This is a genomic window from Paenibacillus thalictri (assembly GCF_004307995.1).
Lineage (GTDB): Bacteria > Bacillota > Bacilli > Paenibacillales > NBRC-103111 > Paenibacillus_AF > Paenibacillus_AF thalictri.
In genome coordinates, this window is sequence record NZ_SIRE01000028.1 from 57672 (window position 1) to 115342 (window position 57671).

34 protein-coding genes (2 of these 34 cut by a window edge) are annotated in these 57671 nt (G+C 52.0%); 9 read left to right on the top strand and 25 right to left on the bottom strand.

The features are described from left to right. Both EYB31_RS31565 and EYB31_RS31570 read right to left on the bottom strand, forming a co-directional pair. Window positions 1–829 carry the beginning of a heavy metal translocating P-type ATPase gene (locus tag EYB31_RS31565; protein ID WP_206105511.1) on the bottom strand. It extends 1397 nt beyond the left edge of the window, so 829 of the gene's 2226 nt are visible here — the first part of the coding sequence; it begins with the start codon at window positions 827–829; its stop codon lies off the left edge, out of view. Window positions 830–993: 164 nt separating this feature from the next. Continuing rightward, a complete protein-coding gene (locus EYB31_RS31570; RefSeq protein WP_131017486.1) occupies window positions 994–1740 on the bottom strand; it encodes a WecB/TagA/CpsF family glycosyltransferase in 747 nt (248 codons plus the stop codon). 237 nt (window positions 1741–1977) lie between these two features. On the opposite strand from EYB31_RS31570, the gene EYB31_RS31575 reads away from it, so the two are divergent. After that, window positions 1978–2781 (top strand): Cof-type HAD-IIB family hydrolase, encoded by an 804-nt coding sequence (locus tag EYB31_RS31575; protein ID WP_131017487.1) that lies wholly within the window; start codon window positions 1978–1980, stop codon window positions 2779–2781. Window positions 2782–2986: 205 nt separating this feature from the next. Here EYB31_RS31575 and EYB31_RS31580 read toward each other — a convergent pair whose 3' ends face one another. The 3 genes from EYB31_RS31580 to EYB31_RS31590 all read right to left on the bottom strand — a co-directional run bounded on the left by EYB31_RS31580 (window position 2987) and on the right by EYB31_RS31590 (window position 13561). Next, the gene (locus EYB31_RS31580; protein WP_131017488.1) at window positions 2987–6223 is read right to left on the bottom strand and encodes an S-layer homology domain-containing protein; all 3237 of its coding nucleotides are present in this window, start codon (window positions 6221–6223) and stop codon (window positions 2987–2989) included. A 341-nt stretch (window positions 6224–6564) separates the two neighbouring features. Further along, on the bottom strand, window positions 6565–9849 hold the full coding sequence (locus EYB31_RS31585; RefSeq protein WP_131017489.1) for an S-layer homology domain-containing protein: 3285 nt from the start codon (window positions 9847–9849) through the stop codon (window positions 6565–6567). Window positions 9850–10228: 379 nt separating this feature from the next. Next, window positions 10229–13561: an S-layer homology domain-containing protein gene (locus tag EYB31_RS31590; RefSeq protein WP_131017490.1), complete on the bottom strand. Its 3333-nt coding sequence runs from the start codon at window positions 13559–13561 to the stop codon at window positions 10229–10231. A gap of 541 nt (window positions 13562–14102) precedes the next feature. Between EYB31_RS31590 and EYB31_RS31595 the strand changes: the two genes are divergently transcribed. The 6 genes from EYB31_RS31595 to EYB31_RS31620 all read left to right on the top strand — a co-directional run bounded on the left by EYB31_RS31595 (window position 14103) and on the right by EYB31_RS31620 (window position 22172). Next, window positions 14103–15041, top strand: coding sequence for a sugar phosphate isomerase/epimerase family protein (locus EYB31_RS31595; RefSeq protein WP_131017491.1), 939 nt, complete (start codon window positions 14103–14105; stop codon window positions 15039–15041). A gap of 56 nt (window positions 15042–15097) precedes the next feature. After that, the gene (locus EYB31_RS31600; protein WP_131017492.1) at window positions 15098–16039 is read left to right on the top strand and encodes an ABC transporter permease; all 942 of its coding nucleotides are present in this window, start codon (window positions 15098–15100) and stop codon (window positions 16037–16039) included. Between the two features lie 148 nt (window positions 16040–16187). After that, on the top strand, window positions 16188–17069 hold the full coding sequence (locus EYB31_RS31605) for a carbohydrate ABC transporter permease (RefSeq protein ID WP_131017493.1): 882 nt from the start codon (window positions 16188–16190) through the stop codon (window positions 17067–17069). Between the two features lie 44 nt (window positions 17070–17113). Next, window positions 17114–18661, top strand: a complete 1548-nt coding sequence (locus EYB31_RS31610; RefSeq protein WP_131017494.1) for an extracellular solute-binding protein — start codon at window positions 17114–17116, stop codon at window positions 18659–18661. 22 nt (window positions 18662–18683) lie between these two features. Continuing rightward, the gene (locus EYB31_RS31615; protein ID WP_165452715.1) at window positions 18684–19706 is read left to right on the top strand and encodes a zinc-dependent alcohol dehydrogenase; all 1023 of its coding nucleotides are present in this window, start codon (window positions 18684–18686) and stop codon (window positions 19704–19706) included. Window positions 19707–19835: 129 nt separating this feature from the next. Further along, window positions 19836–22172 carry a helix-turn-helix domain-containing protein gene (locus EYB31_RS31620; RefSeq protein WP_131017496.1) on the top strand — a complete coding sequence of 779 codons (2337 nt, stop codon included), beginning with the start codon at window positions 19836–19838 and terminating at the stop codon, window positions 22170–22172. A 25-nt stretch (window positions 22173–22197) separates the two neighbouring features. On the opposite strand, the gene EYB31_RS31625 is transcribed toward EYB31_RS31620, so the two are convergent. The 10 genes from EYB31_RS31625 to aroA all read right to left on the bottom strand — a co-directional run bounded on the left by EYB31_RS31625 (window position 22198) and on the right by aroA (window position 35724). Next, window positions 22198–23415 (bottom strand): M20 family metallopeptidase, encoded by a 1218-nt coding sequence (locus EYB31_RS31625; RefSeq protein WP_206105512.1) that lies wholly within the window; start codon window positions 23413–23415, stop codon window positions 22198–22200. Between the two features lie 23 nt (window positions 23416–23438). Beyond that, window positions 23439–24530 carry an alanine racemase gene (locus EYB31_RS31630; RefSeq protein WP_240763085.1) on the bottom strand — a complete coding sequence of 364 codons (1092 nt, stop codon included), beginning with the start codon at window positions 24528–24530 and terminating at the stop codon, window positions 23439–23441. A 273-nt stretch (window positions 24531–24803) separates the two neighbouring features. Further along, window positions 24804–26198, bottom strand: a complete 1395-nt coding sequence (locus tag EYB31_RS31635) for an FAD-dependent oxidoreductase (protein ID WP_131017497.1) — start codon at window positions 26196–26198, stop codon at window positions 24804–24806. Window positions 26199–26212: 14 nt separating this feature from the next. Then, a complete protein-coding gene (locus EYB31_RS31640) occupies window positions 26213–27607 on the bottom strand; it encodes an extracellular solute-binding protein (RefSeq protein ID WP_131017498.1) in 1395 nt (464 codons plus the stop codon). Window positions 27608–27724: 117 nt separating this feature from the next. Next, window positions 27725–28570, bottom strand: a complete 846-nt coding sequence (locus EYB31_RS31645) for a carbohydrate ABC transporter permease (protein ID WP_131017499.1) — start codon at window positions 28568–28570, stop codon at window positions 27725–27727. A gap of 114 nt (window positions 28571–28684) precedes the next feature. Then, window positions 28685–29575 carry a carbohydrate ABC transporter permease gene (locus EYB31_RS31650; RefSeq protein WP_131017500.1) on the bottom strand — a complete coding sequence of 297 codons (891 nt, stop codon included), beginning with the start codon at window positions 29573–29575 and terminating at the stop codon, window positions 28685–28687. A 156-nt stretch (window positions 29576–29731) separates the two neighbouring features. Next, on the bottom strand, window positions 29732–31183 hold the full coding sequence (locus tag EYB31_RS31655; protein WP_131017501.1) for a response regulator: 1452 nt from the start codon (window positions 31181–31183) through the stop codon (window positions 29732–29734). After that, on the bottom strand, window positions 31155–32897 hold the full coding sequence (locus EYB31_RS31660) for a sensor histidine kinase (RefSeq protein ID WP_165452716.1): 1743 nt from the start codon (window positions 32895–32897) through the stop codon (window positions 31155–31157). Before EYB31_RS31660 ends, EYB31_RS31655 begins: the two co-directional genes overlap by 29 nt. 405 nt (window positions 32898–33302) lie before the next feature. Continuing rightward, the gene (locus EYB31_RS31665; RefSeq protein WP_131017503.1) at window positions 33303–34142 is read right to left on the bottom strand and encodes a glycerophosphodiester phosphodiesterase; all 840 of its coding nucleotides are present in this window, start codon (window positions 34140–34142) and stop codon (window positions 33303–33305) included. A 205-nt stretch (window positions 34143–34347) separates the two neighbouring features. Then, window positions 34348–35724, bottom strand: a complete 1377-nt coding sequence (aroA, locus tag EYB31_RS31670) for a 3-phosphoshikimate 1-carboxyvinyltransferase (RefSeq protein ID WP_240763087.1) — start codon at window positions 35722–35724, stop codon at window positions 34348–34350. A 104-nt stretch (window positions 35725–35828) separates the two neighbouring features. On the opposite strand from aroA, the gene EYB31_RS31675 reads away from it, so the two are divergent. Next, window positions 35829–36719: a LysR family transcriptional regulator gene (locus EYB31_RS31675; protein ID WP_131017504.1), complete on the top strand. Its 891-nt coding sequence runs from the start codon at window positions 35829–35831 to the stop codon at window positions 36717–36719. Window positions 36720–36819: 100 nt separating this feature from the next. Here the strand turns inward: EYB31_RS31675 and EYB31_RS31680 are convergent, their stop codons facing one another. From EYB31_RS31680 to EYB31_RS31710, 7 genes are all read right to left on the bottom strand, one after another. Then, the gene (locus EYB31_RS31680) at window positions 36820–37668 is read right to left on the bottom strand and encodes an ABC transporter permease (RefSeq protein WP_131017505.1); all 849 of its coding nucleotides are present in this window, start codon (window positions 37666–37668) and stop codon (window positions 36820–36822) included. Between the two features lies 1 nt (window position 37669). Beyond that, complete coding sequence (locus EYB31_RS31685) at window positions 37670–38446, bottom strand: ABC transporter ATP-binding protein (RefSeq protein ID WP_131017506.1); 777 nt, start codon at window positions 38444–38446, stop codon at window positions 37670–37672. Window positions 38447–38450: 4 nt separating this feature from the next. Further along, window positions 38451–39518, bottom strand: a complete 1068-nt coding sequence (locus EYB31_RS31690; protein ID WP_131017507.1) for an ABC transporter substrate-binding protein — start codon at window positions 39516–39518, stop codon at window positions 38451–38453. 343 nt (window positions 39519–39861) lie between these two features. Next, window positions 39862–42363: a tetratricopeptide repeat protein gene (locus EYB31_RS31695; RefSeq protein WP_131017508.1), complete on the bottom strand. Its 2502-nt coding sequence runs from the start codon at window positions 42361–42363 to the stop codon at window positions 39862–39864. 120 nt (window positions 42364–42483) lie between these two features. Then, complete coding sequence (locus EYB31_RS31700; protein ID WP_131017509.1) at window positions 42484–45939, bottom strand: InlB B-repeat-containing protein; 3456 nt, start codon at window positions 45937–45939, stop codon at window positions 42484–42486. Window positions 45940–46038: 99 nt separating this feature from the next. Continuing rightward, the gene (locus EYB31_RS40705) at window positions 46039–49086 is read right to left on the bottom strand and encodes an S-layer homology domain-containing protein (RefSeq protein WP_131017510.1); all 3048 of its coding nucleotides are present in this window, start codon (window positions 49084–49086) and stop codon (window positions 46039–46041) included. Next, window positions 49086–51776: an InlB B-repeat-containing protein gene (locus tag EYB31_RS31710; RefSeq protein WP_131017511.1), complete on the bottom strand. Its 2691-nt coding sequence runs from the start codon at window positions 51774–51776 to the stop codon at window positions 49086–49088. The genes EYB31_RS40705 and EYB31_RS31710 overlap by 1 nt, the downstream gene beginning before the upstream one ends. Before the next feature lie 367 nt (window positions 51777–52143). Between EYB31_RS31710 and EYB31_RS31715 the strand changes: the two genes are divergently transcribed. Continuing rightward, window positions 52144–52848, top strand: a complete 705-nt coding sequence (locus tag EYB31_RS31715; protein WP_131017512.1) for a response regulator transcription factor — start codon at window positions 52144–52146, stop codon at window positions 52846–52848. Here EYB31_RS31715 and EYB31_RS31720 read toward each other — a convergent pair. From EYB31_RS31720 to EYB31_RS31730, 3 genes are all read right to left on the bottom strand, one after another. Further along, window positions 52815–54866: a sensor histidine kinase gene (locus EYB31_RS31720; protein WP_131017513.1), complete on the bottom strand. Its 2052-nt coding sequence runs from the start codon at window positions 54864–54866 to the stop codon at window positions 52815–52817. The two genes, EYB31_RS31715 and EYB31_RS31720, sit on opposite strands and share 34 nt — an antisense overlap. Window positions 54867–55302: 436 nt before the next feature. Beyond that, window positions 55303–56706: a sulfatase family protein gene (locus tag EYB31_RS31725; protein WP_131017514.1), complete on the bottom strand. Its 1404-nt coding sequence runs from the start codon at window positions 56704–56706 to the stop codon at window positions 55303–55305. Next, on the bottom strand, window positions 56703–57671 hold the 3' portion of the coding sequence (locus tag EYB31_RS31730; RefSeq protein WP_131017515.1) for a bifunctional metallophosphatase/5'-nucleotidase. 546 nt of this gene lie beyond the right edge of the window; the window shows 969 of its 1515 coding nt (coding positions 547–1515); its start codon lies off the right edge, out of view — the gene reads right to left on this strand; the stop codon is at window positions 56703–56705. Before EYB31_RS31730 ends, EYB31_RS31725 begins: the two co-directional genes overlap by 4 nt.

A 57671-nucleotide genomic window follows, 5' to 3' on the forward strand; every position in this document is an offset into this window, starting at 1 on the left:
CGACGATGCCGTCGACCGGAATGATGTCGCCGGGACGTACGATCACCATATCCCCGGGTCTGACCTGCCCGACCGGGACGACCGTTTCCCGGCCGTCTTGAACGACGTTCGCCGTCCCCGCCTGCAGTCCGCTCAGCTGCCGGATGCTGCCCATCGTCTGCCGTTTCGCTTTGGCCTCCAGCCATTTTCCGAACAACACGATCGTAAAGATCATCACCCCGGTATCAAAATACAACATACCCGCATGATGGCCCATAGCCGCTGCTCCGGCAGGATGAAAAATCAAATAATGGCTGTATAAATAGGCAGCCGTCGTGCCCAGCACCACAAGCACATCCATATTCGGCACGCCGCTGCGCAGCGCCTGGTAGGCCCTGAAATAAAACGGATACCCAATGACGAACTGGGCGTACGTGGCGATAGCCCACTGCAGCCATGGACTGAGCAGCAGCTCGGGAACCCAAACCGCGCGGGTCAGCTCATGATGGGCCATCATCGCCCATAGGAATGGCAGCGTTAATAAAGCACCAAGCAGCGCTCTTTTCTTCAACTCGTCAGCAGCTTCCGTATAAGCGGCTTCCGCCGACATTTCGGCCAGCTTTTTTTGAAGCACACCGAAGCCGAGACCGCGGATTTTGTTTTCGATCTGCTCCGGCCCGATCCGGCTTTCGTCATACACGACGCGAGCCCGCTGCAGCGCAAAATTGACGCCGATCTCCTGCACCCCTTCGAGCTTGCCGACAACCTTCTCGATCCGGGCCGAGCAAGCCGCGCAGGTCATTCCCGTTATATCGAGCAGCAGCGGTTCCGTGCCGGTTTGCTTGCTCATCCGTGACACCTCCATACGATTACAGACGTGAGTCCTTGTCTCTAAATATATGGGCCATGCCTTCTTTTCATGAACGGATGTTTTTGCTTCCCTATGCAAAAAAGCCGAAGCGCGCTGCAGCAGCGCCTTCGGCCCTTTAATTGTAACACTTGCAATATATTGTTTTACTGCCTGCGCCCCTCGAAATAAGCTTTCACAGCGAATACCGGCAATGTCAGCTGACGGCGCCAACGCGACGGCTGGGACAGCAGCCTGTACAGCCATTCCAGATTTAGCCGCTGCCAAGCTTCCGGCGCCCGCTTCACCTTGCCTGCAATCACGTCGAGGCTGCCGCCGACGCCCATGGCTACCTTCGCGTTCAGCTTTGCTTTATAGCGGAAAATCAATTGCTCCGCCCGCGGCGCACCCATGGCAACGATCAGGAAATCCGGCTCGGTTGTTCCGATGTGCTCGACAATGCCAAGCTCCTCATCCGGACCGAAAAATCCGTTTTGTCTGCCTACGATCCGTACGCCCGGATAATCCCGCCTGATGATCTCGCAGGCCATCCTGCTTGTTTCTTCGTCAGCGCCCAGAAAATAAAACGACAACCCGTCCCGGCTGCCCAATTCCAATAGCTCCAGCAGCAGCTCGTAGCCCGTCACCCGTTCGGCGATCGGCTGCCCCCGCCAACGCGACGCGAGTACAATGCCGATTCCGTCCGGCGTAATAATACCCGCCTCCTGCATAATTTGCTGAAGCTCCAAATCTTCCTGATATTTCATGACGATTTCCGGATTTGCCGTAATCAGATGGAAAGGCTTATCCTCCCGTTCGGACGATGCTTTTTGCTTAAGCAAATCAACCGTTTCCCGAAACGACAACTTGGAAAACGGCACCCCCAAAATACGTACGACTTCTCTAGCGCTCATATTTGTCCCCTTCCAATATCCGAGCATCTTTTTCTCATAAGTCACATTATAACAGAAAACGACGGGACAAGTTAACTGTCAGTTAAGTGACAGGAAGCTGATAGCTCGCTGACTACTATTGGCCTCTTCATTGCTCCCGTTTACAATATTATCGTATTCGCCCCGCTATCCGCCTCTATGAAAATACGGTATAATAATGGAACTGTCTTAATAGATAAAATCAGGAGTGGACCTAACATGTACAAAATGATTGCAATCGATATCGACGACACATTGCTTAACGATGAAAAAGTCGTCTCCCCAGGCACACAGGCGGCATTGGCCGAAGCGGTACAGCATGGCGTAACCGTCACGATCGCAACCGGCCGGATGTACGCTTCCGCCAAACAAGTGGCGGCGCAGCTGAATCTGAACGTGCCGCTGATCACTTATCAAGGCTCGCTTGTCAAAAACAGCATTGACGGCAAGGTGCTGTACGAACGCGCGATTCCGCGGGATGCTGCGGTATTTTTATTCCAATACGCCAAGGAGCGGGGCCTGCATCTGCAAGCTTACTATGACGACGTGTTGTATGTGAAGGAAGCGAACCAAAAGGCGATTGACTACGCGGAATTGTCGAAAATTCCTTTTGAAGTATATCCCAATTTCGACGAGCTGGCGGAAAAACCAAACACCAAGTTGCTCATTATCGATGATCCAGACAAACTGGATGAGATCGCTGCCGAGCTGAAACAGCTCATTGGACATGAAATGCACATCACGAAGTCGAAGCCGCATTTCCTCGAATTTGTCCACAAGGAAGGCACTAAAGGGCATGCTTTAACCGCTCTGGCCGAGCATTTTGGCTACGAGATCAGCGAAGTTATCGCCATCGGCGACAGCGACAACGACCGCGAAATGTTGGAGGTTGCCGGACTAGGCGTAGCGATGGGCAACGCCAAACCTGCACTCAAAGAACTCGCGAATTACGTCACGCGCAGCAACAACGAAGACGGCATCAAACACGTTGTCGACAAGTTTGTATTTGGTAGAAGCGAATAGCGGTCACGCCATCAGATTTGTCTGAATACAGGCGAACATTCCCCTAACAAAAAGCAAAAAAAGCTTTGACCCGATGATGCACTTTGTGCGCCAAGGTCAAAGCTTTTTTGATTTATGCTGCAAACTATTCAACTTCGCGTAGCTGCCGTGAATGATGTTCACGGGCCATGCGTTCTACAGATTTAATTCTACAGTCCTTAACTTATTAAGGCGTTGTCACCCATTGCTCGCCGCCAGTTGCAGTTTTCTCGGACGTGTGGTCAATGGAAGCTTCTTGGATTTGCTCGAATGCCCAGCTGCCGCTGGATACGTCGCTCCATTTGGATGCTGCTCCGGATAACGGACCGCGTCCCAGCAGCTTGTTGATCATCGTCACTGCTTCGGCGCGAGTCAACGTTTGCTCCGGACGGAAGGTGTCGTCTGCGTATCCGTCGATGTAGCCGGCTGCTTTCGCCTGAGCTACCGCGGATTGTGCCCAATGGCCGTTTACGTCGTTGAAGCTGGCGCCGCTGCTAGCGCTATTGCCCGAGATACGGGAGAGGATCGCCGCCATTTCCGCGCGGGTGATCGTTTGTTCCGGTTTAAAGCTGCCGCCGTTGTAACCTTCCATCAAGCCCATTTTGGTTGCTTGATCGATGGCGTCTTTGGCCCAATGCGACGAAGCCACATCGGTATAGGCAATGCTGGATTTGGTTGCCGCTTTATCCGATACACGGGCAAGCAGAGAGGCCATTTCCGCACGGGTGATGTTTTTCTCCGGACCGAATGTGCCGTCCGGATAACCGTTGATGTATGCTTTATGTGTCGTTTTGTTCAACCCGTTGGTTTTCACAACCGTAAATGTACTGAACTTCGTAACGGTAAACTGAATGCCAAGTTTGCCGCTGTCATCGTAGTTTACGATTTGCCCTTTGACGAATTCTTTTGTTCCGTCGCTGTGCTCGATAAACACGCCCAGATTTTGCAGCTGTTGTTCGGTTAACGAAGAAGTGTCGCCTAACGGAATCACCAAGGTGACCTGACGGCTTTGCAGGTTCGTTTCAATCGTCATCGGTCTGCCGACGATGCTGATGTTGTCGTTGCCTACGGCCAGTCGAACTTCCTGTTCTTTCTTCGCGCGGTCTTCGACGACTTTGCGTTCGTCTTCGGTTTTAATCGGCACGAAGCGGAAATAGATGTCGTCCGCAAATCCTTCCAGCGAGCTTTTCGGAATGTCGACGCGGCCGTTGGCCGTAGAAATTTCAACGCCTACGTTCCCTTTTACCAGGCTATCGGTGGAAGCTTTCGGAATCGTTACATTTACTTCGGATACTTCGTCTTTCGGATCGGGGATGACGATTCTGGCCGAATCGGATCCTGCCGCTTTAAGCTGGTCTACCGTCTTGTTAGCTTGGTCAAGCGTAAATGTCACCGCGTCTGTCTTCCGGCCATTTGCATCGGTTGTGCGATTGATGGTTGCCGTCGATACCACAGTACCGCTCGCAGCTACGCCGTTTTCTACATTTACCGTGATCGTTTCGCTTGGTGTATAAGACGGGCCGGAGCTTGAAGAATAAAACGGCTGCTGAAGATCGATCGTTGCTGTATACGGTGTCGTCATTTCATTGCCGACCTTGTCCTTCAGCTTCATATAGACCGTCTTGGTTCCGTTGCCGTAAGAAAGCGTCCATGCTTTGGTCGTGGCATACGGTTCCCAATCACTCCAATTGACGCCATCGTTGGAGAACTGCATCTGCCCAAGTCCCGAACCTACCGGTTCGCTGTAAGCCAAAGGCCCCCACGTATAAAGCGAATTGTCCGCGGAAGCGAGCAGTTTGCCTGCTCTGACTAAACGTGAATTATCCTGACCTTCAATTGTCAAAGTGACCGCCATTGTGTTTGTCGTTGCTGCGCCGCTATTAATAGTGAGCACCGTCGCTGTCGGAGCGGTTTTGTCGAAAATGACTTTAGTGCCGTCGGTTGTGCTGTCCTGCGAAACTTCCGTCGGATTGCTGCCCAAATCGATCGAGAACCGGACGCGTCCCTCGAAATCCGAATTGGTGAGTGTGTACGATGCGTTGTAGACGTTATAGCTGACGCTCGTTACCGTAACAACTTGGTCTGCAATGGTTGCGGTTAATGCCGAGCTTGTAGGTTTGCTGAGCGAGAAGGTCAAAGTTACGGTGTCCCCGACTTTGGCGTATCCCGTCAAACCGTTGCTGCTGGAGATGCTGACCGGAGTAATGCTCGGCGGCGTCTGCAGCAAAATGCTTGCGCTCGCTACTTGCGACAATTCGTTGCCCGCTTTGTCGATCAGCCTCATATATACGGTTTTCATGCCGTCGCCGTCTTCCAACGTCCAGGATTTGGTCTCCGAAAATGGTTCCCAACCGCTCCAGTTGACATTATCGTTGGAGAATTGCATTTTGTCGACGCCCGAGCCGGGCGGCAGTGTTGCTCCCGCCAGCAAGCCTTGGATGCTCCAAGCCGACTGATCAGTGGAAGCCAGCTGAAATGGCTTTGTCGCCGCACCTGCGAAAGCAAGCCTATTATACGCTCTGCCAACCATAGGGGTGGATACGTCCGACCTGGTAATGCTTAACGCCACCGCTGTCGTATTCGTCGAGATCGCTCCATCATTGATCGTAAACGATCCTTCAGGATTTGTTCTGTCATAGAATACGGCGCTGGTGTCCGTCGTCGTACTCACTGCCGGCAGCGAATTTCCTCCGTCCTGTATGTTAAGCGAAAAACCGATAATTCCTTCCTCAACAAAATCCATGTCAGCGAACGTATACTGCGCTTTGTACACATTGTTGCCTACACTGGTCACTGTGGCATTCCGATTAGCGATTTGTGCCGTTGGCAATGCACTCGGCGCCTTGCTGAGCATAAATGTCACTTTCGCCGTATCGCCAACCTTAGCGTATGTCGGATTTGCAGGCAAACGGTCATTGGTTGTGATGGTAACCAGCGGGACGGTGATAGGAGGTTCCAATGTCAGCTGCACAGTTTTTGGCGTATTGGCAACATAATAATAGTTCATACCAACATCGATGAGAGAAACGACGACATATACGTCGTAATTTCCTGCAGTAAGCGGAGCTCCTAAGCCAATAGTAGCACTATCATTAGCTATATTTGTGGGGCTTGTCCAACTGGTTGGCCCTACCCCCGCAGTGCCAATAGGATGATAGGATGACGTGTTGTAAGCATCAAATGGTGTTCCTTCCGGCAACATGTATATCTTTTGATTAACAATCGTATACCCCGACGACGGATCAACAGACCAATTCACCTGTATATTATAGGCGGTGGTACCCGGATTATAAGCAGCGGTAGCCGTCGATATCTGCACATTGGCTACAGAAAGGGCATGCGCCGGCCTGCTCCAAAACGAAACCGCGCATAATAATGCCAATAAGATCAGCAATACATTTTTTCTCATTTGAATCTGGATCATATGCTCCTCCTTATAACATTTCAAGCTTTTCACATCCTCTAAATCTCTTAATCAACTGTTCATACGCAAACGGTCTACTAGTATGTGTGTATGCGGGTCGCTCCTTTCTTGCTTAAGTTGGATCGGTTGATTATAGCATGGGAAGACTGAACAAATTCTGAACAAATTTATGTTAAATATTCATTTTTTGGAATAGTCTGGGCAATGACAAAAAAAGCTTTGAACCGATGATGCACATTGTGCGTCAAGGTCAAAGCTTTTTTGCTTTATGCTGTAAAATGCTCAGCTTCGCGTGGCTGCCGCGGAATTTCACGGGCTATGCATTCTACAGATTGAACCCATTAAGGCGTTGTCACCCATTGCTCGCCGCCGGTTGCATTTTTTTCGGACGTGTGGTCAATGGAAGCTTCTTGGATTTGCTCGAATGCCCAACTGCCGCTTGGCACGTCACTCCATTTGGATGCCGCTCCGGATAACGGACCGCGTCCCAGCAGCTTGTTGATCATCGTCACTGCTTCGGCGCGAGTCAACGTTTGCTCCGGACGGAAGGTGCCGTCTGCGTATCCGTCGATGTAGCCGGCTGCTTTCGCCTGTGCTACCGCGGATTGCGCCCAATGGCCGTTTACGTCATTGAAGCTATCGCCGCTGCTTGCGCTATTGCCCGAGATACGGGAGAGGATCGCCGCCATTTCCGCGCGGGTGATCGTTTGTTCCGGTTTAAAGCTGCCGCCGTTGTAACCTTCCATCAAGCCCATTTTGGTCGCTTGATCGATGGCGTCTTTGGCCCAATGCGACGAAGCCACATCGGTATAAGCAATGCTGGATTTGGTTGCCGCTTTATCCGATACACGGGCAAGCAGGGATGCCATTTCCGCGCGGGTGATGTTTTTCTCCGGACCGAATGTGCCGTCCGGATAACCGTTGATGTATGCTTTGTGTGTCGTTTTGTTCAAGCCGTCGGTTTTCACAACCGTAAATGTACTGAACTTCGTAACGGTAAACTGAATGCCCAGCTTGCCGCTGTCATCGTAGTTTACGATTTGCCCTTTGACAAATTCTTTTGTTCCGTCGCTATGCTCGATAAACACGCCCAGATTTTGCAGTTGTTGTTCCGTTAACGAAGAAGTATCGCCTAACGGAATCACCAAGGTGACAGGGCGGCTTTGCAGGTTCGTTTCAATTGTCATCGGTCTGCCGACGATGCTGATGTTGTCGTTGCCTACAGCCAGTCGTACTTCCTGTTCTTTCTTCGCGCGGTCTTCGACGACTTTGCGCTCGTCTTCGGTTTTAATCGGCACGAAGCGGAAATAGATGTCGTCCGCAAATCCTTCCAGCGAGCTTTTCGGAATGTCGACGCGGCCGTTGGCCGTGGAAATTTCAACGCCTACGTTCCCTTTCACCAGGCTGTCGGTGGAAGCTTTCGGAATCGTTACATTTACTTCGGATACTTCGTCTTTCGGATCGGGGATGACGATTCTGGCCGAATCGGATCCTGCCGCTTTAAGCTGGTCTACCGTCTTGTTGGCTTGGTCAAGCGTAAATGTCACCGCGTCTGTCTTGCGGCCATTTGCATCGGTTGTGCGGTTGATCGTTGCCGTTGACACCACGGAACCGCTCGGTGCTACGCCGTTTTCTACATTTACCGTGATCGTTTCGCTTGGTGTATAAGACGGGCCGGAGCTTGAAGAATAAAACGGCTGCTGAAGATCGATCGTTGCTGTATACGGTGTCGTCATTTCATTGCCGACCTTGTCCTTCAGCTTCATATAGACCGTCTTGGTTCCGTTGCCGTAAGAAAGCGTCCATGCTTTGGTCGTGGCATACGGTTCCCAATCGCTCCAATTGACGCCATCGTTGGAGAACTGCATTTGCCCAAGTCCCGAACCTACCGGTTCGCTGTAAGCCAAAGGCCCCCACGTATAAAGCGAATTGTCCGCGGAAGCGAGCAATTTGCCTGCTCTGACTAAACGCGAATTATCCTGACCTTCAATTGTCAAAGTGACCGCCATTGTGTTTGTCGTTGCTGCGCCGCTATTAATAGTGAGCACCGTCGCTGTCGGAGCGGTTTTGTCAAAAATGACTTTGGTGTCGTCGGTTGTGCTGCTTGTTGAAGCTTCCGGCGGGTTGCTTCCCACACGGATGGAGAACCATACGCGTCCCTCAAAGTCCGAATTGGTGAGTGTGTACGATGCGTTGTAGACGTTATAACTGACGCTCGTTACCGTAACATCCTGGTCTGCAATGGTTGCGGTTAACGCCGAGCTTGTAGGTTTGCTGAGCGAGAAGGTCAAAGTTACGGTGTCCCCGACTTTGGCGTATCCCGTCAAGTCGTTGCTGCTCTTGATGTTGACCGGCGCAATGCTCACAGGCAGCTCCAGTTGAATATTCGCTGAAGCTGGTGTTGTGGTTATATTGCCGGCTTTGTCCTTGAGCTCCATGTAAACCGTCTTGACGCCATCTCCATCAGACAGCTCCCATTGCTTAGATGTGGAATACGGTTCCCACTCGCTCCAATTCGCATTGTCGTTGGAAAACCGCATCTCTCCAAGTCCGGATGTCACTCCGCTTCTCGCCAGGAGCCCCCGTATATTCCAAGCAGAATTGTCGAGCGAAGCCAGACGAACTGGTCCTGTCCCCGGAACTGCCGAACCAAATGCAAGCGTCCCTCTTGCTCCAACCCCACGCGGGGTCGGGTTATCCACGCTAGCTATTGTCAGCGTAACCGATCGGCTGTTTGTCACCGTATCTCCATTATTGATATTAAAAGTCGTCGCCGTCGGTGCGGTGCGATCAAAAATGATAACGCTGTTATTGTCCGACGTCGCAGCAACTGTATTGCCCTCCGCGCTGATCTCCACCTGCACGCTGTCTTCGATGCTGTTGGCATCAAATTGATAGGAAGCTTTATACACATTGTTTCCTACACTGCTTACATTGTTCACGGTTTGAGCTGCTAATTTGACCGTCGGCATCGCGCTCGGCGCCCTGCTCAACGTAAAACTTAAGTTTACCGTATCTCCAACTTTGGCATATACCGTTTCTTGGGGTAACGAAGGCTGGTTGTTCAGGGCCAGGTTGTATGTTGCGCTGATCGGTTGTATCGGTGATAAGTGAACGGTGTTTGACGAACTTATCGCGGTAAATGGCATGCCGCTATTGATTACGGAAGCGACCACATATACATGATAATCTCCTTCAATCAGCGGATTTCCGGCCCCGATTGAGAAGCTGTCATTAAAGATACTGGAGCTGCTTGTCCAACTTCTCGCAGCACCGTTAATCATAGTTTGATTTACATTATGATATGATTGGAAATTATAGATTTCCGGTCCCGCCGGCACTAGGTATATCATATGTCCTAAAATCGTGTTTCCCGGGGAAATATCATCCTCCCAATCTACCTGCATATCAAAACCGCCGGTAGTCGGATTAAAAGTAGCGGTTGCAGATACACCTCCTATTTCAACCTGAGCTGCATGCGCAGGTCTGCTCCAGAATGAAATGGCGCATAATAATGCCAATAAGATCAACAATACATTTTTTCTCATTTGAACCTGGATCATATGTTCCTCCTTATACCATTTCAAGCTTTTCACATCCTCTAAATCTCTCAATCCATTGTTCATACGCAAACGGTCCTATTCCAGCTCCGCTTCCTTCCCGCATACGGCATTCGTATGGCACGTACAATATGTGCTTCTTCATAGGCATAAAATTGTGATCTGAGTGGCCGTAGTGCCGCGGCTTTATGTATACGAATCGCCCCTTTCTTGCTTAAGTTGGATCGGTTGATTATAGCATGGGAAGACTGAACAAATTCTGAACAAATTTATGTGAAATATGTATGTTTTGGAAAAATACAGGGAAATACAAAAAAGCTTTGACCCGATGATGCACATTGCGCGTCAAGGTCAAAGCTTTTTTGCTTTATGCTGTAAAATGCTCAGTTTCGCATGGCTGCCGTGAATGATGTTCACGGACCATGCGTTCTACAGATTGAACCCATTAAGGCGTTGTCACCCATTGCTCGCCGCCGGTTGCATTTTTTTCGGACGTGTGATCAATGGAAGCTTCTTGGATTTGCTCGAATGCCCAACTGCCGCTGGATACGTCGCTCCATTTGGAGGCCGCTCCGGATAACGGGCCGCGTCCCAGCAGCTTGTTGATCATCGTCACCGCTTCGGCGCGAGTCAACGTTTGCTCCGGACGGAAGGTGCCGTCTGCGTATCCGTCGATATAACCGGCTGCTTTCGCCTGCGCTACCGCGGATTGCGCCCAATGGCCGTTTACGTCATTGAAGCTGTCGCCGCTGCTGGCGCTATTGCCCGAGATACGGGAGAGGATCGCTGCCATTTCCGCGCGGGTGATCGTTTGTTCCGGTTTAAAGCTCCCGCCGTTGTAGCCTTCCATCAAGCCCATTTTCGTCGCTTGATCGATGGCGTCTTTGGCCCAATGCAACGAAGCCACATCGGTATAAGCAATGCTGGACTTGGTTGCCGCTTTATCCGATACACGGGCAAGCAGCGAGGCCATTTCCGCACGGGTGATGTTTTTCTCCGGACCGAATGTGCCGTCCGGATAACCGTTGATGTATGCTTTGTGTGTCGTTTTGTTCAAGCCGTCGGTTTTCACAACCGTAAATGTACTGAACTTCGTAACGGTAAACTGAATGCCAAGCTTGCCGCTGTCGTCGTAGTTTACGATTTGCCCTTTGACGAATTCTTTTGTGCCGTCGCTGTGCTCGATAAACACGCCCAGATTTTGCAGCTGTTGTTCCGTTAACGCAGAAGTGTCGCCTAACGGAATCACCAAGGTGACCGGGCGGCTTTGCAGATTCGTTTCAATCGTCATTGGTCTGCCGACGATGCTGATGTTGTCGTTGCCTACGGCCAGTCGTACTTCCTGTTCTTTCTTCGCGCGGTCTTCGACGACTTTGCGCTCGTCTTCGGTTTTAATCGGCACGAAGCGGAAGTAAACGTCGTCCGCAAATCCTTCCAACGAGCTTTTCGGAATGTCGACGCGGCCGTTGGCTGTGGAAATTTCAACGCCTACGTTCCCTTTCACCAGGCTGTCGGTGGAAGCTTTCGGAATCGTTACATTCACTTCGGATACTTCGTCTTTCGGATCAGGAATGACGATTCTGGCCGAATCGGATCCTGCCGCTTTAAGCTGGTCTACCGTCTTGTTCACTTGGTCAAGCGTAAATGTCACCGCGTCTGTCTTGCGCCCGTTTGCATCGGTCGTGCGGTTGATGGTTGCCGTCGACACCACGGAACCGCTCGGTGCTACGCCGTTTTCCACATTTACCGTGATCGTTTCGCTTGGTGTATAAGATGAGCCGGAGCTCGAATAGAACGGCTGCTGAAGATCAATCGTTGCTGTATACGGTGTCGTCATTTCATTGCCGACCTTGTCTTTCAGCTTCATATAGACCGTCTTGGTTCCGTTGCCGTAAGAAAGCGTCCATGCTTTGGTCGTGGCATATGGTTCCCACTCGCTCCAATTGACGCCATCGTTGGAGAACTGCATTTGCTCGACTCCCGAGCCGGGCAACGACTGCGGTCCTGCGTCAGCCAGCAAGCTCTGGATGCTCCAAACCGACTGATCGGTTGAAGCCAGTTGAATCGGCTTTGCTGCCGTTCCTGCGAAAGCAAGCGTATTATGCAGCCTTGAGTAAACACGAGGGGTATACCAATCCGAACCGGTAATGTTTAACGTCACCGCTGTTGTATTGGTTGAAGCCGCTCCGTTATTAATCGTAAATGTGCCTGTCGGATTTGTTTTGTCGTAGAATACAGCACTGCTGTCCGTTGTAGTCGCTGCAAATATCAGACTAGCTCCGTCTGCTGCACTTATAAAAATAGGGATATTTCCTTCCATACTTACGGAATCGGTGAATGTAAGCTGCGCTTTATAAACGTTATTTCCGACACTGGTTACAGTCACAGTTTCATAAGCGATCTGAACCGTAGGCAATGCGCTTGGCGCTTTGCTGAGGGTAAATGTCAGATTGGCCGTATCTCCGGTTTTTGCATAAGTAGGATTTGCGGGTATTTGGTTGCCCGTTGTGAATGTAACTGGTGTAATACTTATTGGCAGCTGCAGCAAAATATTTGCGCTCACCGGCTGCGTCATTTCGTTGCCCGCCTTGTCTATCAGCCTCATATACACCGTCTTCACGCCGTCGCCGTCTGCCAAAATCCAGGATTTAGTCTCCGAAAATGGCTCCCAGCCACTCCAGTTGACATTATCGTTGGAGAATTGCATTTTGTCGACCCCCGAGCCGGAAATCTGTTGCGGTTCTGCGCCAGCCAGCAAACCTTGGATGCTCCAAACCGACTGATCGGTCGAAGCCAGCTGTATCGGCTTTGCTGCCGTTCCTGCCAAAGCAAGTGTATTATGTAATCTTGTGTAAACATGGGGGATATACGTGTCCGAAGCGATAATGTTTAACGTCACCGCAGTCGTATTCGTTGGATCTACTCCGTTATTAATCGTCAGTGTGCCTGTCGGATTTGTTTTGTCGTAGAATACGGCACTGCTGTCCGTAGTCGCTGTAGTGAAGGATTGATTGCTTCCATCCAATACTTTAATCTGAATAGAGGTATTTCCTTCTGCATTTTCCGATCCGGTGAATGTATACTGTGCTTTATAAACATTGTTGCCGACACTGCTTACAGCTACGTTAGCTTCATCTTGGTATGCGATTTGCACCGTGGGCAATGCGCTCGGCGCCATGCTGAGCGTAAATGTCAGATTCACTGTATCTCCGGCCTTGGCGTATGTCGGATTTGCAGGCGTTTGATCGCCCGTTGTGATAGTAACCGGTGAGACAGCTATCCTGGAGAGTTGGATCGGCATTGCGCCACTTGCAAAATAGGAAGGTGAACCTCCTCCTGCCGGAGTTACGCCAACAACAACTTGTACATTATAATAATTCCCGATGACAAGGGGATTTCCCGGACCTATCAGGTACATGCTGTCTGCAGTAACGCTGGCACTGCTTGTCCAGCTGTATGTATCTGCTGCTCCCGTAGCCGAAACGGTTCCCGGCAATTCATGGTATGTCGTCGCGTAATTAGTATCATTTACGTAAGTTCCTGACGGCACTATGTATACCTTTTGCGATTGAATGGTGCCGGACGGTACGGTTGCGCTCCAATTCACTTGCATATCAAAACCATCGGTAGCCGAATTGTACGTTGCGCTAGCCGCCGATATATTCAGACCGACTCCGCCGCAAGCGCAAGCTTGCGCAGGCCTGCTCCAGAACGAAATGGCGAATAATAAAGCCAATAATAGCAGAAATACACTTTTTCTCATTTGAATAATAGTCATATGTTCCTCCTTATGAAATTTCAAGCTGCAAATATATTACGTTCCACCAAACTTCGACATTACCTCTCTCTATTTGTTTCCTCCCTCTTCCAGTATCCGGAATTCATTATAGCATGCTAGCAAACGAAGCGGGTTTATTATTTTAGGCCTTTATGCCCATCATATTATATTAAAATTATTTAAATTTCTTAAAAATTAGCCTAAAGTTTGAGCTATTCGGCAAATATTCGACATTTCAGTTGTTTTCAATGAAATTGATTCATCTGAGTTATAGGTTGGCAAATTAATTCAATTTCTCTCTGCGATTCTCTATTTATCTTCATTAATAAGCTCTCTTCCGATTCCCTCATTTTTCAAACGTTGCCTTCCGCTTGCGAACCCATTTTCGCCAGACAGCCGATAAGCCCGCTTTAGCAATCTTTTTCTCCCCTTCATCCATCCAGGAAAAAATGTACCACCCTTCCGGAAAAAAAGTATGATTGCCGCTATTCTGGCCATCCGTTATGTTGTGGCTAGGAATTTTACCGGAAAGGAGAAAAAAATGAAGTTAGCCGTTTGTTCTTTCGTTACACCCGAGCTGACACCCGCTGAGCTTGCCGCCGCCGCAAAAGCGGCGGGGATCGAAGGCGTCGAGTGGAGGATGAAAGATTCACATACGCAGCAACTCACACAGACCGGTGAAGAGCGGACGCCTCGCCCCATACAAGGAGATGCTTCTTCACTGAAAGAGATAACCCACCTGGAACGGTGCCAGCGTCACAACTTAAGCATGATTTCGCCAGATCAAGAGGAAACACATATCACACAGTTCCGGCAGGCAGCAGAAGATTACGGGCTCGCCGTACTCAGTGTCAGCCCGGCGGTTTACTACAAATACGACGGACTAGGCAACTTAAGTGAAATTAAAAAAGCTCTGAGTCTGGCTGAAACATTAGACGCGCAGAGTATTCGACTTTCTTCGCCGCTATACGACCGGACCCAGCATTTTCATGAACTGTTTGACCTGCAGATTGAATATTTAACCGCAGCGCTTGCGTTATGCAAGCAATACGGCATCAAGGGACTCATGGAAATCCATCATAAGACGATAGCCCCCAGCGCCAGTGCAGCTTACCGTTTATGTGAAAAGTTTGACCCGCAGTGGCTGGGTGTTATTTATGACCCGGGAAATATGGTTATCGAAGGCTACGAGAATTACCGCATGGGCATGCAGCTGCTTGGCCCTTATCTGGCTCACGTTCATGTTAAAAATGCCTTTTGGCTCAAGCATGCAGGTGATGCCGTGCCGGCTGGCGGAGTAACGGAATGGAATCCTGTTTGGAGCGATACACAGCGGGGTATTGTGCCCTGGACCCAAGTTATTGAAGATTTAAAGTCGGTTGGATACGACGGATACGTAAGCCTTGAGGATTTCAGCGGCACTTATCCGGCTGGACAGATGATGCGGCGGTTTGCCGATTACATGCGGAGCTTAATATAACTTTTAAGGTTACATCAAACAAAGTACAACTGCAGCTTGGTCTTTACAATCGGAATATGGAGGTTTACACATTGATTGCTGCCAAAAAATCGACGTCCAGTTTATGGAGAGATCTATTCAGAGACAAATATTTATATTTGCTCGCTCTACCGGGTCTGCTTTATTTCCTTATTTTCAAATACATCCCGATGTGGGGCGTTACGATTTCCTTTATGGACTATTCCCCTTATCTCGGCTTTTTTCAAAGCAAGTGGGTGGGCTTCGAGCATTTTGAGCGTTTTTTCTCCAGCCCCGACTTTTTTCTGCTGTTCCGCAATACGATGGCGATCAACATCTTGAATCTTGTTTTTTTCTTCCCGATGCCGATCATTCTCTCGCTGCTGCTTAATGAGCTCAAGCATATGGCGTTTAAAAAAGCGATTCAATCCATTCTTTATTTGCCGCATTTCCTATCCTGGGTCATTGTTGTGGGCATCAGCTTCCTGCTGTTATCGCAATCGCAAGGCATCATCAACAAGCTGCTGGTTGAGAACGGTTTCGATCGAATCGGGTTCCTGACCGAACCCGGCTTATTCTGGGGTATTTTGACGCTGCAGTCGATCTGGAAGGAAGTTGGCTGGGGCACGATCATTTTCCTGGCGGCTATCGCCGGCGTCGACCCACAGCTGTACGAAGCGGCCAAAATGGACGGGGCCAACCGGCTGCGCCAAGCATGGCATGTTACGCTCCCGGCGATCAGCAATGTGGTCATCGTATTGCTGATTTTAAAGATCGGCCACATTATGGACGTCGGCTTTGAACAGGTGTTTCTGATGATGAACGGCGCGGTATCGGAAGTGGCCGACGTTTTTGACACCTTCGTCTACCGTACGGGCATCCAGCAGGGGCAGTTCAGCTTCAGCTCGGCGGTTGGGCTGTTCAAATCGTTTGTCGGACTCGTCTTGGTCATCGGGGCTAACCGGCTCGCCAAACGTATGGGCCAAGAAGGCGTCTACTAACTGTCCGGCGGAGCAGATCTGAGAATCTTTAGATCTGAGAATCTTTATTCATGGCTGGCGGTTATTGCGGGAAAGGGATGGCACTCCACAGCCAAACAACCTGCTTAACAAGCTTACTCATTATCACTACTCGGAGGAATACATCGGGATGAGCCACTCGTTAAACGAACGGATTTTCCATACTGTCAATATCTTTATTTTATCTATTGTTGGACTAGCCGCTTTATTTCCGCTTTATTACGTGTTTGTCGTTTCCTTTACGGATCCGATCGAATACATCAAGGAAAACGGCGGCGTGCTGTTTCCGACCAAATGGAGCCTGATTTCCTATGAATATATTTTGTCGACGGACGCTTTTGTCAGATCGATCGGGATCAGCACGTTCCTGGCAACCGTCGGCACCGTCCTTAGCCTGCTTGTCACATCGGCTTTGTCCTACACGTTGTCAAGAAGAAGGCTGCGCGGACGCAAGGTGCTGATGATCGCCATTATGGTCTCGATCTTGTTTAACCCGGGCATTATCCCGCCATATTTGGTCGTCAGGGAGCTCGGGCTGATCAACAACATCTTTTCCCTCATTCTGCCCGTGCTGACCAGCGGATGGTATGTGCTATTAATGAAAGGTTTCTTTGACAGCATTCCGGTGAGCTTGGAGGAGGCGGCCGCCATCGACGGCTGCAACGATATCGGGACGTGGACCAAAATCATTATCCCGCTTTCATTGCCGGCCATGGCGGCATTCGGACTGTTTTATGCGGTCGCTTACTGGAACACTTTTTTTAACGCGGTGTTATACATCAACGATCATGCGATGTGGCCGCTGCAGGTGTATTTGCAAAATATGCTGATCGACTCGTCCACCTCGGCGGGAGGCGGAACGGCGGTGGAAATGACGATGGACCAGAACATCCCGCCGGAAACGTTAAAGATGGCCGCTGTGGTTGTATCCACACTGCCGATTATCATGGTGTACCCGTTCCTTCAAAAACATTTTGCCAAAGGGGCCATGGTCGGTTCCGTGAAGGAATGATTGCATATATACTTATGTTAACTAAAGGGAGGATACTCAAAGAAATGAACAATCAACAGAAACGTTTTAAAAACGCTTATACCCTGCTCGCTTCGGTGCTGGCGATGTCGACGGTGCTGGGAGCTTGCTCTGCCAAACAAGCCGCGCCTGCCGCAGGCGGACAAGATCCGCAGTCCGGCAAACCGCTGGAATTGAGCATCATGACGACATTCCGCGGTGCGGAACCTCCCGGCAAGGACAATCCGGTGCTGCTTGAGCTGGAGAAAAAGCTGAACGTCAAGCTTAACATTACGTGGCTGTCTCCTAACAATTATTTGGATAAAATGAACGTGACGCTTGCTTCGGGGGATTTGCCCGATGTGATGCTGATCGAAAATCCGTTTGCGCCCAACGTCGTAACGGCGCTTCGCCAAGGCGTGTTCTGGGATGTGACCGATCAAATCAAAAATTACCCGAACCTGATGGCATACCCGAAAGACTCCTGGGAAAACGTCAAGGTGGAAGGTAAACTGTACGGCATTACCCGTGCCCGTCCGACAGATGGCCAATACGGCACGCCGATCCTGCGCAAAGATTGGCTGGATAAACTGGGACTGAAAACGCCGGAGACGCTCGACGACTTTTACAACGTAATGAAAGCCTTTACAGAGCAGGATCCCGACGGCAACGGCAAAAAGGACACTTACGGTTTTATCGGTTACGTCGAAGCCGACAATATGGGATATTTCAGTTGGGTGCGCGATGCGTTTAACCACGCCAACGGCTGGAAAGTGGAAGGGGACAAAATTACCCACCCCGATCTGCTGCCGGGTACCCGCGATGCACTGCTCTGGTGGAACCGCGCGTATAAAGAAGGGCTCGTCAATCCGGATTTCGCCGTCATGAAGTTGTCCCAGATGAAAGACCAGCTGAAAGCGGGCAAAGGCGGCATGTTCTCCTCTGCGGTTCTGCAGGATTGGATTTTGCTGAGCGACCTGAGAAAAATCGAACCGAAAGCCGACTACCTGCCGCTTGATTACGTTCAAGGTCCCGGCGGTAAATTTGTCGGACGCGACTCCAGCCACTTCGGCATGTACGCCATTTCCAAAAAGGTGCCTGAAGCCAAGATGAAGCAAATTATCGGCATGTTCGACAAAGGTTCTTCGGAAGACATTGCCGTACTCGCCAACTTCGGCATCAAAGGCGTTCATTTCAACGAAGCGGACGGTATGCGGATTTCCACCGAGCAGGCGTTTAAAGATAACGTATCGCTTGAAGCGATGGGACAAGTATTTACGATCAACGACAAATACGCTATCCGCGCTTTTGCTACCGGCATTCCGAAGGACATGTACGAAAGAAACAAGAAAACGCTTGATGAACGGGAGAAATACAGCATCGGCAACCCGGCGATCAATCTGATTTCTGAAACGGGCGATAAATACATGCCGGAGTTCAACAAAAAATCACAGGATTTGAAAACAAAAGTGATTATGGGCTCCGAGCCAATCGAAGCTTGGGATCAATTTGTCGCCAAACTGAAAAGCGACGCCAATTTCCAAAAGTACGTGACGGAAATGAACGATGCTTATAAGAAGTCGCGCAGTAAATAAGGATGATAGGGGGAATATCATCATGGATCTCATCAACAAAAAAGTCGTATTCCGCGCCCCTTATTCGTTTGATATCGAATCTGTACCCATACAGAGAGAACTTGCGGACAATGACGTACTGATTCGCACCCTATACAGTCTGATCAGTCCAGGCACAGAGCTGGCATTGTACAGCGGTTCCCATGTCGGCATCAACGATCCGAACAATACGTTCGCCAAGTTCCCGTTTTACGCCGGTTATACTTCCGTTGGCGAGATTGTAGCGGTCGGCGCAAAGGTCGACCGGTTCCAAATCGGCGATCAAGTATTCACCACCGGCAAACACGCCAAATACAACATCGTTCCTGCAGCAAGCAGCGCGATACCCTTGTTGAAGCTGCCCGCTCAAGTGAAAGCGGAACATGCTCCATTTGTCAAAATGGCGATCATTTGCATGACGGCGGTCGCCCAAAGCAAAATCCGTGTCGGCGATACGGCCGTGGTGATCGGGATGGGACTGATCGGAAACTTGGCAGCCCAGCTGTATTCCATCATGGGAGCCACGGTCATCGCCGCCGACGTTGTCGAAAGCAGGCTGCAGATCGCGAAGCAGTGCGGGATTGAACACGTCATTTTGTCGGGTCCGGATGTCAATCTACAGGAGCAAGTGCTTGAACTGACCGGCGGCAAAAAGGCTGATATCGTCGTCGAAGCGACCGGCTCCCCAAAGCTGGTCGTGCCTGCTCTGGATTTGGCGCGTCAGCTCGGACAAGTGATCGCACTTGGTTCCACAAGAGGCATGGTCGACCTGAACGTGTACGAATACATTCAGCGCAAAGGAGTTCACCTCATCGGCGCATATGAAGCGCTAATGAGCCTGGAAGGATTCCCTTCACGAATGACGCTGAGCCGATATATTTTCAAATTAATCGGGCTGGGCGCGCTGAAAATCGAACCGCTTATTTCACACATACTGCCTTATGAGCAGGCCGAAGCCGGGTACAACTTGCTGCTGAAGGAGCAAGACAAAGCGCTGGGCGTGCTGCTCGACTGGCAAAATGCTTGATCCTGCCGGCCCCGGCAAGTTATAGTAGTTGGAGCGTTCTAATGATGGAAGCGGATTTCTTGCGCGGCAGCGCGGAAAGTCCTGCTTCTGTCTTTTGTTTACCTTAACCGTACAAGGCAACGAGAGCTGGTGATCCTGTTGAAAGGCAAGGCCGTCCAAAACCAAACCATTACCGCACGACGAGGACATGAATACAAAAAAATATTAATTATCGTGCTCATCATCACTTGCATACCGGCTGCCCTGATTGGGGCCAGCTTCTATTTTTTGGGCACACGCCAGATTGAAACCGAGCTGATGCAGACACACCGAAGCCAGTTGGAGAAGGACCGGGGGCGTATTGAAGAGCAGCTTGCTCATATCGAGCTGACCGCTTCGCAATGGGTGCTGAATCCCCAGTTTAACGAAAAGCTGAAAGAGGTCGATTTCTACAAAAGCTTTCTGGTTACGCAGGATTTGTACAAGTCGCTAGCCATCATCAAGGGATCCAGCACGTTGATCGATCAGGTTTATTTGTATGTGGACGGACAAAGCGTGCTTATATCCGAGGAAACGGGCATCACCCAGCTCACCGAAGAACGCAATCTCGGCTACCGCAAGCTGATGCAGCAGCCAAGGTCGATTTTCTGGATGAAACTCGCCGTCCGCAAGGCAGACCCGGCGCTGTCGCTGGTTCACGTCTTGCCCCGCTTAAACGGCGCCGGAGCGCTGATTATTACACTGAACGAAAGCAAGTTCAACGACATGGTCACCGAACTGACAGTAAATAAAAAGGGAGCTTCGTTTATTGTCAAAGAAGACGGGGAGTGGATTACTACCGGCATAGATGAGGCAAAGTCCGCAACCGCCCAGGAAACATTTTTCCGTGATGAAATTTTAAAACGCGGCGGCGACTCCGACACGTTTATGCTCGGTTGGAACAAAGAAGACTATTCGGTTTCGTACGATACGTTTTTCCGAGCCGGCACACGTTGGATCTACGTCACGGCCACGCCCGTACAACAGTTGATTTCACCCGTACTGCTGATGTCCCGCATGATTCTGATCGTATGCGGATTAGGCATTGTCTCCGCATTGTTTTTATCCTGGTACGGGTCCATGAGGCTGTACAGCCCGATTCATCACATCGTCAAAATGCTCAGGGAATCCAACAAAGGCAGACAGGACGGCGAAGCCGACGAGCTCTCGTATATTAGAAGCCAATGGCAGCAAATGGTCGATGAAAGCAATTATTTGCAAATTCAAATCGAAGAGCAGTTGTCCGGCTTGCGGGACGGATTTTTGCTGCAGCTCGTACAGGGCCACTTGTATGCGCTCACAGAAAAAGAACTTCGCGACCGGATGAACCGGTTCGGCTGGAACGTCGAGCACAAGTATTTTTCGATTATGGTCGTGCAGCTCATCGGCATCTCCAGTCCGCAGGGTAAATTTTCCGAAAACGACAGGCAGCTGATTACGTTTGCCGCCGCCAATATTATTGAAGAGCTGGCGGGCGCCAAGCTGGACAACCCCGCTGTTATCAACTTTCAGGATTTGACGATTGGCCTGCTGATCACCTTTCCCGAAGAAAAAGACTGGTATCCCAGCAAAAGCGAGCTGTTCAAGCTGGCCGATCAAATTACCGCCACGCTGAACACGCTGCTGAAACTAAACGTTACGGTCAGCATCGGCAAATCGACCGATTTGATGAGCGACATTCCGGACGTACTCCGGGACGTCAGACAAACCTTGCAATATCGCATATTGGAGGAGAACAACCAGGTATTGGACATGGATGAATTTTTGCCGGGCACAAGCAGTTCTTCTTATTATCCGTTTCAGATTGAGAAGGAAATCCATACAGCGCTGCGGCGCGGCGACAAAGAAGAAGCATGCCGGCTTGTCGAAAGCTTCTTGAAAGATTCACGGGAGCATAAGCTGACGGAGTTCGCCCTTCAGCAGTCTGCGCTTTATTTGCTGGGCAGCATGCTGCAGACGACGATTCAGATGGGGTTCAGCCCTCACGAGCTGTTTAAGGGGGAAAATTTGTTCGACCAACTGCTGAAGAAGCGGGAGCCTGACGAAATTCATCATTGGTTTGTGGAGAAGGTGCTTCATCCTTTTTTCGAGCAATATACGGAAGCTCAAGATTCTCACTTAAAAGCCATCGTGCAGCATGCGCTGGACATGATCGGCAGCAGCTATATGTACGATATTTCGCTGGAAGAATGTGCGGACCGGCTGGGCATTCACCCCGTTCGCTTAAGCAAAGGCTTCAAACATATTGTCGGCACGACGTTTATCGATTTTCTGACCAAGGTGAGAATCGACAAGTCGAAAGAACTGCTGCGCGCCACCGACTCGAAAATCACCGATATCGCCAAGCTGGTCGGCTACCATCCGTCTTATTTCAATAAAATTTTCCGCAAGCATGAAGGGATGACAGCCAGCGAATACCGCGGGTTGTGCAGAGGGGAGCCTTCTTAGGAACTGCCGGCGCCCCTCCTTCCACTTACCACCGCGCCAATAATCCGGCGTAACACTTTACGGCATCCTCCACCTCGCTCCAGCGGACATATTCGTCCGGCGTATGAGCCTGCTCCAAATGCCCGGGCCCGCAGATCACGGTTGGAATCCCCAGCGTATTGGCGAAAAAGTGGGCTTCGCAAGTGGCACCAAACGCCTCAACTATCGGTAGGGCGCCGCTTGTTTCTTGAATTGCGTCACGTAATGTCTTTACAATATCATGATGCTCCTCGGTCAAACTTGCCGGCAGGAACAAATAGTTATCCAATCGATACCGGAACGTGCCGGAGTAAACCCGGGCCGCACGCTCGATGCTGTCCACAATCTGCTGCCTCACGTTTTCTTCGGTTTCGCCGGGCAGCAATCTGCGGTCGATTTCCACGACGCATGAATCCGGAATCATATTCGGAGCGCTGCCGCCGCTGATTTGGGTAACGCTGAGCGAAGCGCTGCCCAGCAATGGATGGCGTGTATGGCGAAGCTCGCCGTCCAGCGCCGACAGCTCGGGGATCAACCGCGCCATATGGACGATCGCGTTATCCGGATGATCGGCAAATGCCGCATGGGCCGACTGTCCCAGCGCCGTTAACCGGTACCGCGCAACGCCGCGATGCCCGATGCAAAGCTGCAAACCGGTCGGCTCCGCAATGAGCGCCCCGTCAGCCTGGACAGCGTCTTGAACAAACCGGAGCATGCCCGCATTTTCGCGTTCCTCGTCGGCATTAAACAATAAAATGAGTTCCCCGGCAAAAGGATTCCCCGCCCTATGAAACAATATGGCCGTATAAAGCAGGGCAGCGACGCCGCATTTCATGTCGGCCGCCCCTCTGGCGAACAAACGGCCGTCCCGCATCACCGGTTCGTACGGATCGGCGGTCCAGCCTTCTCCCGGCGGCACAACATCCAAATGGCCGTTAAACAGCAGCGCTCTACCCGGTTTAGCGCCTTTCAAGCGGGCGACCACATTGGGCCGACCGGGTGCTGCGTATTGCAGCTGCGCATCGATCCCCTCCTGCTGCAGCAGCTGCTGCACCTTACGTGCAGCCTCTTCTTCGCCATAGCGGGGATAGTCGCTGGGACAGCGAAGCAGCTGCTCCGCAATGGAGCGCAGTTCTGCCTCCCGATAAAAGCGAAATACTTGCCCCATCGCTGCTTCCGCGTTGCGGTTTTGCTGTTCCGAATACGGTTTCGAATGTTCCGTCATGGCACAACCTGCCTTTGTCCCGGTTAATAATTCCGGCCTCTCGCATCAATATGGATATGCTTCCAATACTGCCCTTGCTTCATCACCGCGATCTCGTCATTTAAGTTGGGAATGACGCAGCTGTGGTTCGGGATGATGTCCACCTGATCGCCTATCTGCAAAGTATATTGGCCGTGATCGTAGCGAATATACCCATGCTCTTCGTTTAATTTATACAGCTCGGCCGCCGGCAGATCGGGAAGAAACCCGTAGGCTTGACCTTTCACGGACAAGTCCGTAGTCAGCGTCTTGCTTCCCGCGTCGATCGTTGCATAACCGGGCAGCGGCGTGCTGACTACCGTGCTGCGGATGCGCAGCGCGCATTGCTCGGGTTTCATGACGCCAACGCCGACGGCGTTCATGTCGCCGAAAATATAGTTGCCCGCACGTGATTGCGTCATCCCCTTCAGCTCCTCGGGGTAAAAGGAAGCCGGTGTAGAGCCGCCCGATAAAACGGCGACCGGCAAGCCGTCATCCGCCAGCTGCCGCTGCGCGTCAAGCAGAAGCCGCGCTTCCATTCGCGCCATCTCGCGAATTTCGTCTCTCGACTTGGAACCGTAGATTTGTCCGACATAGGTAAACACACCAACGACGGAAATACCGGGAAGCCCGCGGACTTCGCGGGCGAACTGCACGACGTCGCTCCCGGGCTGCACGCCTCCCCTGTGGCTCCCTCCATCGATTTCGATGAGCGCTTCAATGGGACTCGCCAATTGTGCGCCGGCTTCGGAAAGCCCTCTCGCCACATGGAAACTGTCGATGACAGTGCGCACCTTTGCCCGCTCCGCGAGTTTTCCGAGCCGCCGCCATTTTTCCTCCCCGACTAAGGAGTATGCGATCAATATATCGGTAATCCCGGCGTCTGCCATCGCTTCGGCCTCCGACAACTTGGCCGCCGTAATGCCCTTAGCCCCGTGCGCAAGCTGCAGCCGGACCAGTTCCGCCGATTTGTGCGTTTTGCAGTGAGGCCAATGATCGATGCCCGCTTCGGCCAACCTCTGCGCCATTGCTTTCACATTTGCCTCAAGCTCCTCCCACCGGAGATAAACATAAGGCGTTGGCAGTTCCATGTGCATATGAGTAACTTCCTCCTTCGGCCGTTTTATCCGAGAAAATTTACCGGGTAAAGCTCCCGTCTCTAAAGGGAGGCCGCTGAAAAAGCAGCTTAAGTGAGCGAAATCATGCTGGAGAAGCGCCAGCGTTCGCTTTTGTCCCCGAATTTCCCCTGCCGCAAGTAGGTACATTCAAGTAATTCGGGGACAATTGGCGATCGTAAGCATGATTCGCTCATGCAGCGTTCACTTTTTTAGTGGCCGCCTCTAAAGACGGGCCTGCCCTTCATGCATTCATTATACATCACCGGCGACAATGGCGTTTTGTTCCCGTAAATTTTTTTGCAGCGAACTTACGCTGATTTCCCGCGTGCTTACCTTCTCCTGCGAAGCCATGGCAGCAGCCAAACCGGCCGCCTGGCCCATCGCCATGCAGTGGGATTGCACCCTGGAGGAGGCCATCGCTTCATGTGTTGCCGATATATTCCGGCCTGCGAGCAGGACGTTCTCCAACCCTTCCGGCAGAAGACTGCGGTAAGGAATATCGTACGCATCGTCAAGCTCCACCCAGACGTTGGTTTTGTCATGCGGGCTGTGAATATCGACCGGGAAGCAGCCTTTGGCGATGCCGTCGTCAAACTTGCGGCCGCGCAGCACGTCCTCCTGATCCAGCACATAATCGCCCATAATTCGGCGCGTTTCCCTGACTCCGACCCGCGATGCCGCCCCCGACAACGAAGCCTGCGAAAAACCGGGCAAATATTTCCGGGCAAAAGACACCAGCGATATAATCTGCTCACGCAGATCTATTTCCGCGCGGATCAAATCCTCGTTGCTGGTCGCGTCGATTTTGTTCAGCCGCGTCGCGTTAAACAGCATATCCCCTTTGCGGTAGTCGGAGAACAACGTGATCCGCTCACGTCCCAAATACAACTCGCCGCTTTGCTGCCCTTGGGAGATCAGCCGGTTGAAGCCGCTTAAGCAAACCATCCGGTCCGAGAAATAAGACGGCAGCCCGGCAGGCAAAATCGGATACGACACCCAGATGAACTCATCCTTATGCGTTTGCGTATATTCGATAAACGCGTCCATATCGATGTAGCTCATTTTAAACAACGCCGACACCGGCTGGGTTAAGCCGTCCGATTTGCGCCCCATTTCGTATTTGGCCCCGGCTGCAACGGCAATGTCGCCGTCTCCGGTGCAGTCGATAAACATATTGGCGGTAAGCCTTGACCGGGACGATTTGCTGCGCAGCGCCACGGAGGTTACTTTGCCGCCGGCCGCCTCCACTTCGTCCACATACGTGTTCAGCTTTAAGATACAGCCTGATTCCAGGACCAGTTTGTTCAGCACAAATTTCAAAATTTCCGCGTCAAATGGCGTAATGTGCCCACCCGTTCCTTTGGTTTCACCGGGGTTGTCGTACGGGCATTTCAACGTCCCTGTCGAACCTTCGTAATGCACCAATTCATCCACGACGTCTTGAAACACTCCGCGGATCACTTGAGTATCCTTATAATAGTTGGTCATCCAAGGGCCAACCATGCTGGCAGTACCCGCGCCCCCGAGAAAAGAGTTCGGTTCGACCAGCACCGTCTTCGCTCCTGCGCGCGCAGCCGCTATGGCCGCCGCCACTCCGGCGGGTCCGCCGCCGATTACCGCCACCTCAACATGCAAATCCGAGCTCATCTGTCATACCTCCGTTATTTGGATTTGGCCAACACTTCGTCGGACCTTTTTTTCATATTTTTCACAGCTTGATCCGAAGTCTGTTCTCCAATGAAGGCACGTTCACCTTCCTCTTCGACGATCTTCTGAATTTCCGGCATGCTCGTAAACTTCGTATCAACGATAAATTCCTTATCCAGCATCAGCGCCGATTTAAACGAAGCGACGTCAAACAGCTTTTCCGGATTGTCTCCAAGGATCAGCTTTACGACTTTCTCCGGATCCGCTTTTTTCCATGCAGGCACCCGCCCGCCTTCGATCATCGGTTCATTGCCTTCGGTTACGTACCATTTCACAAACTTCCAAGCCGCGTCTTTTACCTTCGAACGTGAATTGATCGAGACAAAATCCAAATAGCCGGTTCCCGCCGTCGTGTATTTGTCGTCTTTGTTCTGCTTGGGCACGGGAGCAAATGCGGTAACGAAGTCGTGCGGATAATCTTTCAAATTTTTAATATTGCGCAAAACTGCCGTCCCCTGCCAAAACATCGCCGCTTTCCCCGATAAAAACATCTGGTTGCCGTCCATTTTGGTCGCTTTCGCCTCCGCGAAATTAGGCTGTACCTTCAGCTTGTTCTGCAAATCGATCTGATCGTCGAGGTACTTTTTAAATGCCGGATTCTCGAAGTTGCTTTTCCCGTCGCTTGTATAAAATGCATCTTGGCCAACCGGCACTTTGACCGCTTTATCCATCCATTCGTATACTTTCGGGACGTTGCCGACCATCGACCCCCACACTTTGCCCGCGCCATCGCCTTTGCTTAATTTCTTGGCGTATTCCTTATATTCATCCCATGTCCAGTCTTTGGGAATCGGCAGCTGGGCGTCGTCCAGAAACTTTTTGTTGATCGTGATAAAATCGTTTAAGATGATCGCGGGAATGTAGTACGTTTTATTGTTTGGTTTGACGATCGACTGCTTGCCGAAATTTTCCTCGACGTTAAAATTGTCCTTTTTGATGTACTCATCAAGCGGCTCGGCCATGCCGGATTCGATCCGCTTCATCACCTTGTCCGCCCGGTAGCTGATAAACACATCCACTTCGCCGCTGGCCAGCAGCGCCGTTTCCAGCTTCGTATTGCCGGCCTCGTCGTTAACAAACCGCTTGTAGTTGACCTTGATGTTCGGATTGGCCTTGTTCCAGTTCTCAACCACTTTGGCCGGACCGGACTCTTCCGTAATGGCTCCCCAAAAGTTAATCGTGACCGGTTCCTCGGCTTTGGCTCCTCCACCCGCGGACGAAGCTGCCGGAGCAGCGGTTTTTCCGCTGTCCGTCTGAGCCTGCTGAGGCTGATTGCCGCCGGAACAACCGGCGAGCACACCGGTTAGCAGCGGTACCGTCAGCATCCAAGCGATTGATTTGTTTGTCATTTTTAAACACCCCTTCGTTTATATTGAGCAAGACAGCGGAATTATTTTCAAATGCGCGCATTCTACGGCGTTGTATGGAAGCAGTTGGAAAACCCCGCGCGGCCATCGGCAGGCACGTCAACCTTTTACACCGCTGGATATGACCCCTTCGATAAACCACCTTTGACATGCAAGGAACAACAACATGACCGGCAAAATCGAACTGACGGCCGCCGCCATCATCAGCGAATACTCCGTACCCGCCTCGTCGATGAAATTGGTTAAGCCAAGCGGGACGGTAAACAGCTCTTTTTTGTTCAAAAATACAAGCGGATTAACGAATTCGTTCCAATTCCAGGTGGAGCTGAGTATAACAAGCGACACCAGCGTTGGCTTCGACAATGGCACGAGAATCCGCGTCCAGATCCGAAAATGATTCGCTCCCTCCATCCGGGCCGCTTCCGATAACTCACCCGGCACCGTCAAATAAAATTGACGGAGCATAAAAATGCCGAAGGCCGTAAAAATACCCGGAAGTATAAGCGACAGATGGGTGTTGTAGATGCCCAGCCAATTAAACAGCATAAACCGGGGAATAAGCGTAATTTGATCGGGCACCATCATCGTCGCCAAAAAAACGATAAACACCGTGTCCCGTCCTTTAAACTGGATGCGCGAAAATCCGTAAGCTGCGGCGGAGCTGACAATCACCGTACCGATCACCGTAATGCCGGTTACTTTCAGCGAATTCCAGTAATAGATCCAGAAAGAACGGGGGCCCAGCCACACCTCTTCATAGTTGCTCCATTGAAACGATTTGGGTATCCACTCGACCGGGTAAGCAAACACTTCAATCGGCTTTTTGAACGAGGTGGAGAGCATCCATAAAAAAGGAAGTACCATAGTAATCGCAACCGTGAGCAAAACGACGGTTACGGTTAATTTCCAAGCGAGTGTCCGCACATTGGTTGAATGCGCTTCCATTTGTATCCCTCCTTTCTCTGGAGTTGTTTTCATTGGCGGTGGAGTGCCTTCCCTTTTCCGTAATTACCACAGCCATGAATACATATTCGCAAATTGTTTTCGCCCTGCAGGCTCCTAATAATTAACCCATCTTTTTTGCCCGCGCCACTGCACCGCGGTAACCAGCAGGATAAGCAGGAACAAAAACCATGCCATCGCCGAGGCGTAACCCATATCGTAAAAGCTGAAGCCGACCTGGTAAATGTAATAGGTCAGAACGCTTGTCGAAGAACCCGGCCCTCCTTGGGTCATAATAAATACGGCGCCAAACACTTGGAACGAATGAATCATGCAGGTGATCAGCACGAAAAAAGAGGTCGGCGACAGCAGCGGCAGCGTCACGTTGGCAAAACAGGCGACGGGCCCGGCGCCGTCGATTTTCGCCGCTTCGTATAAATCTTTGGGGATATTTTGCAATCCCGCCAAATAAATGACCATGTTGTAGCCGATATTGGACCAGATACTCATGATCATGATCGAAGGCAGCGCCCATGCGGAGCTTGCGAGCCATTTCGGGGGATCGGCGATGCCGATGCCGTGCAGGAAGGCGTTAATCGGGCCTTGGGACGGATTATACAATACACCCCAGACGATCGATATCGCCACAATGCTTGAAATGTACGGCATAAAAACCATCAGCCGGATCGGTTTTTTCAAAAACGAACCGCTGTTTAGTCCAATCGCCGTGAACAGCGACAACGCCATCGTCAAAGGAACCGTAACCGCCGTAAATACCGCATTGTTCCGCAAGCTGTCCGTAAACCAGCGGTCGCTCCACATTTTGGCGAAATTATCGAGGCCGACAAACCGGAAGCCGTCAAGCCCTTTCAAAAAGTTCCATTCCGTAAAGCTGATTACCAGCGAAAAAAGGATCGGCAGCACTGTAAGCAGCCCAAATCCCAGCACACTCGGAAGGATAAACAACCACCCGGAAAACGTTTCAATCTGCCGATGTTTTAAATTCAATCATGTCCCCCCTTTGTTACCTATGTTAAACAAAGCGGCGAATGAAAAAAATGCCCATTCCTTCGAATTGGGCACACATCGTTTGAAGTTACGGGAGGCTGCCGCGGAAAAATGCTCCGATTCTACGAAAACGCCGCAAATTCTTTGACAGCGCATTCAATTCCTTGTTTTGGCATATTGTTTGGGGGTTACGCCGGTAAATTTCTTGAATACTTTTGTAAAATACTTTGGACTCTCAAAGCCTACCTTTTCGCCGATCAGAGGCCAATCGTGCGTTTCTTCTTTCAGCAGCCGCTTGGCTTCGTCCACCCGTATTTCCTGAAGAAATTGAATAAACGGCTTGCCGGTCTCTTTGGCAAATACATTGCTGAAATAGTTCTCGCTTAAGTGCACCCACTGGGCGATTTCTTTCACCCGGATCGGCAGCATATAGTTCGCGCGTACATAATCGATCGCTTTTCGGATCTCCCTGCGGTGAGCGCTGCGCAGCACAAGCAGCATCGATTTCAGCATATCGTGCAGGCGAAGGCACCATTCGCGAATGTCCGGGTATGTCTGCAAGCGGCCCAATTCCTCAAAAGGAGACACCCCGGACAACGCCGTGTGCAGATTGCCGCCGCGATCCTTGACATATAAGTTTACGGTGGACACCCAGTAATAAATCTCGTCGCGGACGGCCGCCGGCGGGATTTGTTCGGTGAGCCGTTCCGGAAACAACTTTTGGAACGCCCGGTCGGCCGCGGCTTCCGTATCTGTGTCCAAAGCGGCGAAATAAGCGGTTATCGCCTCTTTTGGCATAAACGCCTGATTGGCGTTGCTCGCCGGGGCAAGCCGCGGCGTCGGTGAGGTCGACTGCGGAGTTTGTGACGGCAAGGCCATTTGCGGCATCTGTGGTGGCTGCCCCGGCGAGTCCGTCTGGGACGTCTGCGGTGGCTGTACCGAAGGGGCCGTCTGCAGCGGATGCAGCAGACGCGACATCTGCGATGTTGCCTGTACCGCCGAGGCCATTTGCGACGTCGACCGCGCCTGCGACATCTGCCCCAGCGAGTCTGTCCGGGATCTCTGTGTCTCCGCTTCGGCTTCCCGTTCCTCTAGTCCGTGCCCCGCCTCTGCCCCCTCCGATTGGGAAGGAACTCCGTTAAACGCGCTGCGCTGTGGCTCCTGATGATTCGCATCTTCCGCAACAAGCGGCTTCACTGCGGGCTTGGCTGCCGCGGCAGGAGGTTCCGCATCCAATGTGTCCGTCACGCTCAGAACAACCTGCAGCAGTTCATCCGGCGTCATCGACAGCTTCGGAATATAATCGACTACGCCGAGCCGGAGGGCCTCCCTGACAGTTTGAAAATCGTCAAGAACACTCAATATAAAAATTTTCGTTTCCGGCAGCTCGCTGCGAATGCAGCGTATCATCTCCAGACCGTCCATGTGCGGCATGCGGATATCCGTCAGCACGATGTGCGGTTTCGTGCTCCTAATGAGCTCCAAGGCGCTTTTGCCGTCCGGCGCTTCCCCCGCAATTTCGATTCCGTACCGTTCCCATTCGACGCTGGAGATAATGCCCTTCCTGACCAAAATTTCATCATCGATCACGACCAGACGCAAGCTCATGCAGATCCCTCCGGTATGGAAAATGTATGGAAATACTTGTATTTAAGTCACCTTCGCCTTGCTCGATTCGCAGACCGTACGTCGGCCCAAACATGATTTGAATGCGACGGTGCACATTTTTCAGCCCAATTCCGGAAAATAATCCGTCCCTGTCCATCCCGGATAAATGCCCCTCCAACTCCTTGATCCGCGCTTCGGTCAAGCCGACCCCGTTGTCGCTTACTTCAAGCACGATTTCATCCTGCACGATGCGCGTGCGAATGATCATTTTACCCCCATTGATAAAAAGGCCATGTTGGTACACGTTCTCCACCAACGGCTGCAGCGACAGCTTGGGCACATAAGCGTCCAACGTTTCGGGATCGACGTCCTCCGTAATCTCGATCGTATCGCCGAACCGGTATTTCTGGATCGTCATGAAATACCGCACATTGTCCAATTCCTCCCGAACCGTGATCGCCTCCTGCCCCCTATGTATGCTCATGTTCAACAAATGTCCCAAAGAAAGCAACATTTCGGTGATCGGCTTCGTACCGGCCATAATCGACATCCACTTGATCGTATTGATCGTATTGTGCAGAAAATGCGGATTGATTTGGGCTTGCAGCGCCTCCAGCTTGGCGTTTTCCTTGCTTCGCTCCAGCTCGATCTCCCGTTCGATGTAATGTCCGAGCCGCCTGACCATGCGGTTAAAGCTTTTGCCGAGCCATCCCACCTCATCGAGGGAACGGATATCGACCGCCACATCCAGATTGCCTTCCTCTACTTTTCGCATTGTGCCTTGCAGTTTTCGAATCGATGAAGTAAACATATTCGATTGTATAATCAGGATCGCGATAAAAATCGCCACACAAATGAGCAGCAGACTCACCGCGACATCCCGGATTTGCTGAATTGGTTTAAACACATCTTTGTGATGCACCGCTTGTACAACAAGCCAATCCGACAATGGAATAAAATCGGTAGCGACGTCCACCTGCTCGCCGTTCGCCTCCGCCGTATAGGAGCTTCGCCTCATCTGCATATCCCGTAAAATGGAAGGATAGACGCTGTTGACCCACTGGGGGTCCTCTGCCAAAATATGCCCGTCCGCATCCATCATAAATCCGAAATTGCGGTACGGTAAATTGGTAGCCCGCAAAATATCCGCATAATGGCTTACCGGTTCGCTGATAATGAGCGTACCGATATTTCTCGACGATGTCTTTTCCTTGATCACCATGGCGAGAGTCACCAGATTTTCGCTTTTATCGCTGACGTAATTGGGATGGTTAAGCGTCCAGGACATGTACCCGTTCAACTGCTGCGCTTTTCGGTAAAAATCGGCAGCCCGGATCCGCTCGTATGCCCCCTCCGATTGGAACCAGTTGGTGTACAAGTTGCCAAAATTATCCATGACCGTAATAAACACCGGGTCGGTAATGATCGCTGTGGAAATTTCCAGAACCTTCTTATCCACCTGATCCACGCTGTCGATCGTCTGCCGCTCCGTATTCGGAGGATGAATCAGCACGGCGTGTATGCGGTCATCCAATACGACGGAGTTGGAAGCATTCATCATCGCCCTCATCTCCCGTTCGATATTGATATTGACCTGATGCAGCCGGTCGGAAGCGGTGGCGAAGGTCTGCTTGCTGAGGACGCTTTCAAAAGCATTGTACGAATAAATACCGACGCCAAAAATCGGTATCAGGATCAGGATCAACGATGACACGATTAATTTTGTACGAAGGCTGAACGGCCTCAAGCGCATCTCCACCATTTCGTGTTAAGAGAGGTATTGTCCGAGGATTGCGAGGACTCTTCATTCTTTTTTGAAAAGTATAGCTTGTTTTACGGTGAACGTACAAGATGAATATGCGCAGCATGGGCACAATAGCTAAAACAGCCAAGAAGTTTCTTGTTCCTTTCCCGCTTTGTACCAGCTCCCCTCTAATCGGGCAAAGAAACTGTTGTCTTTGCCGGAGCAGCAGGTTTCCCTTGCTGGTAACGTGAATCCGCGATATGTCGACGTGGACAACCGAGCACAGGGCGAAGAACAAAAAGACCAGGGCAGCGGCCCTGATCGGATAGCTTGATTTTGATTAATGTTCATTAGCCGAACTGCTTCTGAGGGAGGTTAATCACGGGCTCCCCGCTCTTTTAACACTTCGATCAGCTGCTCGGGATAATTCGTAATCACGCTGTTGACGCCCAAATCAAGCATCTGGTGCATACGGGCTTTATCGTTGACGGTCCAGGCGTACACTTCCTTATGGTGTGCCGCGGCCGACTGCATAAAAGCTTTATCGATAAGCGGGTAAGCGGCGCTGAGCACGTCGTAATCTCCGCTTTCAAACAGCTGCTCGGGATTTTTTCGCGGTTTCTCGCCGACGATCAGTCCGGTTTTGATCGCCCGGTTGATCGCTTTGACTTGCCGGATCAGATTCACGTCAAACGAGGTGATCGTACAATCCTTGACGAATCCGGCATCCTCAATCAGCTTCACCGTTTTTTCGGCCAACCGTTGTTGATGTCCGTTGTTTTTCAGCTCGATGTTCAGCCTTGTTTTGCCTTTTACCGCAGCGATCGTTTCCTCGAGGGTCGGGACTCTTTCATCTTGAAAAGCCGCTCCGTACCAGGCGCCCGCGCTTGCTTTCTTCAGCTCGCCGGACTCAATATCCCACATATTTTTGTTGATACCCGTCGTTCTGCGCACATTGTCGTCATGCATAACCATGACAACGCCGTCTGCGGTTTCCTGTACATCCAGTTCGGAATAACCCGCTCCCGTCTCGGCGGCTTTACGGAACGCGCTGAGCGTATTTTCCGGCGCGGAACCTGAGCTTCCGCGGTGGGCCGTCACTACATATTTATCGATGGCGCTTGACGCCATGATGGGAGACATCGCCGTATTTGGAGCGATTGCCGTAAATCCGGCGGTGAACAACACAGCGAATACAACTACTTTTTTTATCATGCGTCTTCGTCTCCCGAACTGCCTAATATATGTGGATCTCCCTTTATTATCGTTGAAAACGCATTCCATTAAAAGTGGCTTTTTGCTGGTAATTTAAGGGATCACGGAAGTCACATTTTGGTTTTCATCAAAAAGCCGAAGCTGCATGCCGTCCCATTGGGCGGATTGTGAATCTGCCGGAAAAACTTACGTCCGGTTCGGCTTATTACGACCTCCAAAAGACCGGCACGCCAAGCGTTTGCAGCCTGTCGAAATAGTCCGGGCACGTCTTGGATACGCAGCCCGGATTGGCGATGCGGATGCCGCCGGCTTTCACGCCGATCAGGGATAACGCCATCGCCATCCGATGGTCGTCATGCGGGTCCAGCAGCACCGGCCGGGGCATGCCCGGATGTACGGTGAGCCCATCGGGATGCTCGTCGGCTTGGATGCCCAGTTTGCGAAGCTCCCGGCATATCGCGGCAATCCGGTCGCATTCGTGATGCCGGATGTGAGCGGCGTCGGTCATAGTAATCGGCGCGTCGGCAAAAACCGCCAGCGCGGCCAACGTCAGCGTCTGGTCGGACCATCGCTTCATGCTGACGGTGAAGCCGCCTTTAAGCCGGGCCGGGCCGGACATCCCGATAAAATCGCCGCCGCGGGTCACGCTGCAGCCCATTTTCTCCAGAACATCAAGCAGCTCGATGTCCGGCTGGCGTGTTTGCGCGTTGATCCCGCGAACCCGAACTCGCCCGTTCGTCTGGGCCGCCAGCGCCCAAAAGTAACCGCACGTCGACACATCCGGCTCTAACCGCAGCGAACGCGCTTGATATTCCCCGGGTTCGATGACAAAGGATTGGCCATCGCCGCTAATATACGGTTCTACTCCAAACGCCCGCATCATATCAAGAGTCATTTCGACATAATCCCGCTGCACGACCTGCCCGTCGATGCGAAGCGTCAGCGGCCGTTTGGCGTAAGGCGCAGCGATTAGCAGCCCGCTAATATATTGGCTTGATACGGAGCCCGGCAGCGCCGTTTCTCCCCCGGCGAGTCCGTCCGCTTCGAGCCGCAGCGGCAAGCAGCCTTCCGCGGACTCGTAATGAATTCGCGCGCCTAAGCCCGCCAGGGCATTCAGCAGCGGGGCAAGCGGCCGTTCGCTCATGCGGCGGCTTCCGGTCAGCCTCCATGATCCTTGAGCGGCTGCCAGCGCAGCGGGCAAGAAACGCGCTACCGTACCGGCCGCCCCGACATAGAGTTCTCCGGCTGCAACCGGCCATCTGCCTTTCTCCCCGATGACGGTAGCTTTATCTCCTTCGACCATCGCTTGAACGCCCAGCTTGCGCAAGCTTTCCAGGCACCAATACGAATCGTCGCTGCGCAAAATGCCTGTCAGCTCGGACACGCCATCCGCCAGCGCGGCAATGATCAGCGCACGGTTGGTTAAGCTTTTGCTGCCGGGTACAGTCAGTTCTCCGCACACCGGCCCGGTTGCCGGCGACACGATAACCTCCCGCTTGCCGTGGTATCCCGACCAAGGGGATCTTGCCTGCATATCCGCTTCATATACAAACTCCTGTGACGATTCCTGCGTCATTTTCATCCATCCTCCCATATTGTTTTCACCTTGTAAGTTTGATTATAATGAGAAGCAAGAAATAGATGAAATCACAATATCCAAACTCTGTCATAGAGAGGTTTTATATCATGATCAATCTGGAATGGTACCGCATCTTCTGGCATACGGCCAAAGCGGGAAACTTGACGAAAGCGGCGCAAGAGCTGTACATTACGCAGCCCTCGGTCAGTTATGCGATTAAGCAGCTGGAGGAATCGTTTGGCTTAAAGCTGTTTCACAGGTTGTCCAAAGGCGTCGAGCTGACCGAAGAAGGCAAAGCGCTGCTTGACTATGTGGAAAGCTCGCTGGCGCTGCTGCAATCCGCGGAAAGCAAGCTGCTCGCCTTGAAGCGGCTGGAAGCGGGCGAGCTGCGCGTAGGTGCGAGCGATTCGCTGTTTAAGCATCTGCTGCTGCCGTATCTCGACGATTTTCGCGCCTGTTACCCCAATGTCCGCATCTGCCTGTCCCACGGCAAAACGGCGGACATCGCCCGCCGGCTTAAGGACGGCCAGATCGACTGCGGCATCGTACATCTGCCTTTGAGCGACGCACAGCTCGACGTCCGCCCTTTGCGTACGATCGAGGATGTTTTTGTCGCGGGAGCCTCATACCGCGATCGGGCCAGCTGTGAGCTGACAGCCGAGGAGCTTGCCGCGCTGCCGCTGCTGATGTTATCAGCGGGGAGCAGCACACGTCAGTATGTGGAGATGTGGTTCGCCGCCCAGGGCATCTCCGCCTCAGCCGACATCGAGCTGGGCAGCGTCGATCTGCTGGTGGAGCTCGCGCTGCGCGGTTTCGGCGTGGCCTTCGTCACGCGCTCGTTCGTCCGGCAGGAATTGGAAGCCGGGCTGCTCGTCGAGCTGCGGCCCGTGAAGCCGCTCCCGCCCCGCACTATCGGCATCGCCGTACGCCGCGATGTGTCGCTGCCGCTGCCGGTGGAGCGTTTTATCGCGATGCTCAGCGGCGGCAATGACAAATAAAAGGCCGGCTCAGACGAGAAAAAGGAGCCTCTCAAGCGCAAAAAAACGCCCGCCGTCGGATTTAACCGAACGGCGGGCGTTCACTGCTACATTACGCGGCTTATTTCCAAGGCAGCAGCTTGCGCTCCAGCCATTGCAGCGCACGGTTGAACAGCAGGCCAAGGATAGAAAGGATCAACACGCCGACCATCAGCTTCGAGGTGATCATCAGGTTCCCGTAATGCAGGATCATGGAACCTAAGCCTTGCTGGGAAGCGATCATTTCCGCGGAAACAAGCAGCAGCAGCGAGGTGCCCGCGGCGAGCTTCAATCCGGCGAAAATCATCGGCAGCGAACCCGGCAAGATGACCTTGCGAATGACGTTAAAGCGGCTTGAACCAAAGGTGACCGCCGCTTTGATCCAGATCGGATCGACGTTTTTCACACCGGAGAAGGTGTTGATAACGACCGGGAAAAATACCCCCAGCGCAATCATCGTAAACTTCGGCGTTTCCCCGATGCCCAGCCACAAAATAATAAGCGGCAGCAGCGCGATCTTCGGAATCGGGTAGATCGAATAGACGATTGGCGTAAACACCGCGTCTACCCAACGAGAGAATCCCAAGATCAGGCCAAACACGATGCCGCAAACGGCGCCGATTGCGTACCCGATCGCGATCCGGTACAAGCTCGCCAAAATATTGGCGTGCAATTCCCCGCTGGTAAGCATGTCCCAGCCGTCCATAATGATGGCCGACGGAGCGGGCAAAAACAGCGGCGGAATCAGGCCTGCCCGGCAAACGATTTCCCACAGCACAAGAATCACGACAATGCCCAGCGCCGAAGCGTACCCGGGTATTTTTTGATCCAAAAAAGACACGCGGTTGCGGATCGTATGGCGTTCTTGATGCCCTTGCGCCGCGGAACGGACAGCCGGATCAGCCGTGTTATGATTTGATGGTTGACTCATGCTATCCCTCCTTCAGCGCTTCCTGGGCGTCATGCCGGATCAGCTGCCAGATTTGATCGGCATACCGCTCGAAAGCGGCCCGGTGTTCATCTTGATCCCTGCCCGTCTTTGGCAGATCGATCTTGATGATTTCTTTAATTTGGCCCGGATGCCGGGACAACACGATAACCCGGTCGGCCAAATATACGGCTTCCTGAATGTTGTGCGTCACATACAACGTGCTCAGACGAGTGCGGTTCCAGATGGCGAGCAGTTCCTCCTGCATCAAGGTGCGCGTCTGCGCGTCAAGCGCGGAGAACGGTTCGTCCATCAGCAGCAGATCGGGTTCCACGGCCAGCGCTCTGGCGATACCGGCCCGCTGGCGCATGCCGCCCGACAGCTGTTTCGGAAAAGCCGTCTCGAAACCCGACAAACCCACCATCTCGATGTAATGTTTGCCTTTCTCCTGCTGCTCCTTTTTGCTGGCACCCTGCTCTTCCAGTCCAAAAATGACGTTCTCATAAACAGTACGCCACGGAAACAAAGCGATTTCCTGAAACACGATGCCAAGCCGGGGAGGTTTGCCCGAAGACAAACCTTCGAAATACACCTCGCCGCCGGTCGGGGACATCAATCCCCCGACAATATTGAGCAGCGTCGATTTCCCGCAGCCGCTTGGACCTACCAAGACGACAAATTCCTGATTTTCGATCGCGAAATTAATGTTGCGCAAGGCGGTTACTTCATGTTTTTTCGCGTCGATAAAACGCTTCTCCACGTTATCTACGACGATTCTCATGGCGTTATTTCCCCGATTGGGCAATCGCTTGATCCAGCAGCTCCGTGTTCACGATTGTCTTCGTATCGATAGTTTTCTCGATCAGCTTTTCTTTGGCGTACCAATCCACTTGGGTTTTGATATCTTCGGCAAGCAGCTTGCCGTCGCGGTCCATGTAAGGAAGACCTTGTTTTACGGTTTCTTCCGGTTGGCCCGTGTATTTGGCGATAATTTTGACAACCTCGTCGAAGTTGGCTCCCGGTACGAGCTTGCCGTCTTTTTTCACCAAAACGGCATCGTAGTAGTAACGCGTCGACTTCACGTATGCTTTCAAGAAACGGACAGCCGTATCTTTATTGCCTGCCAGCTTCGGCGAGAAGAACAGCCCGGACGTTTGGTAATCCATCTCGTCGCCCACTTGCGCAACAACCTTGCCGTAACCTTCCTTCACCACTGCCGTGATGTTTGGTTCGTTCAGCATGACGGCGTCGACTTGCTTGCTCTTCAGCGATTCCATCAATCCGCTAATGCTGTTCAGCGGAACCAATTCAATATCTTTCAGCGTCAGCCCGTGTTTTTCGAGCATTCTGCCGATCATGTAATGGTAAGTGGAGCCTGTTTGCGTAATGCCGACTTTCTTGCCTTTCAACTCTTCGATTGCTTTGATCGGTGAATCTTTGTGTACAAGCAGCGCTGTCGAGGAGTATCCCTTCTGTTCTCTGCCTTTGTCGGCGACGATAAGCAGCTTCTGCCCGCCGGCAACCATGTTGTACAAGCTTGCGGTAATGCCTGTTGCGCCCACATCCACACTGCCGCCGGCTGTAGCAACAGCGATCGGCTGCGCCGCGTCAAACCATTTGGCTTTGGCGTCGATGTTTTCTTCCTTAAAGAAGCCTTTTTCGATCCCGATAAATAGTGGCGCAGAGCTTGCCAGCTTGAGCATGCCGACATCCACCGATACCGCTTCCGTTTTAGCAGGAGCCGGAGCCGCCGCATTTCCCGGAGCCGGAGCGGGTTCCTTTTTGCCGCAGCCCGCAAGTGCGGTAGAAATGCATAATACCGCGGTTAAAGCCAATAACGTACCTTTTTTCATGCTGATGTTACCCTCCCGATAGTCTGGTTGTTAATTCAAACTTAAACATATTCGACATAATTCAACTTTTTCCTTCCTATGGTTAAAAAAATGCACCTATTATCCCTAAGAATATGTATATCCGGTGACAGCTTTCATCAATAATTTTAGTAATAATTTCCTTTATAAGAAAAGTTATAGTTATAGCATCCGGTAACCTGTATGAAACTATGCATAAACACCAACAGTTTCCCGATCCTATATAAGGCACGAACGAGCAAAAAGAACCTCCCGCGCCGTAATGAAGGCGTGAAAGGTTCTTCTGTATATTGGCGCACTACAACTTGCAAATAACGCCTCCTAGTTAATTATTGTATATTTTCCAAGTCCACTCCCCGGCAGGCACAAACTTCGTCTTGACCCTCTCCAGCATCACGCGCGGCAGCTTCGTATCGAGAGGGGCCGGAGTTTCGTTTGACGATACCTGCATCCGGGAAGCCGCGCTCCCGATATACATATAACTCAGCACCTTGCCCTCATCGGCAGTCAGAAGCACGTAAGTCCAGTCCCCATCTTCCATGGTGCCGTGATACGGCTCTGCGCGATGTTCGCGAACCCAGCGCTGCACGGATTCGGGCAATCGGCCGTCGTCCGGATCCAGCCGCTCGGACCGGACCCCGTAGCCGTCGACGTAACGCCAATACGCGGGGTGCTCCTGGGTTTGTTCTTTTTCCGCCAGCTCCTTCAGCAGTTTCTGCGCTTCGCCCGCTTTGTCGCCATCGGCGTAATCGGAGACGACCTGTTCCAAGTACCGTTTATCCTGGGTATGATAATAAATCAGCATAAGTGCGTCATCCGCCAGCTCGGAACCGGGATCGCGTTCAATCAGCTCATTGGCATACTGTGCGACATATTCGTTCAGCTTGACTCCCGACATATAAAAAGATACTTCTTCGCTAAAATACGACAGCTTGCTGTAGCTTAAAGCTATCGAAAACAACGTCTTGGCCGCCGTTTGCTTGCTCGCTTGCGCGAGATCGATTTGCTTAAACTGTTCGATGGCCTGCGCCAGATGGTTAAACCGCCCGATATACCGGTCAAGCGGCTCGTAATAGTCCATCTCCTTGATGTGACCAAACCAGAAAAATCCTTGCCGTGTTTCCCGCCACAAATGGTTGTAATAAAGCAGCGGCTCACGGTATATGGCGGCAGCCAGCGCGTATCGCTTGTCGGCTTGCTCCGATCCAGCGGCCCGATCGACCGCCTCAGCCAGTACGGCGATCCGCTCCGTCAGCTTCTGCTGCTCTTTCACTTTTTCCCAGAACGGATAAGCGGCTTCCGGTTCTATGTATTCCGCCGTATCTTCCCGACTGTACGCATACGCTTGTTCAAAAAGATCGTTCCCGTCATATGTATCGATAAAAGCTTGCAGCTTATTGGCCGCTTCCCGGTATTGTCCGGCTCTCATCGTTTCGACCGCTCCGGAATACTCCACCCACGGTTTGAGCCAGGATGGCAGTACCTGCGTATCAACGGCGGCCAGCGATTCCGGAGACATCTCCACATCCAGCGTAAACAGCAGCATACCCCGGGCATCGTAACCAAGGTCGCGATCACCGAGCTGCGCCGCTTGGTTTAACCAATACAACGCTTGCTCGCCGCGGCCCGACAGCTGGTAACAGCGGGCCAGACGGTATGCCGCGTCGTCCGCTGCAGGGTGCTGCGGATATTTCTCTATAAATTCCTGCCACGGCTTGATCGCTTGTTCGGGATTGGCAAAATCGAGCCCTTCCGAACTGTACCAGTCATCGGCTAATCCGTAGAAATAAGGCTTGCCGCGAATCGCTTCATATTGCCGGATGCCTGCCGCCAATTCTCCGTCCGGATACATGTCTGCCAGCACCTTCTCGACCCTGCCGTTTAGGGGAACGAGGTAACCCTTCGCCAACCCGCTGCGATACAGCCTTTCCGCCGCTGCGCGGTCCCCGTGCCGCAGCACAAGCTGCTGGTCGATTTCCTGCTCGATCGAAGTTTGTCCTGCTTCAGCCGAAACCGCAATGCCGCTCAGCCACTGTCGGATGTCCGGCGAATACTGCGGACCGTTGGCGATAGAGCCGACAACCGCTTTCTTTTGCTGCTGCGAAAGCTTGCCTGCGTCATAACTTTGCCTCAGGATATCCCCGTACTGCTGATTGGTCCAACGGTTTGCATCCAAAAAGTCGATGATACCTTCCTGCTGCGGCTTGCCTGCATAACGATCCAGCCATTCGCTTAACTGCTCGCCGCTCAGCCATTCCTTAGCCTGCAAAAGCTGCAGCAGCACTTGCATTCCTTTGCGATCGGCGGCTTCGAGCCGTTCCAGCGTGATCGTCCTGTTCTGCTCGGTCAGCAAGCTCCCGAACAGCCGGGTATACGGCGCCATATCGTACAATTCGACGGGGAACGCATAAGTCCAATCCAGCAGCGGTTGAAACAGCCTGGAATCGTTCCACGGCAGCACCGCTTCCGCCCAGAACCGCCAATCGGGCAGCACCGTAGCATTTTTCCAGGAGGAAGAAGGCCCCGGCGCCGGCTGCAACGACAGCTGTTTGATAGCGTAAGGCATTAGCTGCTCCTTAGCGGCGGCCAGCTCGTTCAGCGAAGCGGCCGGTATGGTGCCTTCCTTTTTGTACTCAGCCATCGCGTCCTTAAGTGTTCTCTGCAGCGCATCGGACATACCGGCATACGCGCCGGATACTTCGCCTGCGGCACTCGCAGGCTGTTCGTAGACGGCTGCTCCGGAAATCACAAGCAGCGCCGCGGCAGTTACTGCAAACCAACGTGCCGATACTTTCATCGTCTTCACCTTTTCTTTTTCGTTCATCATCGTCCTATATGTAAGACGCGGCAGGAAGGGTAAACGTTTCTGTTTTTTTCGCAAAAAAAAGACTTCCTTCGTATCGTTTCACTGTTTCAAAACGTCCGAAGAAAGCCTTATTCTGCAATTTTATTTCAACTGCCACTCTTCTTTGCCATTTTTGTAGATCTTGTAATGATGTTGAACGGAAGCTTCCATGATCTCTTTGTAATTCCAATGAGTTTCAGGCACATCCGGCCATTTGGGAGCAACGTTGATTGGCTGAGCTTGCCGGTTCAATATATGATTAAATATTTTCACCGCTTCTTCTCTTGCCATGATTTGGTCCGGACGGAAGCTGCCATCCGGGTATCCGGAAATCACTCCCTCCTGCTCAACGGCAGCAATCGCCGGTTCAGCCCAATGGCCAGCGACATCGGTAAAAGAGCTCTCTTTCACTTTGTCCCACTTTTTTACATTTAAAATAATTTGAGCCAACTCTGCCCGTGTCACTTGTTTTTCAGGTGCAAAGTTTCCATTCTGGTAACCTTCCATCCAATGCTGTTCCGTCGCAGTCATTATCTCTGCAGCAGCCCAATGGGATCGATCCACATCAGGAAAAGATCGGCTTTCAGCCGCTTGTGCGGAAACCGGAATGATCCGGCTTAAAATGGCCGCTACCTCGGACCGGGTAATTCCGCGCTCTGGATGAAATAAGCCGTCGGGATAACCAACCATGTAAGGCTGATGTTCGCCGGACTCGATTTCCCCGGATATCATTGCAAAATTGTACTGTACGATGGATTGCCCCACATGGATGACGCCGCCTTTGATATAACTATCGTCTCCTTGTTGTTCATTGCGCATATCCTTTCGGCTGTCGAACGTCTCGTAGCCGGTTTTATCAGCTAAAATATAGTAATCGCCATCCGGAAATACCATCCAGCCGTATCTTCCGTCGCTGGTGCTCCATTGAGGGTCATGGTTTTTATTAGGCGCAAAATCCGGCAATTCAGGCAAAACGACAAGACCGTCGGGAGTTCTCCCTTTCGAACGATTCAAGGCCGTATCCAACCAGTGCAAACTTACCTTCACACCTTCAAGTTTTTCTCCGGTAAGCTCGTCGGTAATGACGCCATAGGGGTCTATCAGATCCGATTCCAGCGTGGCGCTGCCATTGCTTTGCACTGTAAGTTTCCCTATTTTTCCCGCGAGCTTCTCTCCTGACGGAGCGACAACACTTAAAGCGATTTTGTACTCCCCGGCAGGCACATTGGCAAGATTAAACTGACCGCTCGAGTTGATCGAGAATTCAGGAATATTAAGCGTTTTTCCATCAACCGTCATAAGCTGGGCAGACATGGATAAGTTTTGTCCCACAATCTGGGTGATCTCAGTTTTAGCTGAGTCGCCCGTTACATTGGGATTGGATTCCAGCACAAGCCTGTTGGCTGGAGCCGCGGCCGGTGACGATGATGTCGATGATGTGGCAAAATAAGTCCACTTCGCGTATAACGTCACGTTGGCTGCCCCCACCGTCAGCGTGTTGCCCACGGCGTAGCCCGTTCCGTTGCCGTCCGCTTGCGTGTTCCAGCCGGCGAAGGTGTAGCCTGATCGTATCAGATTTCCTGTGTTGCCGTATACCGTTACGGTAACTCCCTGCTCATACGTTCCGCTATCGACAGGCGCATTGCCGCTTGTGCTGCCGTTGTCGCTGTACGTCACGGTGTACGTCGGTGGCGCTACGGGAGTCCACTTCGCGTACAACGTCACGTTGGTCGTTCCCATCGTGAGTGTGCTGCCCACGGCGTAGCCCGTTCCGTTGCCGTCCGCTTGCGTGTTCCAGCCTGCGAAGGTGTAGCCTGATCGCATCAGATTTCCGGTGTTGCCGTACACTGTTACGGTAACTCCCTGCTCATACGTTCCGCTATCGACAGGCGCATTGCCGCTTGTGCTGCCGTTGTCGCTGTATGTCACGGAGTACGTCGGTGGCACAACGGGAGCCCACTTCGCATACAACGTCACGTTGGCTGCCCCCACCGTCAGCGTGCTGCCCACGGCGTAGCCCGTTCCGTTGCCGTCCGCTTGCGTGTTCCAGCCGGCGAAGGTGTAGCCTGATCGCATCAGGTTCCCTGTGTTTCCGTACACCGATACGGTAACTCCCTGCTCATATGTTCCGCTATCGACAGGTGCATTACCGCTTGTGCTGCCGTTGCCGCTGTACGTCACGGTGTACGTCGGTGGCGCAACGGGAGCCCACTTCGCATATAACATCACGTTTGCCGTTCCCATTGTCAACGTGCTGCTCGCCGCGTAGCTCGTTCCGTTGCCGTCCGCTTGCGTGTTCCAGCCGGCGAAGGTGTAGCCTGATCGCATCAGATTTCCTGTGTTTCCATATACCGCTACCGCTGCTCCTTGCACGTACGACCCGCCGTCCACCGGCACATTGCCGCTGTCGCTGTTATTGCCGTTATACGTCACGGTGTACGTCGGTGGTACAGGAGTCCACTTCGCGTACAATGTCACGTTGGTCGTTCCCATCGTCAGCGTGCTGCCCACGGCGTAGCCCGTTCCTTCCCCGTCCGCCTGCGTGTTCCACCCTGCGAACGTGTAACCCGCTTTTTCCAACAAACCTGTATTGTCTTTTACGGTTACCGCCGCTCCTTGCATATACGTCCCGCCGTCTACCGGCACATTGCCGCTGCCGCTGTCGCTGTTACTGTCATTATACGTCACGGTGTACGTCGGCGGCACAAGAGTCCATTTCGCGTACAATATCACGTTGGCTGTTCCCATCGTCAGCGTGCTGCCCACGGCGTAGCCCGTTCCTTCCCCGTCCGCTTGCGTGTTCCACCCTGCGAAGGTGTAGCCCGCTTTTTCCAACAAACCTGTATTGTCTTTTACGGTTACCGTCGCTCCTTGCATATACGTCCCGCCGTCTACCGGCACATTGCCGCTGTCGCTGTTATTGTCATTATACGTCACGGTATACGTCGTTGGCGCAGGAGTCCACTTCGCGTACAAAGTAAAGTCGCTGCTGCCCGCAGGTATAGTCAACATTGAACCGCCGGTATAATTTGTGCCATTTCCGTCCTCTTGTGTATTCCAGCCTGCAAAGGTATACCCGTCTCTGGCGAGACCGCCGGTATTGCCGTAAACAGGTGTGACGACGACCCCGTTGGGGTAAGGGGTGTCATCGGTTGGCACGTCACCGGTAGCATCACCGCTGTTGGCATCGTATAACACATTGCGCGGATTGTCTTCGCTATTAAAAAAAGTCGCGTACAAGGTAACGCTTGCAGCTCCTATCGTAAAAGTCGCACCTGTCGCGTAGGTCGTTCCGGTCCCATTGCTTGTCGTGTTCCATCCCGCGAATTGATCGCTTCCGTTATACACCCCTCCCTTGTCCAACACGGTGACTGTTGCTCCACTTACATAGGTATTGTTGTCAGTAGGCGCACTTCCCTGATAGTTGTTCTTATTGTAAATCACCTGGATGCCGGCTGCGCCAACCGAAGGTACCATTGTAAAAAACAACAGCAGAACAACAAGACATCCTAGAATCGCTTTTTTACCGCATTTTAAACTTGCTAATGAATCCCTCATGACAGAACCATCCTCATGCTTGAAATAAGTACAGAATAAGGCTGCCTCCGCATCGATCCGCAGACCGGCTGGAAAACAGCCGTTATTTAATCCGGCAATTTAGATCAAACCCGACTTTTGAAGAAGTCTCTGGAGAATGGCGGCTACCTCGGCCCGGGTGATGAACGCTTGCGGAGCAAGCGTAGTACCGCTTCTTCCGGTGATGATGCCAGCCTGCACACTGTCGGCGACACCGCCGATAGACCAAGCGGATACATCCTGCGCATCCGTGTAAGCCAGCAGCGTCGCATTGGCCGCTGGGACAGGAAGCTTGGCCTTCAGCCCTGTGATCGTCATGGCTTTGCCGATCATCGCCATGGCTTGCTCCCGGGTAATGCTGTCATTCGGCCGGAAAGTTCCGTCTTCAAAACCGCTGATCAGTTGGTGAGCATAAGCTGTGTTAATAGCGCCGGCATACCAGTCGGACAACTTCACGTCGGAGAAGGGGCTCGACGCATTTTCCAGCTTAAGGCCCAACCCACGGACAACAATCGTTGCAAATTCGGCGCGGGTTATGTTCCGGTCAGGGCTGAACATGCCTTCCCCCGTACCGTCGATAACCATGCGAGATCCCATGTCGTTAACTGCCGCTTTCGCCCAATGGCTCTCGACGTCCCGGAAAGCGAGCGGGTGCCATACAACCGAATACGTACTATTGGTCAAGCTGTTGATGATCGCGTAATATTTCCCGTTCACGATGCCGATCTTCGTGGGTACATGTCGTACCGAGCCGTCGGCATCGATGACGACCGCCGTTGTGATCTTGCTCGGATCGACGCCTTCCGGGATGGCAATGGTCCGCTCTACATAAGCGTTAAATTGCGATACCTCGACGGTTTTGTCGCCGTACGTGGCTTTGACCTTAAACTCAATCGGCGGTGCGACTAATGTGAAAGTTCCTTTCTCAGCCGCATTCTCCACCACTTTCACCGTGTCCGTTGTCGGAGCGGCAATTTCGATTTGTATCTTGATGTCTTGCAGAGCGACCGAACTTCCTATTTGACCGGAAATGGAATCAATATTGATTTGCTTCGCCGGAAGCGTGTACGAGGCATGTTCCGTCGTAATCTCCAGCACCGCTTGCTGGCCCTCCATGCTTTTCACCATTTGACCGTTCAGCTCGCCGACAACGACGTCGGAATGCGCATCTACAGGAATCGTTACTTTGGCTCCTTGCCCTTCAGCCGCAAGTTTGTCGCTGAGCTTGGCCGGATCAATCGTGATCGTCGTTACCGTCTGTTCATTGCGCTTGCTTGTGGTAGCTGTTCCCGCATTCTCCACTTTGCCGTTAACGAGTACATTCACGCCGTTACTGGCAACCGGCGTTGCAGATGGACTGCCGCCGCCACTCGACGACGATGGCGTCCATGGCCGTGCGACAGCCGAAGTCCTCGCGCTCTCCGTCGGCGTACCCATAGCCGTTCCCGTGGCCGCAACCGGCGTAACCTCGAAGCTGATATATGTTCCCAAATCCGCCGCCTGCAACAAATACGTATGTGTCACAGCCCCGGGAATTGCCGTCTTGTTCGCACCGGATGCGTCATCGGAGCGGTACCACTTGAACGTGCTTTCCCCTTCGGCATCGCCGTCCGCATCGCTGTATACGTAGCTGCCCGTCAAGGTTTGCCCTACCTGCGCCGTTCCCGACACCGTTACGGCACTCGCGAGCGGGGCCGCCTGGTTCGACGAGGTTACCGACACTTTGCCGTTGCCCAATGTTTTGTTCATCTCAACCGCCAGCGCATCCGTGACGGAAAAAGCCCGCAGATCGCTCTGATTGTCGACCGTTAACAACTTGTCTCCGTCGGCCGCCGTTTCTTTAATCTTGAACGTAACCGTGAATAACTTGCCCCCGGCGGCAATAGGGCTGTCCCCGCCATTGCTGTCCGCCCAGGCCACTTGTAGCCAACCGCCGGCATTGTCATAACGGGAATCGAAAAACGCCCCGGATTCATTCGTAATGCCTGTCACTTCCAGCGCCGAAAAATCAAAAGGGATCTTCATCCCGTAGGAGCCTACGCCGGAAGTCGCATTCGCGATGGCAACCGATACTTGCACCGACTGTCCCGGCCGGCCGCTTGCGCTGCCGATGGTGACCGCGACATCTTGCTGCGTGTTGGTCTGCGTATAATAGGCCGTGTACGCGATGTTGCCGGTTACCGGCGTCGCTGCCACTTCCGAACCGGACAACTTTGTCGTTCCGCCGTCGCTGCTCCACCCGGCAAACGTATACCCGCCGTCTGCCACAATGGTCGGCACAGCTTGCGGGAACCCGCCATCCGTCACCGTTTCGCTGGCCCCGCCGCTCATCGCGCCATGTGTACCGGCAGCGTAGGTGACCGTATATGTATACGCCGCCGCTTGCCATTTCGCGTACAACGTCGTGTCCGCCGTTACCTTATCCGCGGTGAAGTTCCACGCATTTGTACCCGCCGCTTCCTTATACCAACCCGTAAACGTATAACCGCTTTTGCTCGGAGACGTCGGGGCATTGATAACCGTATCATATACCACGTATGTCACGCTTGTTACCGTGCTGCCCCCTTGCGAATCGAAAGCAACCGTATACGTCGTTGGCGCCTTCACCGTCACGGAACCCGCCGTGATCGTCGGAACAACCGGATCGTCGCCTTCATACAGGAAGCTTTGCCCGGCTTGCGCGGTCACGGCAGAACCTCCTGTCACGGCATCGCTTTTAATCTTGAAGTGGAGCGTAAACACCTTCGCGCGGCTCAGCAGAAGGTGAGTCGACAATTGTGCCGCTACCTGTATGACTCCAGGGGTCGTGGCAGACGGTGTAAATGTTTCCGCTCCGCTGACTCCCAGTTCGTCCGTCACTTCCCCCGCCGGTACCGGCTCCAGCACAGCCGGGTCGTATTGTATGGCAATATCGTATTTCCAAACCATAAAATCCGGCGTCACATACACCGCAACGTTAACCGTATCTCCCCGCGCCCCTTCGGCGCTGCCGATCTCGATCGAATCCGGCCCTCCCACCGTTCCAGCCTCCGCCAGCGGGCTGAAGAAAGCGCAGATCAGACACACGACAAGCCACACGGAAACCATTTTTTTATACATCGCAGATTGACCCAGCACTTGACTACTCATTAACCGGTAGCCCCCTTACCTACGGAAATAGCCAAAATCAGTTGCACATCCAACTCGTCCAAAACATGATCGCCGTTTACGTCCAACGCAAGCTTCTGATCTTCCGTCAACGTCAACTTGCCCTTCACATATTGCATCAGCAGCAGCGCATCGGCGCTTGTGACCATGCCGTCACCGTTTGCGTCGCCCAAGAGCAGCCATTTCGCATACAACGTGACGTTTGCAGCGCCGATGTTGAAGGTCGCCCATGCGGGGTAACTCGTACCGGTGCCGTCGGCCTTCGTATTCCAGCCGGCAAACGCATAACCGCTTCTGCTCAAATTGCCCGTATTGCCCATCACCCCGGCAGTCGCGCCTTGCGTATACGTGCCGCTGTCAGCCGGAACCGTCCCGTTCGAGCTGCCGTTACCGTCATATGTCACGGTATAAGCCCCGTCTAACGTCCACTTCGCATACAACACAACATTCTCAGTTCCGATGTTGAAGGTCGCTCCTGCGGCGTAGTCCGTGCCGGTTCCGTTCGCTTTTGTATTCCAGCCGGCAAACGTATACCCGCTTCTGCTCAAATTGCCCGTATTGTCCCCTACCGTAACCGCCGCTCCTTGCGTATATATCCCGCTGTCAAGCGGAACCGTGCCGTTCGCGCTGCCGTTCCCGTTATACGTCACGGTATAAGTCCCGTTTAATTGCCACTTCGCATACAACACGACGTTCGCAGCGTTGACGTTAAAGTTCGCCCCTGCGGCGTAATTCGTGCCGGTTCCATCCGCTTTTGTATTCCAGCCGGCAAACGTATAGTCCGTTTTCGTTAGTACGCCCGAATTGCCCAGGACAGAAACCGAATCTCCGTCCAAATACGGCTTGCTGACGCTGGGCAAGCTGCCTCCCGTGTTCCCGTTGCCGTCATAAGTCACACTGAAGAGCGGAAAGGAATTGGATTGGAGAATAAGTCCGTTTTCGCCGACCGCTACAAGTCCGTTATTAGCGTAATAAATGCCGGTCAGTGTAGATGTTGCATTGGCATTACCCAACTTCCAGGAAATTCCGTCAAAAGAATACCATGTGGCTCTGCCCAACGCCCCGGCAAAAAAGCCGTTGCCAAAGGTTAAGCCGTATACATTGGAGTTAGCGAATTTCGTTTGCACCGTCCAGTCCGTTCCGTTGGCGGACGTCAGAATCGCGCCGCTTTGTCCTCCCGCCACAAACGTATTGTTGCCGTAGCCGATACTGTATAGCGTAGCGGTGGAGTTCGATACTTGATTTGTCCAGGACACTCCGTTAGTCGAGGTTACGATTGCGCCGCCGGAGCCAACAGCAACAAACATGTTGTTGGCGTAAATAACGCCGGTTAAATTACTTGAAGTATTGGACGTGCGGCTCGTCCAGGTCACGCCGTCAGGGGAGGTGATAATCGTACCGCTGAAGCCGACTGCCACAAAAAGGTTATTTCCGTAGCTGATACTCGATAAAATATTTGTTGTATTGGAAGATGAAGTGTCCCAGCTCGCTCCGCTATCGGCGGAAGTGATCACGAAGCCGCCGCCGCCAACCGCCACAAAACGGTTGGCGCCAAATGCGACACTCTTGAACGACGCTGAAGCGGACAAACTCGGGGTGTGGCTCGTCCAAAATATTCCGTCGCCGGAAGTTGAAATATTGTTGGCGTTCCCAACCGCCACAAACGTATTGTTGCCGTAGCCGATCCCATTCAGATGATCGCTAGTCCCGCTATCCGTACCCGAGTTGCGAATCGTCCACGAAGCTCCGTCTGTTGAAGTAACAATCCTGCCATATGCTCCTACGGCAACGTAAATACCGTTTCCGTAGCTGGCGCTCCGCAATTGGTTCATCGCGCCTGAATCCCGCTGCGTCCAAGCTGTTCCATTGCTGGAAGTCCATATAGTTTTCGTACTGGTCTTGTAAGCATACGAAAATGCCATGAAAGTGTCATTGGCATAACTTGCGCCTTCGAATTGATCCGTTGTACCCGATGTTTGCGGCGTCCATGTCACTCCGTCGGCGGAAGTCACAATTTTGCCGGCATTCCCTGCTATCATAAAGAGACCGCCGCCAAAGGCAACATTTTGTGTCTGACCCATTATTCCGCCCGTTTGAGGTGTCCATGTCACACCGTTGTCCCCGGAGGTCAATATGGTACCGGAAGCCCCCACTGCAATAAACAGATTATTGCCGTAGCTGACGGTTGCAAGCCCCTTATCCGTCGTGGAGGTTTGCGGCGACCAGCTTAAACCGTCACTGGAGGTCATAATGAGACCGGAGGCACCGACTGCTACGAAAGTACCGTTGCCGTAACTGATGCTGCTGAAATTTGCTGTTGTGCCTGACGTCCGAGTTGACCAGTCGATCCCGTTGCTGGACGTTACAATCGTACCGTTCAATCCAACTGCCACATAGATGTTTCCGCCGTAACTGATACCGGTAAGAGTATTTGATGTACCGGATGTTTGCAGCGTCCAACTGATTCCGTCGGCGGAAGTCAGAAGTGTGCCATTGTTTCCTGCCACCGTGAATGTGCCGTTGGCAAAAATGACATGCTGCAAATATTCACCCGTAGGCAGCGGCGTCCGCTTCGTCCATACGTCTGCCGAACTGTCGGCCGAAGCCCGGGGTGACAACACCCCGCAAATTAAAAAGACGGATGCCAAAATAATGAGAATACGCTTCCACATTGCGCGAATTCACCTATCCCTTTCTTTTGTGACTTAGATATTGTCTATTTTTAAATGTACACGGCAGGCAGGCCAAAAAACATTCAATATCCGACACTTTTTTTCAAAATTACGATTCTCCTTTTTCTTTTTCTCGGATCATTCGACTTTTTGTGTCAAAAATTTCATTTCACTTTTCATTATTGTATGAAAAACTTTTCAGTCAGCATAGTTACTAACGGTCACTACTTTTGTATTTGTGCAACCAAGGAGGGTTTACAGTATAATAGAACTATATTAAGAGAGATTTCAGTGATATTTAGTCACGATTACTCTCTCGTTTCGTTCGATATATGCTGAACTGCCAGAATAGGGAGATGTATTTCCGATGGACCAGCCGTTAAAGGTGCTAATCGTAGAAGATGATGAGTTATTAAGAAGCGGGCTTGAATTGATCATCTCGTCAGAGGCGGATATGGAGGTTTGCGGAGCAGCACGAAACGGGCTTGAAGCTCTTCAATGCATAGAAGCCTCCAGCCCCGATATCGTATTAATGGATGTGCAGATGCCGGAAATGAACGGACTTGCCTGTATCAGTGAAATTCGCAAGCGGGATACGGAACTGCCGATTCTGATTCTGACTACGTTTAACGAAGAGGAATATATTTTCCAGGGACTTGCCAATGGAGCTAATGGTTATGTCCTAAAAGGAATAGACTTCAACAAGCTGATCCAAGCGATTCGCGATACCGTTAACCGCCAGTTTATACTACCGGCCGAAGTTGCCGCTAAGGTTGCGCGATACGCTTCGACTAACAGCGATTTTATGAAAGACCAGCGATTAAAGCATTTTTTCGAAACGGGCACGGCATTTTCAAAGTCAGAGCAGCCTATCCTTGCTTTACTGCTCAAAAGATATTCAATCAGGGAGATCGCCGACACCTTGTTTCTTACAGAAGGCACAATCAAAAACAAGCTGTCGAACATCTACAACAAGCTGGGAGTTCAGAATCGCCAAGATGCAATTCGCAGTCTGGAGAACAGCATCCAGAATCAAGTCTATTCCTCGCAGGAAACAGGCAGGATGAAATAGAACGCGCTTCCTGCCCCTCGTTCGCTTCTTGCTCCGACTTGGCCCTGGTGCTGCTCAACGATCTCCTGTACGATTGCGAGCCCTAACCCGCTGCCAGATTCATTGTTTTCCCGGTTTAGATAGAACCTGTTGAAAACTTGAGCCAGCTCGGCTTCCGTTAAGCCTTTCCCGTAATCTTCAACTTCCACGACGAGCTCGTAACCGGATCCGCTTTGATCGCGCCTTACTATTCCTCTAAGGTTTATCGCGCGACCCATGCCTTTACTGAATTTCACCGCATTATCCAGAAAGTTCTGAAGAACCTGGCGCATCCGATATTTATCAATCCGGACAAAAAACGACTTCGCCCCGATGCTCGATGTTTCTTTAATCAAACTCATGCCAACGCCAGTAATATCAGCTTCGAATTTGTCGTGCAGCTCATCGATCCATGAACGAACATCGACAATCTCGTATTTAAAATCCGCGCTCCTCGATTCCAGCTTCGACAATTCAAATAAATCGTCGACCAGACGTTTAACATAATCCGTTTTGTCCAACAACTGCCCCGTCATTTTATTGCTCCCGGCTGACAGCTTCCCCATGACCATTAATTGCAAATAGGTTTGGATTCCAATCAACGGCGTGCCCAAATCGTGAGCGATATTCGCCAGCATTTTGGTTCTCCGCTCATTGGCCTCTTGCAAACTTTTTGTCCGCTCCGCAACCTTTTGCTCCAACGACATATTCACCGCTCCAAGCTCCTCCAACAGCGCATCATTGCGGCGGGAAAGCAGTGCATGCCGATGTGAAACAATAATCGCCTGAGCCATTATAAACGGAATGATGCTGTAGCTGAGCAGTTCCACCGTATCCGCCATTCGCAAATAATATAAGGTATCGTTAATTGTGGCGTAAACAATCAGTACCAAAGCAGTCAGATGAATAAGCGCACCTTCCCGTTTGCGCAAGTAGGCCTGAACCCCTACATACATAACAAAATATAGCAATACGGCCGTTTTCAATAAGCTTTGAACCAGCATAGATTCCGTATAAATACGGGCAGGAGTCAGCAAAACAAACAAAAACAACCCGGCCAAGAGGATCAAGGCTATCCGCATCATCACCGCGTGGATTTCCCGTGGGTATAAACTTTTCATGAGCCATACCAATGTAATAAATCCGAAGAGTTCACTCATATATTCAAGCTTGGTCAGCAATTCCCAACTCTCGATATGAAGCAGCACGGCAGATAAATAACCGTTGATGAATAAGGTGCGCATGGAGACGGCCAGTGAAACCAATCCGACGAATAACGCGGAAAACTCTTTTTTTCTCATGCCAAAAACAATCAGGTGGTATATGCCAATCATAAGAAAGCCGCCAATGACAAAGATATCGTAAAGCAGCTCTTTTAATATTCCCGGAATCAGAGCAACTGTATCTCCATAGACAATTTCCCGATTAATCCCTCCTTCGCGGAAAGAGTAATTGGACACCTGGATAATCAATTCCATCGTCTGCTTTTTGGGCTGAAAAAAAACTAGATTAATGTGAGATTTCGGCTGCTCCTCCTCCAGACTGCTGCCGACCGTACCCAGTCCCGGCATCTCTTCGCCGTCTATCCAAAGACGGTAGGCGCTGCCGATCGCACGCAAAAATAACGCCTTGTTCTTGCCCAGGTCGGATGCCGGCAGATGCACAAGCAGACGATATGTGCCAAAGCCGTAACTGGAATTGTCCGATTCGTTCGATGAAAAGCCGTGCCAAGATGAAGGCACCATTATATAAGCGGCAGTTAAGTCTTTATGCCAAAAATCTTTGGGTTCCAGTCTATGGTTCCAATAAAATTCCCATTCTCCGCGCAATGTAACGATGGATTGCTCTGCCCCGGTATCGCGAATGTCGAGAACGCCATGCTCGGGCTGATTTACTTCCGTTGCTAATACCGATCCTGGAGCCGTCGTTATTTTCAATGACACCAACGCGAAAACCGATACAACTACAATTAGAACTGCCCATATCATTTGTTTCTTCATATTCTACCGCCTTCAAATGCATAGGTTCCAAGCGATCGCTTCTCTGAATAAAACGCGAATAGTCCGCCCTCGCTTGCTCCTTCGGCGTTCTAACTTAATCGATCGCGCCGTTACCTGCGGTTTCCGTAAAAGACGGCGATTTCGGAGCCATTAAAACCGCATTCTGACGTCTATTTCGTTGTTCCATCGCCAAGCTGGCTATTTTCGTTGTTTCCTCATGCCCACATTTCGCTTTTTTACGTTTTGCAATTGTAGAATATCAACCCTAACCGCACAAAAACATTCAAAATTCGACACTTTTTTTAAAAAATATGCGATTTTGCACGTCAAAAAGAAGCCTGTCGCCCCTTAAGAGGCAAACAGGCCCTCGCAAATCCAATATCGCCCCAAGCGAAACGGCAGCGGCCCCAAGAGGAGCAACGGCGGCTCCCGTCGCTTACCCGGCACATGCCGCCATACGTTCTGCAATTCGCATCTTTAATGCTTCAATCGTGCTCGCCGCTTCGGCAGTCGGCTGCACCGCCAAATTGTTCAGCTCGTTCGGATCGCGCCGCACGTCGAACAGCAGATACGCCTCCCCTTCGCGGTTCAGCGCGATTTTCCACTCGCTCGTCTGCAGCATCACTTCGCCGTTAATCTCCGAAAGCGCATCAGGACGATGAAGGGCATCGGGGTCCTTGATAACGGGGAGCAAGGAAAGCGCATTTTGTTTATGCGGCAATTCGTCACACCCTGCAAAGCCGGCCAAAGTCGGGCCCACGTCCATTAACTCGACCATTCCATTATAGATGGAACCGGCATCCCCCGATTTCAGCGTATCCGGCGTTCTCACGATCAGAGGAACTTGGACCGAGCTTTTTAGAAAATTCGACTTATAAATCAGTCCGTAATCGCCGTTCATCTCGCCATGGTCGGATGTAAACACAATCACCGTATGCTCCAACTCTCCGCGTTCGCTCAGAACTTGGAGAACCTCGCCGATCTGATCATCGATCAAAGAAATATTGCCCGCATAATTAGCCCGCAGCTCGCCGATTTCCCGTTTGCTTAAAGCGGGCGAATATTCAGGCTTGCCCATCAGTTCGTCAAGGTATCCTCTTGGCCGTTGATCACTTTGATAAGGTCTGGCGATCGCTTGCGGCATGCCGTCCGGATCATACATGCTTGCATAAGGCTCGGGAGCGTCCCATGGCTCATGAGGACCCCCAAAGCTCAGCATGCAGAACCACGGACGGCTGTCGCTGTACGCAGCCAGATACTCCTTAGCGCTCTGTGCGACGTACACATCGGCATACAGCTCCAACGGCAGCACGGAAGGTGTGGCGGTATAAGGCTTACCCGCATAGCGCTGTTCGTAATCGTTGATATAGTCCTGCCAGACGCCGCGTCTTTCCCATTCGTCCGTCATGTAGCTTTTGACGGCCACGCAAGCGCGGGGTCCTGCAATTTCATGAACATCTTCGTAACCGTAAGCATGCATCAGATATTCGCGGTCACGCAAATCGCCTTGATACCGGTGATGGTGGCTTTTGCCGAACAAGCTTGTTCTGTAGCCGGCAGTCCGGATCGCCTGCATCCAGGTCGCCGTATCTTGCGGCATATCATAACCGCGGATATTGTGCCAAATGCCGGTTTGATGAGGGTATAACCCGGTAGCAAGCGACGTTCGCGCCGGGAGACAAAGCGGCGAGTTGCTGATGCAGCCGGTAAAGGTGATGCCTTCCGCTGCAAGCCGATCCAGGTTAGGCGTGCGGGTCCATTGGCCGACGCTTCCGATTCCGTCCCAGCGGAATTGGTCGGCCATAATAAACAAAATGTTCGGCTTCCGATTCGGTTTCATACGTTTCCGATGCCTTCCGGCATCCCGATAATCCGTGTCCTGCCGTCCAGTACGGGTTCGATATGCCGCAGTTTCTTAATATGCTCGATCAGGAAATCCCGCTCCACGACCGATGTATTGTAGGCCCGCTTAGCTTTCGTGAACGCAGTGAAGCCGTCGCCGCCCGTAACCAGAAAGCTGCTCGCTCCGACGGTGTAGATTTTGTCCGGCTGAATCGGGTTCCCTTTAATCGTCGCTTCAATCACCCGCTGTCCGATCTCTCGCTCCATATCGATCACCATGCGGATTCCCGATTGCTGCAGCACCCCGGCAACAAGTGCGGCGCTTTGCTCCAAGATGCCAAGCAGATCGATCCCCGTAAATTCCATCACGTAGGTAGGCGATTGAAACGGGTTGACATTCATCACATCGCCGATCGTAATATCGCCCTTCTCGATATCGGCGCGAACGCCCCCACCTTGGTAGAAGCTGCAATCGACCTGTGCAAGCAGTCTGACTGCATCGGTAATTATATTGCCAAGCGGCGCTTCCCCGAAATAATTGCGCGTCAAATGGTCCGAAGCGTGACCGATCACTTGGTTGACCAGCACCTTCGATTGCTCTTCCCAATAAGCCACTCTTTCGGCAATTTCCGGATCGGGCATGATGCGCTCAGAGAGAATGGGCTCCAGATGTCCCGTAAACTGCACGATTTTACCCGATCTGCCATCCAACTTCAGGTTCAAATAGCCGACAATCGTACCAAGCGCCCGCGTCGAAACGACAAGTGTCCCCGTTTGCTGCGCCACATAGGGCCGCACGATCGATTTGTGGCAATGCCCGGCGATAAGCACATCAATGCCTTTGACCTGATTCGCGATATATACGTCTTCTTCAAAGTCCCGCTCGACGACCACCTCGCGGTCTTCCGTCGCTTGTTCGGCCGGAATGCCTTGGTGCGCCAGCACGACGATCAGATCGACATG

Excerpts from the sequence above, each read along its gene's own strand:
- EYB31_RS31570 (WP_131017486.1), bottom strand. The coding sequence starts at position 1,740 with ATGAGCGCTAGAGAAGTCGTACGTATTTTGGGGGTGCCGTTTTCCAAG.
- EYB31_RS31575 (WP_131017487.1), top strand. The coding sequence starts at position 1,978 with ATGTACAAAATGATTGCAATCGATATCGACGACACATTGCTTAACGAT.
- EYB31_RS31580 (WP_131017488.1), bottom strand. The coding sequence starts at position 6,223 with ATGATCCAGATTCAAATGAGAAAAAATGTATTGCTGATCTTATTGGCA.
- EYB31_RS31585 (WP_131017489.1), bottom strand. The coding sequence starts at position 9,849 with ATGAACAATGGATTGAGAGATTTAGAGGATGTGAAAAGCTTGAAATGG.
- EYB31_RS31590 (WP_131017490.1), bottom strand. The coding sequence starts at position 13,561 with ATGACTATTATTCAAATGAGAAAAAGTGTATTTCTGCTATTATTGGCT.
- EYB31_RS31595 (WP_131017491.1), top strand. The coding sequence starts at position 14,103 with ATGAAGTTAGCCGTTTGTTCTTTCGTTACACCCGAGCTGACACCCGCT.
- EYB31_RS31600 (WP_131017492.1), top strand. The coding sequence starts at position 15,098 with ATGGAGGTTTACACATTGATTGCTGCCAAAAAATCGACGTCCAGTTTA.
- EYB31_RS31605 (WP_131017493.1), top strand. The coding sequence starts at position 16,188 with ATGAGCCACTCGTTAAACGAACGGATTTTCCATACTGTCAATATCTTT.
- EYB31_RS31610 (WP_131017494.1), top strand. The coding sequence starts at position 17,114 with ATGAACAATCAACAGAAACGTTTTAAAAACGCTTATACCCTGCTCGCT.
- EYB31_RS31615 (WP_165452715.1), top strand. The coding sequence starts at position 18,684 with ATGGATCTCATCAACAAAAAAGTCGTATTCCGCGCCCCTTATTCGTTT.
- EYB31_RS31625 (WP_206105512.1), bottom strand. The coding sequence starts at position 23,415 with ATGACGGAACATTCGAAACCGTATTCGGAACAGCAAAACCGCAACGCG.
- EYB31_RS31630 (WP_240763085.1), bottom strand. The coding sequence starts at position 24,530 with ATGCACATGGAACTGCCAACGCCTTATGTTTATCTCCGGTGGGAGGAG.
- EYB31_RS31635 (WP_131017497.1), bottom strand. The coding sequence starts at position 26,198 with ATGAGCTCGGATTTGCATGTTGAGGTGGCGGTAATCGGCGGCGGACCC.
- EYB31_RS31640 (WP_131017498.1), bottom strand. The coding sequence starts at position 27,607 with ATGACAAACAAATCAATCGCTTGGATGCTGACGGTACCGCTGCTAACC.
- EYB31_RS31645 (WP_131017499.1), bottom strand. The coding sequence starts at position 28,570 with ATGGAAGCGCATTCAACCAATGTGCGGACACTCGCTTGGAAATTAACC.
- EYB31_RS31655 (WP_131017501.1), bottom strand. The coding sequence starts at position 31,183 with ATGAGCTTGCGTCTGGTCGTGATCGATGATGAAATTTTGGTCAGGAAG.
- EYB31_RS31665 (WP_131017503.1), bottom strand. The coding sequence starts at position 34,142 with ATGATAAAAAAAGTAGTTGTATTCGCTGTGTTGTTCACCGCCGGATTT.
- aroA (WP_240763087.1), bottom strand. The coding sequence starts at position 35,724 with ATGAAAATGACGCAGGAATCGTCACAGGAGTTTGTATATGAAGCGGAT.
- EYB31_RS31675 (WP_131017504.1), top strand. The coding sequence starts at position 35,829 with ATGATCAATCTGGAATGGTACCGCATCTTCTGGCATACGGCCAAAGCG.
- EYB31_RS31680 (WP_131017505.1), bottom strand. The coding sequence starts at position 37,668 with ATGAGTCAACCATCAAATCATAACACGGCTGATCCGGCTGTCCGTTCC.
- EYB31_RS31685 (WP_131017506.1), bottom strand. The coding sequence starts at position 38,446 with ATGAGAATCGTCGTAGATAACGTGGAGAAGCGTTTTATCGACGCGAAA.
- EYB31_RS31690 (WP_131017507.1), bottom strand. The coding sequence starts at position 39,518 with ATGAAAAAAGGTACGTTATTGGCTTTAACCGCGGTATTATGCATTTCT.
- EYB31_RS31695 (WP_131017508.1), bottom strand. The coding sequence starts at position 42,363 with ATGATGAACGAAAAAGAAAAGGTGAAGACGATGAAAGTATCGGCACGT.
- EYB31_RS31700 (WP_131017509.1), bottom strand. The coding sequence starts at position 45,939 with ATGAGGGATTCATTAGCAAGTTTAAAATGCGGTAAAAAAGCGATTCTA.
- EYB31_RS40705 (WP_131017510.1), bottom strand. The coding sequence starts at position 49,086 with ATGAGTAGTCAAGTGCTGGGTCAATCTGCGATGTATAAAAAAATGGTT.
- EYB31_RS31710 (WP_131017511.1), bottom strand. The coding sequence starts at position 51,776 with ATGTGGAAGCGTATTCTCATTATTTTGGCATCCGTCTTTTTAATTTGC.
- EYB31_RS31715 (WP_131017512.1), top strand. The coding sequence starts at position 52,144 with ATGGACCAGCCGTTAAAGGTGCTAATCGTAGAAGATGATGAGTTATTA.
- EYB31_RS31720 (WP_131017513.1), bottom strand. The coding sequence starts at position 54,866 with ATGAAGAAACAAATGATATGGGCAGTTCTAATTGTAGTTGTATCGGTT.
- EYB31_RS31725 (WP_131017514.1), bottom strand. The coding sequence starts at position 56,706 with ATGAAACCGAATCGGAAGCCGAACATTTTGTTTATTATGGCCGACCAA.